Genomic DNA, 56836 nt, shown 5'->3' on the forward strand with positions numbered 1-56836 from the left:
CAGGACCTTTGAAATCGGGCCGATGACGACCACTGCGACGCCTTTTTCCGCAACCTGTTAAGTTCTGCAAGACGCTTCTCGTGCAATTTAATTGTCAGAGCACGTATTTGGCCTTCACAATCCGTAGCTGTAGCGCAGTCAACATTATCAGCAGCCAAGGCATGAGGGATCCCGATCGCCGCACCAAGAAGCAGAGAGTTGCTGATTTTGATGGCTATTTTCATTCGCGATGAGAATATACCCAACATCCGAATCCTCCCGAAATCCCACGTATAATTATTTATTTTGAACACTTCATCAATGAGTCTTTATCCGTAGGTATTTTTACACATCGCCATGCTATTATTATTTTTTCCTAGTGGACAAAATTTATCCTGTTTTCATAGGGCGTATTTTCACCTAGATGTTATACCTAACCATATCGATATTGAAACGGCACTTTGCCTCATCGAAACTTTGAAATACTAATTCTCAAGATAGCGAAGCGCGACCGCGCTCAGGGCGATCACGATCCAGCGCTAGCTAGCAGTTCTCACAAACCATTTTCCTACAAGCCCCTGCTTGCGTTAAACCGGCCTGCCATTGGGAACACAGGTTCAACAGCGCGAGCGAGGTTGCCTCATGTCTTCCGGTAGAAAATCTTCACATCGGCATGGTTCTGGACGTCGGCTTCGGCGAGGCAGGATCCTTCGACAGGCTCAGGATGAGCGGCGTTCGGGGGAGGGTCAGGGCGTTGGCCAGGGCGTTGGGCAGCCCCTTCGACAGGCTCGGGGTGAGCGGGGGTTGGGGGACGTTTTGGGTGCACGGGATTTGAGTCCGGGCGCGGGTTCGGGGGGCTCTGAGGGCGGCGGGGATGGTGGCGCTGGCCCCTCCACCCCCGACTGCGTCGGCGGTCCCCCTCCCCGGTTCGGGGAGGAAGCGGCTCGGTGCGCGTCGGGGCGGGCTTCGCGGCGGACTTCGCGGGCGGCGTTTTTCGAGGATGATCTCGATCCCGGCGATCCGCTCCTGGGGTTTGCGCCCTATCTCCACAAGGCGCCGCGCGCCAACTCGATCACGCCGGACCGGCAGCGGGCCTTCATCGCGGCGCTGGCGGCCTCGGGCATCGTCACCCAGGCGGCGCGGACGATCGGGGTCTCGCTGGAGGCGCTCTACAAGCTGCGCGCCCTGCCCGGCGCCGAAGGCTTCGCGGCGGCGTGGAACAAGGCGATCGACCGGGGCATGATGCGCCTGGAGGACTGCGCGCTCGAACGGGCGATCCGGGGCGAGGAGCGCCCGGTGGTCAGCCGCGGCGAAGTGGTCGCCACGTTCACGCGCCACGATACCGCGCTCATGCTGTTCCTGCTGCGCCAGCGCCTGCCCGAACGCTACGGCAGCGGCCCGGCGCGCGATCCTCGGCCGGGCGATCCCCTCTACGAACGCATCCGCGCCGAGATCGAGGCGGAATATCCCGCGCTGGAAGAGGTACGCGCCTCGATCCGCGACAAGGTGGCGGGGCTGCGGGCGCAAGTGGAAGCGCGGATCGCGGCGCAGGAAGAAGAGTGAGTTTTTGCGGGGTGCGCCTTCGTTTGGTGTGCTCGTCACGCATGTGACGAGCTAGCGGCACCGGGGAGTCTTTGTTGAGTGCGCCTTCGACATCCGTCGAAGGCTTGCGGCACCAGCCCACGCCCCCACCCGACCTCCCACTAGTGTATCCTGATGGGAGGTCGGGTGGGGGCGTGGGCTGGTGCCGCAAAAATTCGCCTTCAGCGAATTTTCAAAACTCAAAACCTCAAAACCTCAAAACCTCAAAACCTCAGGCGGAACGAGAGGCCGGTCTTGAAGCGGTCGAATTCCTGCGAGGCGTCGTCGCTGGTGCGCTTGCCGTAGCTGGCGTAGCCCGCCACCGACATGTTGCGCGACAGGATATATTCGACTTCCGCCTGGACCGTGGGCGTCTGCTCCTTGACCCCCGAACCGTTGTAGCGGCTGCGGCGATAGCCGGCGCCGACGGTGGCGTAGAGGTTGTGGCGGATCTCCTGCTGCACCGAGAGCTTGACCGTCGTGTCGGTACGCGACTGGGCGCCGCTGCGGAAAGTCGCGACGTCGCCGTTGAAGGCGTCCAGCATGATCGCGGTGCGCTGCTTCGGGCGGTAGGTGAGGCTGCCGGAGACCGAAAGCCCGGTGCGGCCGGGTATGTTGGCGTCGTCCGGGTTGAAGCGGAACACACCGGCCGAGAGATTGCCCTGCAGCACCCCGCCCGGCTCGAACTCCACGCCGAGGCGGCCGCCCCAGGTGGTGGTGTTGCGCTTGTCGCCCGCGGGTGTGTACTCCAGCCGGAAATCGCGGCGGGCGATGAAGGCGCTGGCGGTGACGAAAGTGATCCCGGTGACGCGCCAGCCCACGGTCGCCACGCCGTTCATGCTGGTGAAGTCGCGATTGTCGTCTTCGCGGGAGACGGCGTCGTACTTGGTGACATTGCCCTGGAGGTCGAACAACAGGCGCCGCGTCATGTGGCGGAAGCGCAGGTCGGTGCCGAGGCTGTCGATCTCGCGCGGGCCGGAGTTGGGGTCCTGCCGCGATTCCGGGCTGCCGCGTTCCTCGACCGTGCGCTGCCAGAAGACGCGGCCGGTCGCCGAGGTGGTCGTCTCGGGCGACCAGCGCAAGGTGCCGTCGATCACCCAGGCCTCGGTGTTCTCGGTCTTGAGATCGGCGAAGCGGCGCACCGTGGCCGAGGCGTGGGCCTGCGCGCTGAGCGGGCCCGGCGAGGTGGTGACCTGGACTTCCGGCGTCAGTTCGAGGTGGAAGTCGTCCTGCGCATTGCTGGGCTGGGCGTAGACGTTGGTGTCGTACTCCACCCGCGCCTCGCCGCCGAGCGTGACGTTGAGCGAGCCGAGGTGCATCGGCAGCGCCTTGTACTCCCTGTCATTGGGATAGACCGCCGAGGCGGTAGAGCCGATGTCGCGCGCCTGGGCCCAGGCCTGCTGCGGTATTGCGAGCAGGAACGGGACCGGCACGGCCAGTGCGATTGCCCCCCGCACGGCCTCAGAACCACCGCTCGTAAACGCGGATCCGGTCGCCCGGCAGGATCGTGGCGAATTCGTCGGCGCTGGCGGTGACGTCCTTGCCGTCGATCACGCGGGTCACGGCGACCTTGCCGGTCTGGGCGCGGTAGGTATAGCCCCCGGCGGCCGAGATCGCCGCGAGCACCGTCATGCCCTGGCGGTACTCGAACTGGCCGGGCTTGTTGACTTCGCCCACGACGTAGAACGGCCGCAGTTCCACCGGGCCGACGTTGACCACCGGATCGCCGGTCATGATCCCCTGCCGCAGCAGCGAGGCGGCGATGCCCTGCTCGATCTCGCGATAGGTGAGGCCCGCGACGGTGACCTGCTTGATATAGGGCAGCGAGATCGCGCCGCTGTCCTCGACGATGTAGTCGCCGTTGGCGCTCTGCAGGTCCTGCACCACGATGTGGAGCTTGTCGCCCGCACCCACCCGGTAGTTGCCTGCCGGAGCGGGTGCGAGCGTGGGCATCGATGCGGTGGGCGACGAACAGGCGCCAAGCATCGATGTGGAAACGAGCGTCAGCGCCAGCGGAACCGCCATCAGCGGCCGGAACCTCGCGAGACCTAGCGACATAGGATTGCCCTCCCTCAACAAAAGATAAGCCCGCCGGATGCCCCCGCGCCCTGCGCGGATCCCGGGCGGGACCGTCTGCGACAGGTTGACTCAAAGACCGGCGGAATGCCTTGGTTATTAAGGGTTATCCGGCGAATACTCGGGCGAGGACGGCTAATCCTCGTGGTAATCGGGGCGCCGTTTCCTACCCCTTCACCGGGGCCTGCTGCCCAGTTCGTCGTAGACCGAAGTCACCTGCCGGATATGGTTCTCGCGCGAGAAGCGGCGGCGGGCCTCGATGCGGGCGCGGGCGCGCATGGCGTCGAGCCGTTCGGGGTCGGCCAGCAGGTCGGCGGCGGCGCGGGCCATGGCGGCCGGATCGTCCAGCGCGCAGAGCACGCCGCAGCCGCCTTCCAGCGCTTCCGGGTTGCCGCCCGAGTCGGTCGCGACCACCGGCGTCCCCACCAGCATGGCCTCCACCAGGGTGCGCCCCAGCGGTTCGCGCGCGGCGGGAACCAGCAGGAGGTCGCAGCCCGCCAGCCATTCGTGACCGGGCGTGCGATAGCCCATCATGTGGACCCGCGCATTGCCCGAAACCCGGGCGATCCGCTGCGGCAGGGCCTCTCCCACTTCGGTATTGCGCGGATCGCCGAACATCAGGCCGACCACCGGCCGATCCAGCAGCGCGCCGAGCCGCTCCACCGCTTCCACGAATTCGAGCGGGCGCTTGCGCTGCACGAAATTGCCGAACCAGCCGCAGAGCACCGCATCGGGCGCGCAGCCCAGTTCCTCGATCAGACGGCCCCGCATCGCCGCCCAGTCGGCGGTGACGCTGGTATCGAACGGGCTGTAGACCACTTGCGCCGCCCTTGCGGCACGCCCCCGCCCCTTGGCGGCCCCCTGCGGCAGCGAGAAGCGCGAAACCGTGAAGATGCGGCTCGCCAGCAGCGGCGCGACATAGCGCAGGCCCCGCGCGTCGGGATCGCCGCGATGGTGCCAGACCAGCCGCGCGCCTGCCAGCCGCGCCGCCAGCGCCCAGCTGGCATGGCTGCGTCCGTCGTTGCTGTGGACCAGGTCGATCCCGTTCTCGCGCAGGAAGCGGGCGCGGCGCGGCACCCCGGCGAGCGTGCGCAGCACCTTGGCGAGGCCGAACCGCGCGCCCGGCACGAAGGACCGGGCCGGGCGGGCCGGATCGGGCATCTGCGCAAAGGCGGAAAAGAACCCGGCGATCGTGCCGTCCGGCACTTCGGGCACGACCATGAGGCGGTAGCGCCCCGGATCGAGGCCTTCCATCAGCCCCCGCGCGGAAACGTGGCTGCCGCCCAGTTCGTCCCCGGCGAAAGGAAAGCAGATGCGCAAGGCCCGCGGCGAAGCGGCGGCAGATCCGGTGTCATCCCTAAGGCCAGGCTCACGGCCAGGCTCACGGAAACCCTGGAACACAGGCTCGAAATCGGGCGCCAGCGGCGCGGCAATACCCTTCAAAGCCCGAACCCCTTTTCGCGGGAGGTGAGAAATTCCTCGAAGTTCTCGATGCCGTTGCCATTGGCATCGCCCCAGGCATCGTTGCGGGTGGGATCGAGGCCGTTGGCGCGTTCCCAGGCATCGTCCATGCCGTCCTTGTCATTGTCGGTATAGGCCGTGCCGCCGGTCTGTGCCGGGATCGCCGGAGCGGGCGAGCCGATGCGGCCGCTGCGCGCCTTGACGTCGGCCACCGCCGCCTTGTCTATGCCATCGCGCGGGAAGGCCCCGGCGCGGGCCAGCACGGCGGCATAGGCAGCCGCGGCGCCCATCGGCTGCACCGTCAGCGGGCACGGGGCCTGCTGGATCTGCGCGGGCACCACTTCGGGACTGACGTGGCGGAAATTGCCATCGAAGGCATTATCCCAGAGATAGATCGAGGCCGTGCCGGTGGAGCCCTGCGTCTCGCGGGCGACGCCCCGGCTCTGGGTCGTGGTATTGGTGCCCGCGATAAAGGTATTGCCCACGATCGAGACCGGGCTGCCCCCGTAACTTTCCCAGACCTCCGCGAATTCCGAAGCGGCATTGTAGAGCACGTTGTTGATCACTTCCACGCAGGAGCCCTTGGGGAAGTTGATGTCCGGGTTGCGGTCTCCGTTGTGGGCGCAGAGGTTGCCGATGAAGCTCAGCTTCTGCTTGTCCACCGGGTCGCTCGCCAGCAGCGCGCACTTGTCATGCTTGGGGATGCCCCAGGCGAAGATCGAGTTGCTGATGGTGATCTCGTCGTTGTCGTCATAGCCGTTGATCAGCTCGTCCCGCGCCCAGGAGGCGCTGACATGGTCGATCACCACGCGGCTGCTTTTTTCTATGGTGATGCTGTCCTCCGCCTCGCGGTTGCCGCCGACGCGGTCGTTGCGCACGCGGATGCCGCGCACGACGACATCGTGGGTGTTCTTGATGACCAGCGGGGTCAGGCCGTTCCTGCCGCCGCCATGGGCCAGCGTGATGCCGCTGCCGGGCGCGGTCTGCCCGGCGATGGTCAGGTAGGGGGTCATGATCCAGGGCGGCCGCTGGGTGAAGCGGATCACCCCGCTGACCCGGAACACGCAGACGCGCGGGCCGCTGGCGGTCACGCAGGCGCGATAGGAACCGGCACCGGAATCGGCCAGCGTGGTGACGTAGATGATCCGCCCGCCGCGCCCGCCGACGCTGGTGGCGCCGTAGCCGACCGCAGCGGGAAACGATTTCTTGCCGGAGGGCACTTTCACGACCGGCGCTGCCGCCATCACTTCCTCGCTGGCGGTCCCGGCCAGGCCCAGCATGACCGCCGCTCCGCCCAGGCCCAGCACCGCCAGCACCAGGAGCGTGCGAAAGGTGAATTTCCTCGAAGGCCTTTTCGCGTTGTTGGTCGCAGTCATGCCGTTTCTCCAACGGTTCGAAGGATCACCCGGTTCGAAGGAACGCCGGCCGCACCGGTTTCCCGGTTGATCGGACACGCCGAACGAACAGGTCCGCACAGGCCCGGTGGCCACGCGGATCCATGCCCCGGATAGAGCCATAAAGATGCCCGAGCGTGATCCTCCCGCCGAGTGCGCACAAGTTACCAATTGGACTTAGCCCGGCCCCTTCCCTCCCCCTTTCGCGCTAACATCTATGCGCCCGCCTATTGCCCGGACTGGCCTTTGCCTTGGGCGGGCGCCCTGCCCATGATCGCGGCCATGGCCGCTATCCTCACGCAGATTCCCGAAGACGGGGCGCAACGACCGGAGGTCCTGCGTGGACCGTTCCGCATGCCCTCCCGGGGACGGACGTCGGGGCGGGAGCTGGAACGGGCCGGAGAACGGTCCGGGGGTGCGCGATTTTCCGCGCCGGCTTCGCCTTACGACCGCGCCATCGGCTTTCTGCTGCCCGCCGCCGCCTTCTTCCTGAGCTGGTGGCAGGTGGGCCGCATGCCCGCCTTCAACCTGACGATGTCGGACATCATCCTGATCCTCTGCACCTTGCTCATGCTCGTCTCGCGCGGGCTGAACGCGCGCATGATGGGGCGGGTCTCGGTGCTCTGGGTCGGCGGCATCGCCATGCTGCTGGGCGGCATGCTGGTGGGTTCCACCATGCACGGGGATTTCGCGCGCTGGCCGGTGGTGGCCGGGCAATATGCCTTCGCGCTGCTGCTGATCCCGATGGTGCTGGCCAACTGCTCGCTGGCGATGCTGCGCAAAGCCGCCGTCGCCTATATCTGGGGCGTCGCCGTCTCGCAGGCGGTAGGCATCACCCTCGTCAATCTGTTCAGCCGCGACTTGATCAACCAGTACGTCAACAAGTACGTGGTCACCGGGAACGGCCGCCTCGGCGCTTTCACGGGAGAGCCCAATTCGAACGGCGCGGTCTGCGTCTTCGCGCTGATCTTCCTGCTCCACGCCGTGATCGGCAAGTACCTGCGCCCGGTCGTGGCCGTGCCGCTGGCATTGGTGATTGTGGCCGGCATGGTCTATTCGGCCAGCTTCACCGCCTTTTCCGCGACGATCCTGTCGATCGGCTTCGTTCTGGCCTTCTCGCGCATCCGCACGGTGATCACCATCGCCCTGCCGGTGCTGATCGTGGTGGGCGCCTATGTCGGGCTGGGCGGGCCGGTTCCCGCCGTGTTCGAGCAGCGCGTCGGCGATGCCGTGGTCTCCGGCGATCCCACCAAGGCGGGCACGTTCGTCGGCCGCTCGGTGCTGATCCAGGAAGCCTGGGAGATGTCCGGCGACAACCTACTGATCGGCCTCGGCAGCGACGGCTACCGCAAGGCCAGCGTCTACGGCATGCCGGTTCACCAGCTCTACCTGCTGGTGCTCAACGAGGGCGGCATCGTCTCGTTTCTGGGCCTCAGCCTGATGTTCGCGGCGATGTTCGTCCACGGGATCTTCATTACCGGGCGAAGCCGGACGGACGGAGTCTCGGCCCTGGCGATCCTGGGCGTGTTCTTCATTTACGCCATGTCCCTGCCGCACATGTTCGCGCGGATGTGGAACGGCCCGGTGATGCTGATGCTGGCGCTTGCCGCCGCCGGCGCCGCCGCTTCGGCGCTCACCACGGTGCGGCGCCCCCGATGGAACAATCGGCACCTCCCGGCAGACGGCCAGGGCGCCCAACCAGAAACAGAACGGACCCCGGAAGCAGGATGACTCCCATCGAAAGCGCCAGCGAGGCCAGAATCGCCGGGCAAGGCTTTGCCTCGCGCCTGTCCCGCATCCCGGCACGCTGGAAAGGCGCCGGGATGCTGAAGCCGCATCTCGCCAGCATCGGCCACTTGCTCTCGGGCAATTTCGGCGGCGTGATGATCATGATGGCCAGCCTGGCCATCGCCACCCGCGCGCTGGGGCAGGAACAGTTCGGCGTGCTGGCCGTGATCCTCTCGATCGGGCGCGTCTGCGAAAGGCTGATCCGCTTCGAATCGTGGCAGCCGCTGGTGCGCTTCGTCGCCGCCGAGGAGGAGACCGGCGACAGCGCCCGGATCTCCTCGCTCTATGCCTATGGCCTGATGCTGGACGTGGGCAGCGCGCTCGTCGCCGCCGTGCTCAGCGTGGCGGTGGCGTGGTTCGCGGGGGACCTGATCGGCATCGGCCGCAGCAATGTGGACCTCGTCGCGATCTACGCCTGCGCGATCGCCTGCAACCCGCGCGGCATGTCCAGCGCGGCGCTGCGACTGGCGGGGCGGTTCCGCACCCTGGCCTATGTCCAGCTCGCCTCCTTCGTGGTGCGCTTCGCGTTCTCGGTGCTGATCTACGCGCTGGGCGGCGGGCTGCTGTGGTTCGTGCTGGTCTGGACGGCCAGCCAGATCCTCGATTCGGCGCTGTTCAACCTCTCCGGCTTCCGCGCCCTCAACGATACCGGCATCCCGAGCCCGCTCAAGGCCGACTGGCGTGACCTGCCGGGGCGGTTTCCGGGCTTCATGCGCTTCGCCATATCGACCAACCTCTCCTCGACCTTGCGCACGATGACGCACGAGATGGACACGCTGCTGGTCAGCACGTTCGCCGGGGCGAGCGCGGCGGGGCTCTACTACCTCTCCCGCCGCATCGCGCGGGTGGCGCAGACGGCGGGCGACATGATCCAGACGGTGATCTACCCCGACCTCGCGCGGCTCTGGAACAAGGTGGGGCCGGGGGCGATGGGGCAGCTGGTCTCGATGCTGCAACTCTCGCTGGCGGGCATCGCCCTCACCGCCGTGGGCGCCTGCTGGCTGGTGGGCAAACCGGCCATCGAGCTGGTGTTCGGGCCGGGCTTCTCGGACAGTTACGAGCTGCTGCTGGTCCAGCTTTTCGCCGTGCTGCTGACCCTCCACGGCACCCCGGCCCGCGCCGCGCTGCTGGCGATGAACCGGCCGACTTACGTGCTGATCTCCAGCTTCGCCGCGGCGGCCGCTTTCTTCTCCGTGGCCTTGCTGCTGATCCCGCGCTTCGGGGCGCTGGGGGCCAACTACGCGCATATCGCCTTCGGGGTGGCCACGGTGATCCTGCTCGACACCGCATTCTGGCGCAACTTGCGCCGCGCCGAACGCGAAGCCCAACCCGCCGCCAAGCCCGCTTTCGCCGCCGAGGCCGAGGCATGACCGCCCACGCCCCCGCCGACGATTTCGCCAGAACCGCAGAGGCGCCGCGGCCGCTGAGGGTCAGCTCGATCATCACCAGCCTGACCTCGGGCGGCGCCGAGATCCTCGTCACCAACCTCAATGCCGCCTTTGCGGCAAGGGGCGCGGCCGGCACCATCGTCGCCTTCTGCGACGCGCCGGCCCTGGGCAACTCGCCCGAGATGGAGGCCGAACTCGCCGCGCAGATCGCCGAGAGCGGGTGCCGCTTCGAATCGCTGGGGCTCGGCCGGAGCCGCCGCCTGCTGCCGGGCGTCCTGGCGCTGCGCCGCCACCTTGCCGCCGCCCGGCCCGACGTGGTCCACGTCCATACCGTGCGCGCGGTGGCGATGCTGGCGCTATCCGGCTTTTCCGGCCCGATCGTGTTCACCTACCACAATAGCCGCCTGAGCTTCCCGCCCGCCCTCTTCGCCGCGATCGACCGGGTGGTGAACCACTACGTCGCCATCAGCAACGACACGGCAGGCATGTACCGGCGGCTGTCGAAACGGCCCTTCACGCTGATCCAGAACGCGCCGTCCTCGCGCTACAAGGCCGGATCGCCGCGCGTGGCCGCGCGCCGCCCCTGCAACGTGCTGAGCGTGGGCGCGATTTCCGACCAGAAGAACTACCCGCTGCTGATCGAGACCGCGCGGATCCTCAAGGACCGCGCCACCCCCGCCTTTCCGCCGCCGGTCCTGCGCGTGGCGGGCGGCGGCGAGGGGCTGGAGGGCCTGCGCGCCGAAGTCCGCGCACAGGGGCTGGAGGGCGTGGTCGAATTCCTGGGCGAGCGGCGCGACGTGCCCGATCTCATCACCCGCAGCGACCTCTTCCTCAATACCTCGCACTACGAGGGATTTTCGGTCGCGATCCTGGAAGCCATGGCCATGGGCCTGCCGGTGATCGCCACCGACGTGGCAGGCAACCGGGGGCTGGTCCGCCCCGGCCAGAACGGACTGCTCTGCCCGCCCGACCGGCCGCAGACCCTGGCCGCGGCTATCCTGCGGCTGACTCAGGACAATTCGCTTTATCGGCAGTTTTCCGCGGGTGCGCTGGTCACCAGCCGGGAGTACACGATCGAGAACGCCGCCGCCCGGCACCTCGAACTCTATGCCTCCCTGCTGCGCCGCCGCGTTCCCCAAAAGGACTAGTCTCTATTAGGACGCACCCGTCCCGGATGCCCTTTTTGCGCGTTTCCGCTTTGACCGCATAGTCCATCCTCGAAGACCGTACCGCATGGACGGTTACGCACCAGGCCCGTCCCGAGGGGGGGCGGCAGGGATCGAAAGCCGCCGCATGGCGGCGCACTTCACCTCTCTGGAGGGGCACCTATGTCGACTGCAATCGCGCCTAGCCCGATCGGCGGCGCGCCGGCGCATTACCGCGGACCGGCGCTCTCGCGGGATGATTCATCCGCTTCCGACCAGCAGGTCGGCCCCCGCGACCTGCTGCGCGTGATCTACCGCCACCGCACGATGATGGCGCTGATCGTGGGCGTGATCACGCTGGGCGTGCTGGTCCAGCAATTGCTTTCGCCCACCCTCTATCGCTCGTCCTCGACCGTGCAGGTGGAGCTGATCGACGAAGTCGGCACCAACCAGGCTGACGTGAACTCGCGCAATGCCGAACGCGTCGCCAATGCCGTGCGCCTGCACCGCTCGCGCTCCGCCGCCGAGCAGGTGGTGAACGACCTTCACCTGACCAAGGACAACGATTTCCTCAAGGAACTGGGCAATATCCCCGCCGACAAGCGGGTGCTCCAGCAAGTGGCGACCAACAAGGTCCTGTCGATGGTCTCGATCAATTCCGAGGCCGGTTCCGACCTCGTCGAGATCGGCGTGACGGCCGGATCGCCGGTCCTGGCGGCGGCGATCGCCAACCAGATCCCGGTCTCGGTCCGCTCGCTGCGCACGATGAAGACCAACGAGCGCCGTTCCGAACTGCTCGCCTCGCTGGAGCAGGAACAGCAGGCCCGCGCGGCCGAGGCCGAGGAGACCGCCCAGCGCGTCGCCGATTTCCGCGCCCAGCACCAGATGCTGACCGGCGCGGGCGGGGCCGAGGACCTGGCCCAGATCAACCGCATCGCCGTGCAGAGCGCCGCCGCCATGGCCGCGCGCGATGCCGCTTCGGCCCGCAGCGCCGGTATCGCCCGCGCCAGCCGGATGCAGAGCACGGCAATGGCCAGTTCCGGCGTGCTCGACCAGCTCGAACGCACGCGCGGCGAACTGATCGCGGAAACCTCCAAGCTGTCCACCAGCCTGGGACCCAACCATCCCGACGTGAAGCGGCTTGCTTCCCAGCTTGCCACCGTCAACGAAGGCATCGTCCGGGAACAGGCCCGCGTGCAGGGCGCCGCCCAGGCCGACGCTTCGGCCAAGGCCTCGCAGATGACGGAACTCGCCCGCAGCGAGGCCGCCGGAAACAGCGCCCAGGCCAGCCGCCTCGAAGGCATCGTCGCCGGGCTCAGCTCCACCGCCTATCGCAACACCGCCAATTCCGTGCAGCTTGAAAAGCTGGTGCGCGAATCGACGCTGGCGGACGATGCCTACAAGGCGATCGCCGGACGCGTCGAACAGGTTCGCGCGCAGATGCAGATGGAAGGCGTGTCCTCCTCGGTCGTCTCCCCGGCCGTGCCGGACTACGACCCGGTTGCCCCGGCGCCGGTCAAGATGGCGATCACCGCCTTCCTCGGCTCCAGCGTGCTGGCCTTCCTGATCGCCTTCGCCCGCGACTTCCTGGACGACCGCCTGCGCACCACCGCGCAGATCCGCCGCCTCTTCGGGCTGCCGACCCTGGGCATGCTGCCCCTGCTGACCCGCAGCCTTTCGGAAGACCCGAAGGACAGCCCGGTCATCAAGGAACCGCAGTCGCTCTTCGCCGAAGTCGCCCGCTCGACTTATACCGAAGTGCGGGCGCTGGACCGCCGCCCCGCGGCCTCGCGCGGCAACTCGCAGGTCGTGCTGGTCACCTCGCCGCTGCCCGGTGACGGCAAGTCCACGGTCTCGCTGACGCTGGCCGCCGCAGGCATCGCCATGGGCGATCGCACGGTGATCCTCGACCTCGACTTGCGCAAGCGCGGCGCGCTCCAGCGGCTCCAGAACGAGATGCAGATGCCCGACCTGGTGGACATCGTCTGCGGCCGCGCCGATCTCGACAGCCTGGTCGGCCCGCGCTCGGCCCATCCCTACGACGGCTCGCTGCTGACGGCCCAAGATGGGGGGCAGCATGGAACCGAAGGCGGACAGGTCATCGAACAGCCGGACGGCGCCAACCAGATCGTCCTGCTCAGCGCCCGCGAGCCGGTGGCCGAACCCGCGCTGCTGCTCTCGTCCAACCGCCTCAAGGGCCTGCTCGACCAGCTCAAGGAGCGCTTCGAGCTGGTGATCATCAACGCCCCCGCCGCCCTGGCGGTGCGCGATGCCCGCGCCATGTGCCACTTCGCGGACCAGACCGTGCTGGTCGCCCGCTGGGGCCACACCACCGGCGACCAGATGCGCGCCGCGCTGGAGATGCTGGACGACAGCGTCGGCGGCGTGATCTTCGACCAGGTCGACTACGCCGAACATGCCCGCCGCCGCTACGGCGACTCCGTGCAGTTCTACGCGGACTCGGCCAGCTACTACTCCTCGCCGGTGCCCGTCCGCGACGAATGGGCCGCCAAAGTACGCCGCTTCTTCCGGGGCCATTCCTGGCGCCCCGCGGAAGCGTGAGCAGGAGCGCGCGAGTGGCCTTCGCTTCCCTTCGATTGCTCGCCTCGCTGCTTCTGCTCACCCTTCTGCCGCTGCTGCTCCTGCTGGGCATCGGCGTGCTGATCTCGATGGGCCGCCCGGTGCTGTTCCGACAGCGCCGGGCGGGCCGCGAGGGGCGGGACTTCACGCTGCTCAAGCTGCGCTCGATGCGCGAGGCCACCGGGCCGGACGGCAAACCGCTGCCCGACGAGGCCCGCGTCACCGCCTTCGGCCGCTTCCTGCGCCGCAGCCGGCTCGACGAACTGCCGGGCCTGTGGAACGTGGCGACAGGCGACATGACGTTCGTCGGCCCGCGGCCGCTGCTGCCCGAGACCATCGCCGGTCTCGGGCAGCGCGGCGCGGCGCGCGGCCGGGTGCGGCCGGGCCTGACCGGCTGGTCGCAGGTCAACGGCAATACCCTGCTCTCGCTCGACGAGAAGATCGCGCTGGACCTCTGGTACGTGGACAATGCCTCGCCCTTGCTGGACCTGCGGATCGTGATGCTGACGCTCTGGGTCATGGTCGGCGGCGAACGCCGCTCGCGCGAGGTGGTGCTGGCGGATTGAGGGGGCTGGCTCGCCTCCCCCTCCTACACCCGTTCATGCTGAGCTTGTCGAAGCATCGGACCCTTGCGCCACGCCCGAGGGGCCTTCGACAGGCTCAGGCTGAGCGGGTTGAGATGAGGTGAGATGAGGTGAGGTGAGGTGAAACGGGAGGAGATCAGGCAAGGCTGGTTACCCCGGCTGCCTCCCCGTCCCGCTCAGCCTGAGCCTGTCGAAGGCCCCTCAGCCAAGCCCCCCTCCTCAGTCCAACAGGAGGGCATCCAGCGTCCCCACCACATGATCCGCCGCATGGGCGGCGCTGGTGGGGGTGCAGGCGTGGATGCGGCCTTCGCGCAGGATCTGCACGGTGGTCCAGCCGCGCGCGCGCGGGGTGACGAAATCCTTGGCGGCGTTGTCGGCGATATAGACATGCGCGGCAGGCGGAAGGCCGGACCACTGCTCGACCATCTCGTAGGCCATGGCATGGGGCTTGCCGCAGCCCTCGGGCAGGAGGCCGGTGAGGATGACCTTGCCGATGCGCTCGTAGAGGCCCAGCGCCGAGACCTTGTTGCCCTGGGTCTGGGCGGGGCCGTCGGTGATGATGGCGCTGGCGCGCGCGCCGATCCGGCCGAGCAGCCGCAGCGCGTCGGGGGCCAGCGCAATCTCGGGGGCATGGCCGCGATAGAGCGCCACCAGCGGCGCCACATCCACCTCCGCCAGCCCCATGGCGGCCAGCGCCGCATCGAACACCGTGCCGCGATGCCCTTCGTCCAGCAGGCGCGTGCAGTGCTCGGCATAGCCGGAAACACCCCGCGTCTCCTCCAGATGCCGCCCCACCGCCGCAAAGCCGGAGCGGGCGAAATCGCGTTCGAGATAGAGCGTGTCGTCGAGATCGAGCACGACCACGGGATGGCTCAGGGTGACCCGGCGTTCCTCGGGATCGGGATAGGCGGCGGCGTCAGCCACGGAACACGGCGCTGTCGTAGCGCACCATGGTCACGCCCTCGCGCCAGTGGTCGCTCGCGCATTCGGAGAGCCCCGCCACGCGGGCGAGCAGGCTCTCGGCGAAGCGGCCTCCGGCATGATCGGCCAGCGGATAGCCGCCGCCGAAGCGGGCATTGATCTCGAAGACGCGCGGGCCGGCATCGGGATCGTCGATCAGCTGGAAGCAGAGCACGCCCTCGGCGGCGCCTTCGCGGCCGAGGGCCGCGGCGATCTGGCCGGCGATGGCGATCATGCGCGGGTCGCGCACGGTGCGGCCCTTCTCCACTTCCCCGGCGCGCGTCGAGATGCGCAAGTGCGGGATCGCCGAGCGCATCCGGCCGCGTGCGTCGAGGTACATGTTGATGGTATATTCCGGCCCGCGCAGCAGTTCCTGCACCAGCATCGGCTCGGGATAGTCCGCGCGGATCTCCGCCGCCGATCGCAGCACGCCGATCCCCCGGCTGGCGCTGCCGCCCACCGGCTTGGCGAAGAGCGGGAAGTTCCAGCCCGCCGGGTCGGCGCGCAGGTCCTCGATCCGGGCGGTGCGGGGCACCGGGACCCCGGCCTCGGCCAGGACGGCGATGGTGCGTTCCTTGTCCCGCACGACGTCGATCACGCCCGGCGCGCTGACGTGGACCATGGTGCCCAGCTCGGCAAAGAGTTCACGGGCGCGGGACAGCACGTCCAGCTCGGTGTCGATGGTCGGCACCAAGAGGTCGATCTTCTCGCGCGCGCAGTGGTCCAGCAGGCGCTCGACATAGTCCGGCGCGGTGCAGCGCGGCACCTGGAAGGCCGCTTCGGCCTCCAGACAGGCGGCGCTGAGTTCCGGTTCGAGGTCGCAGGCGTGGATCTCGGCGCGCAGGCCCAGCTTCTCGGCGGCGCGGCGAAAGCAGCGCGTGAGTTCGACCCGGCGCCCCGCCGAGGTGAAAAGTATGCGTACCACGTTCATTCCCCCATTCACCGTTTCGCGCCGGCCCCTGTCAACGGTGCCCCTTCATCGCGACCTGCCCTGCGGCCAGCATCCCGACGCACCTCCGCCGCGACCCGCGCGACGACCTGGTCCCACTGCCGCAAGATGCGCTCCGGCCGGAAGCGCGCCATGGCCTGCGCCGCGGCGGCGCCCATGATGAGGCGGGCGGCGGGATCGTCTGCAAGTGCCACCATCGCCCGGCCCAGGGCGGCGGGCGCCTCGTTCTCCACCAGCACGCCGCTGCGGCCGTTCTCCACCATGTCGGCGGGTCCGAAGTCGCAATCGGCGGCGATCACCGGCAGGCCCGCCGACATCGCCTCGCCCAGCACGTTGGGAAAGCCCTCGTAGCGGGAGGAGAGCACGAAGATCCCCGTCTCGGCCACCCAGGCGCGCGGTCGGGGGCTGAGCCCGCGCAGTTCGACCCGGCCTTCGAGCCCAAGGTCCGCGATCTGCCGCTCCAGCGCGGCGCGCTCCGGCCCCTCGCCCCAGATGTCGAGCTGCCAGTCGGACCGGCGCGCGGCCACTTCGGCGAAAGCCGCGACCAGCAGGTCGAAGCCCTTCTGATGGGTGAGCCGCCCCACCGCGCAGAAGCGCTTCACCTCGCTCGCGGCGCGCGCGACGTCGGGCGGCGGCACCGGGTTGGGGATCGTCACCAGCCGATCGGCCACGGCGGCGGGAAAGCAGCGCCGCACCGCCTCGGTCTGGCAGACCACGGCATCGGCGCGGCGATAGAGCAGGCGCAGCAGCAGGTTCCACAAGGGATGGGTGCCCTGCCGCTCGGGATTGTTGCGCTCGGCGCAGATCAGGCGGGTGCCCGTGCCGACCGTGGCGAGCGCGGCGATGAGGTTGTTCTTGGTGAGGAACGAGACGATCACCTGCGGCCGTCGCTCCGTGATCACCCGGCGCAGCGCGGCGACGCGCCCGGCGATCCCGGCAAAGCCGCTGGCGCCGCCCAGCCGGTGCAGGCGCACCGCTTCCGGCAGGCGGTGGAACACCGGGTCCTCGGGCCTGTCGAAGGCGATCACCTCAACTTCGCACCCATCTCTGCACCAGTGATGCGCGAGCTGGGCGATCACCTGCTCCGCGCCCCCGGCGCCAAGGCCCGAGGCGAGGATCGCGATACGCATGGTGCCGGGTGAAAGTGCCAAGGCCCCCTCTTTCGCCTGCCTGAAAACCTGTTCCCTGATTGGCCCGAACCTAGCGAAAGCAGCACCCGCGCGCAGACGGTCATGCGGTCTAACCCTTTATTGGAGCGAGCGATTCGAAAATGGCGGGCATGCCCACCGCCGGGAGAGGTCCGCCCGTGCCTTCCCGCCATTCCTGCAATTCCGTCATCCTGAGTGGGTACGCCCTAATCGCGCTCCCGTTCGCTTCATGCATCCGCCAGACTGCCGCGACCCCAGACTGCCGACCGAGGGGACCGGTAGCGACAGTCGACACGGGCAAACGACACGGGCGAAAGGGGATCGGGATAATGGAACGCGACTTGTCGCAGCGCGCGGGTGCCAACCTGGCGCAAGGCCGGGAATTTCCGGCCGCCGCGCCCCTGGCGGACGGCAGCCCCACCGAACCGGCCGGTCTCTCCGCCGCCGTGTCCACCGGTCTCAGCGACGGCCCCGGCGGGCTGGGCAAGAGCGCCCGGCCCAGCCTGGGGGTGCTGGCGGCAAGCGGATTGCTGGGCGTTCTCTATCTCGGACTGGTCGGGCGCCTGCTCGCCTTCCCGATCGGGCGCGACGAGAACCTGTTCATCACCGTCTCGCGGCTCTGGGGTACCGGGGATATCTACCGCGACTTCGGCTACAACCACCTGCCCTATCTGCCCTATCTGCTCGGCGGGCTCTACTGGCTGACCGGGACCGGCCATTTCCTCCTGCTCGGCCGCCTGCTCATCGCGGCGGCCTGGGCCCTGGCGATCGCCGCGCTCTGGCTGATCGCGCGGCGGCAGCGCACCGGCTTCCCCGCCTTCTTCGCCGCCGCCGTCCTGCTGATGGGCAATGTCCTGCTGATCGGGCAGCCCGGCATGATGGTCAGCAACAACTTCCTGCCCCTGCCTTTCGCGCTGCTGGCCATCCACTTCCTGCTCTGCGGGCTCGACCGCGAACGGCCTTCGTGGATGTGCTGCTTCGTGGCGGGCGTGCTGGTCTCGATCGCGGTAGGGTTCAAGGCCAACTACATCTTCCTCGCCCCCTTCCTGGCGGCGGCCACGCTGTTCGCGCCGCTGGCCCATCCGCTGCGCCAGCGGCTGGTCTGCGGGATCGTGCCGCTGGCGCTGGGCGGCCTGACCGGCGGCATTCCCGTGCTGATCGCCATCGCTTCCGACCCGGACGCCTTCTTCGCCCATACCATCCGCTACTTCACGCAGCTCCAGCCCAACTACTGGATGCATTCGACCGAACCGAAAGTGGTCGGCCTGGCCCAGAAGATCCTGCTGGCGGAGGACATCTGGACCGCCAACGCCACGCTGCTGGCGCTCGCGGGCGCGGTCGTGCTGGTCGCCCTGCCGCTGCGGCGGCGCGGCTGGCGCGACGGGCTGCTGGCGGTCTGGTCCTGGCCGGTGGTGCTCGCCGCCGCGCTGGCGCTGATGGGCGTGGTCGTCGCCTTCGTGCCGAGCCCGTCCTTCCCGCAATATTTCGTGCCGCCCATCCCCTTCCTGGTGCTGCTGGTACTGGTGCTGCGCGCCCGCACCCTCAGCGAGAACCGGCTGGCCGCCGATGCGGTGCTGCTCTCGCTGGCGGTCGTGGCGGTGCTCTGCGCCGCCTCGCGACTGGGGCCGGGCATGATCTCGCTGACGCGTCCCGGCTCGTGGGTGGGGGTGAAGATTCACGGCGAGATGCGCGGGCTGGTGCGCAGCGCGGGTGCCTCCTCGGGAGACAGCGTGGCCACGTTCTCGCCGCTGCTGGCCGTGGAAGGCGGACTGGGCGTGCCGGGCGAATTCGCCGCGGGCCAGTTCGTCTACCGCGTGGCCGACTACATGCCCCCGCACGACCGGGTCTACTGGACCACCACGTCGCCGACACGATTGACCGCCTGGCTCGACGCCAACCGGCCCGCAACCATCCTGGTGAGCGGCGAGGAACCGTTGGAACAGCCCCTGACCGACTATGCCCGCAGCCACGGCTACCTGGAATTCGCCAGCCGCCGCAACGGCACCGGCCCGGTGCTCTACCGAAGGCCGCTGAAGAACGACGAGCTGGAGTAAGGTGCTGGAATGCGCGTTGGAAAACGGCTTGGATAATCCGTCGTCCCGGACCTGATCCGGGACGACGTGTGCTTCAGGAACCCGGCTTCCCCAAAAGAGCGCCGCCCCCGTTTGCAGAAACAGTTTGCAAACATAACCCGCGCCGATCGCCGCGGATCGGCCCGAAAAACGGCGAGAAATGCCCCCTGCGGGCACTCTTGCGGAACCGGACCTTAGCCCTTTGGCACCCCCACTGGCTAAAGCTGCCTAACCCCGATGAACACTTCTCCGCCGGACCGATCTGCCCTTAACCTTGGCGCATCGATCGGAGAAATTCTCCCGAAAATTCCGACACCGGAGGTGCGGTCATGAAAGTCGTCCTGCTCGCCGGGGGCCTCGGGTCCCGCCTTGCCGAAGAAACGGTTCGTATACCCAAGCCGATGGTCGAAGTGGCCGGCCGTCCGATCATGCTCCATGTCATGGATATCTACGATCGCTGGGGCCACAATGACTTCATCGTCGCCTGCGGTTACAAGGCGATGGCCATCAAGAGCTTCTTCCAGGACCTTCATCTCATGTCGAACGACTTCACCGTCGGCATCGGCAATGGCGAGATGGCGCTGCGGCCCACCTCGAAGATCGACTGGCGCGTCTCGGTGGTTGACACCGGCCTTGCGACGATGACCGGCGGCCGCCTGAAGCGCCTGCGCTCCTGGCTGGACGACGAGACGTTCATGGTCACCTATTCGGACGGCGTCGGCAATGTCGATCTCGACGCGCTGCTGGCGTTCCACCGCTCGCACGGCAAGCTCGCCACCGTCACCGCGGTGCAGCCGCCGGCGCGCTTCGGCAACCTGGAACTGGACCCGTGCGACGGCGACGGCGGCCAGGTGGTGGAGTTCACCGAGAAGGTCATCAAGTACGAAACCTGGATCAACGGCGGCTTCTTCGTCTTCGAACCAGGCGTGCTGGACTACCTGACCGGCGACGAGGAGCCGCTGGAGCAGGCGCCGCTGACGCGTCTTGCCCATGACGGTCAGCTCATGGCCTACAAGCACAAGGGCTTCTGGCATCCGATGGACACCGTGCGCGACCGCGACACGCTGGACAAGCTGGGCACCCAGACCCTGCCGCCATGGATGGATTTCGAGAACGGCCAGCCGGTGCTCAGCACCGATGTCCCGACGAAGCTGCAACATGCCTGATAAAGGCTCACTGAATCAGGCGCTTGTTTCGGCATACCGGGGCAAGCGGATTCTGGTGACCGGCCACACCGGCTTCAAGGGTGGCTGGTTATGCCTCTGGCTCAGGCAACTGGGCGCAGAGGTCATCGGGATCGCCTTGCACCGCCCCCCGCAAGGCCCTGACATGTTCCACGCGGTCGACCTGGAGGGGCTGGTCGACCACCGCATCGCCGATATCCGCGATGCCGCCGCCTACGAGAACGCCTGCCGGGGCGTGGCGCCCGACCTGGTGTTCCACCTCGCGGCCCAGGCGCTGGTGCGGCCGTCCTACGAGGATCCGGTGGAGACGTTCGCCACCAACGTCACCGGCACGGCGGTCGTGCTCGATGCCGTGCGGCGGATGCCCTCGGTGCGCGGCGTGGTCGTCGTCACCAGCGACAAGTGCTACGAGAACCGCGAGTGGGAATGGCCCTACCGCGAGACCGACGAACTCGGCGGCGCCGATCCCTACAGCGCGTCCAAGGGCTGTACCGAACTGGTCGCCGCGGCCTTCCGGCGTTCCTATTTCTCCGATCCCGCAGGCTGCCAGATCGCCACCGTGCGCGCGGGCAACGTGATCGGCGGGGGCGACAACTCGCTCGACCGGCTGCTGCCCGACGTGGTGCGCGCCACCGTGGCGGGCACGGCGGTGACCATCCGCAATCCGGCCAGCGTGCGCCCCTGGCAGCATGTGCTGGAACCGCTGGCGGGTTATCTGATGCTGGGTGCGCGGCTTCTTGGAGAGGATGCGCCGCGCTTTGCCGAGGCCTGGAACTTCGGCCCCAGCGCCGACGGCTTCATCGATGTCGAGGCGATCGCCCGCAGCTTCCAGCAGGCCTGGGGCGAAGGCGTGGCGCAGATCGCCTTCGGGCGGCGGCCCGACGATCCGCACGAGGCGGGGATGCTGACGCTGGACAGCAGCAAGGCCCATGCCCGCCTCGGCTGGCGCCCGCGCCTCTCGACCGAGGAAGCCGTGGCGATGAGCGCCCGGTGGTACCGCGCCTTCGCGGCCGGAAACGAAGACATGCGCGCCTTCAGCGAGGCGCAGATCGCCCACTATTCCGGCGATTTCACCGAAACACTTCAGGGGGAAGCACTATGCGCGTGAATTACGGTCAGACTGTCCACGGCGAGGAAGAGATCGCCGCGGTCATGGAAGTCCTGCGGACCTCCACCCAGATGGGGCCGAAAGTGCGGGCCATGCAGGAGCAGGTCTCGGCGCTGTTCGCCAAGGACCACGGCATCATGGTCAATTCCGGTTCCTCGGCGAACTATCTCGCGGTGGAGCTGCTGAACCTGCCCGAGGGCAGCGAGGTGATCACCCCGGCGCTGACCTTCGCCACCACCGTCGCGCCGATCGTGCGCTCGCGGCTGGTGCCCGCTTTCGTGGACTCGGCGGTCGGCACCTACAATATCGACGTCGAGAAGATCGAGGCGATGATCGGGCCGAACACCAAGGCGATGATGATCCCCTCGCTGATCGGCAACCTGCCCGACTGGGACCGCATCCGCGAGATCGCCGACAAGCACGGCCTGATGGTGATCGAGGACAGCGCCGATACCCTGGGCGCCACCCTGCGCGGCACCAGCACCGGCACCCGTTCGCACATCTCCACCACCAGCTTCTACGGCTCGCACGTCATCAACGCGGCGGGCAACGGCGGCATGCTCTGCGTCTCTGACGAAGACCTCGCCCGCCGCGCGCTGCTCCTGCGTTCCTGGGGGCGGACCAGCTCGCTCTACGTGGACTCGGAAAGCATCGAGAAGCGCTTCAACGTCGCGCTCGACGGTATCGACTACGACGCCAAGTTCCTGTTCGACGAACTGGGCTTCAACGTCGAACCCTCGGAAATGGGCGCCGCCTTCGGGCTGGTGCAGCTCAAGAAGCTCGACAACAACATTGCCGCGCGCGAGCACAATTTCGAGCGGCAATATGCCTTCTTCAAGCAGTACGAAGACTGGTTCGTCCTGCCCGAGCAGCTTCCCGAATCGCGCACCGGCTGGCTGGCCTTCCCGCTCTGCATCCGCGAGGACGCGCCTTTCACCCGCACCCAGATGCAGATCTGGCTGGAAGAGCGCGACATCCAGACCCGCCCGGTCTTCACCGGCAATATCCTGCGCCAGCCCGCCATGAAGAACGTGACGCTCAAGGCGCCGCCCGAAGGCTGCTCGGTGGCCGACGCGGTGATGAAGGGCGGCATCCTGCTGGCCTGCCATCACGGCCTGACCGAGGCGCACATCGATTTCATGCACGAGACCTTCGAAGGCTTCGTCCGCTCCCTGTCCACCACCCCTTCGCGGGAGGCCGCCAATGCTTGAAATGCCGATCCCTGAGCAGAACGCCACCGACGTCCTGTCCGAGTGCCGCGCCTGCAAGGCCCCCGCGCCTTACCTGTTCCTGCCGCTGGGCGACCATGCCCCCGGCCAGATGCTGATCCGCCCGGACGACCTCGGCCGCGAGCAGCCCGCCTTCCCGCTCAACACCCAGGTCTGCCTGGAATGCGGGCTGGTGGAAATCGCCGACCAGATCCCGGCGGACTTCTTCCGCCACTACCTCTACGTCCCCTCGGGCGCGGCGCGCATGCACAGCCACTTCGCGGACTTCGCCACAGTGCTGGCGCAGCGCGCGGAAGGCGGGCTGATCGTCGACATCGGCAGCAACGACGGGCTGCTGCTGGCCGCCTGCAATGCGCTGGGCTGCAAGACGCTGGGCTTCGACCCGGCCGAGAACATCGCCGCCATGGCCGCCGAGCGGGGCGTGGAAACCCATATCGACTACTTCACGCCGACCTCCGCCGAACTGGTCCGCTCGCAGCGCGGCCCGGCGAAAGTGATCTCCACCACGAACACTTTCAACCACATCGGCGACCTCCATACTTTCATGGAGGCGATCTGCATCCTGCTCTCGGATGACGGGACGTTCGTGATCGAAGTACCCCGCGCCAAAGAGTACATCGACCACACCGAGTTCGATAACATCTACCACGAGCACGTCTCCGAGTTCAGCCTGCTCTCGATCGTCAAGCTCGCCGCCTTCTTCGACCTCGAAGTGACCGACGCGCTCTCGCTGCCCGACATTCACGGCGGCTCGATGCGCGTGTTCCTGAACCGCAAGGCGGCCGGGATCGGCCCCTCGCAGTCGGTCGGCGAGATGCTGCGCGACGAACTGTCGGGCGGGATGCTGCTGCCGGAAACCTACGACGCCCTCGCCCGCGACGTGGCGGAGATGGGCCGCGACGTGCGCGCCATGCTGGACGAGATGAAGACCCAGGGCCTGAAGATCGCGGGCTACGGCGCTTCCGCGCGGGGCAATACGCTGATCACCCATTTCGGCATCGACACCAGCTATCTCGATTTCCTGGTGGACCGCAATCCGCTGAAGCACGGGCTCTATTCGCCGAACACCCGCATCCCGATCCGCCCTGTAGAGGCCATCGAGGAAGAAAAACCCGACGTGCTCTTCGTGCTCGCCTGGAATTTCTTCGACGAGATCTTCGAGCAGCAGGCCGAATTCCGGGCCCGCGGGGGCAAGTTCCTGGTGCCGCTGCCGGTGCCACGGATCGTGTGCTGAACTGAACGGTCCGGGGCCGGTGCGAAAACCGGCCCGGACATTTGCGGAAGGGTTGCCCAGTGGCGGAAGGGGTTACGCTGCTTACCGGAGCCGGCGGTTTCATCGGCGCCCATCTCGTTGCCCGCCTTCTGGGGGAAGGTGCGCCCGTTCATGTGATCGTGCGCCCTTCGACCGAACTGGGCAGGCTGGCGCCTTTCGCCGAGAGCCTGACGATCCACCGCATCGACTTGTCGGACCGGCTGGCGATCCGCGCCTGCATCCACGATCTGGCGCCGCGCCGGGTGTTCCATCTCGCCGCCGAGACCCGCCTGCCACCGCAGCCGGACTTCACCGCCGCCCGCGGTACGAGCGCGATCTATCTCCAGCCCGCGCTCAACCTGCTGGAGCCGCTGGCCGAACTCTCCCGCCCACCCGAAGTGGTGGTGCGCGCCGGCACCATCGCGGAATATGGAGAGGCCGCGCTGCCCTACCGCGAGCATGAACGCGCGATCCCCGCCACGCCCTACGGCGCGGGCATGCTGGCCACGACCGACGCCATTGCCATGCTGAAACCCCGCCTGCCCTTCCCGGTGATCACCGCGCGCCTCGCGCTCTGCTACGGGCGGGGACAGGCGCCGAGCTTCCTGATCCCGGCCATGATCGACGCCTGCCTCTCGCACCGGCCGATGACGGTGCGCCGCCCCCACGACCGGCGCGACCTGCTCCACGTCGACGATGCGGTGGATGCGCTGCTGCATATCGCCCGGCTGGCGCCGCAAGACATCGACGTCGTCAACATCTCCACCGGCGAGGCCCCCACCATGGAGGACGTCGCCCGCCGGATAGAAACCGTCACCGGCTGCGGTGAAGGGGTGCTGGTGCGCGCGGAGATCCAGGGCGATCCAGTGGAACTGCGCTCCAGCCCGGATCTGGCCGCCGCGCGGCTCGGCTGGCGCCATCGCATCACTCTCGACGAAGGCCTCGCCCGCACCATCGCGGACGAACAGTCCCTCTGCACGAAAGCAGGATAGATCCGTGAACGCCGAGCCGAAAACCCTGGTTTCCATTCTCGTTCCCGCCTTCAACGAGGAACTCAACGTCGTGCGCTGCTACGAGGCGATCGTGCGCGTCTTCGAGAAGCTGCCCGAATACAGCTACGAAATCATCGTTACCGACAACCATTCGACCGACCGCACGTTCGAACTGCTGGAAGACCTCGCCCGCAAGGACCCGGCGCTGAAGGTCATCCGCTTCTCGCGCAACTACGGCTACCAGCGCTCGCTGCTCTGCGCCTACAAGGCGGCGACCGGCGCCTGCTCGATCCAGCTCGACTGCGATCTTCAGGATCCGCCCGAACTGATACCGGAGATGCTGGGCCTGTGGCGCAGCGGCCACCAGGTGGTCTACGGCATCCGCCGGTCGCTGAAGGACGGTTTCTTCATCGCCACCCTGCGCCGCGCCTTCTACCGCTTCATCACCTGGATCAGCGACGACGACCTGCCGGTCAATGCCGGGGAGTTCCGCCTCGTCGACCGGCGCATCCTGGTGGAACTGCACAAGGTTGAGGACGCCTCGCCCTATCTGCGCGGGCTGATCAGCGCGATGGGCTTTTCGCAGGTCGGCCTCGAATACGACCGCGGCGACCGTATCGCCGGGGAGAGCAAGTTCCCGCTCAAGTCGATGATATCGCTGGCCGTCGATGGCGTGCTCAACCATTCGCTGATGCCGCTGCGGATCGCCTCGATCGCAGGCATCGTCATCGGCGTGCTCTCCATGGCGCTGACCTTCATCTACCTCGTCGGCCGGGTGCTGCTGGGGCAGGCCTGGCCCGCCGGTTTCGCCACGACCACGATCCTGCTGCTCATGTCGATCTCGATCAACGCGGTGTTCATGGGGATTCTGGGCGAATATGTCGGGCGGCTGTTCCTCCAGGCCAAGCCGGGCGGCAAGCCGATCGTGGAGCAGAAGCTCAACTTCCCGGAAGTGATTGCGCTGGTCGCGCGCGAAAGACAGTGACGCGGGTGAGCACGAAAAGCACTGCCGCATAGGTGCAGATCGCCAGTCCCTGCACCATGGCGCTGCGCTCGAACCCGGCGCCGCGGCCCATGGCGATCACGGCCAGATTGGCGCCATAGGCGATCAGGAAGGCCGCGCCGTAGCGCAGGCCCTCCGCCAGGGTCGCGCGGTGCCGCGCGCGGAAGGTCAGGTGGCGGTGGAGGCCGTAGGAGATCGGCAGGCCCATCGCAAAGCCCGCCAGGTTCGCGGCATAGTCGCCAAGCCCCAGCCGCAGCCAGCCGAGGATCAGCCCATAGCCGATCGCGGTATTGCCCAGCCCCACCAGCACGAAGCGCGCCAGCGTCGCCGCTTCGCGCGTCAGAGAAGAAGTCCCGGAAGGCGAAGCTGGGCCGGAAGGCGGCATGCGGTTCGGGGAAAGGGTCAAGAGCGCGGGTCCTTATGGCGGGGCCTCCCGCAAGGGTGCGCAGGCCCCCGCGCAACCGGCAATCACCCGGAAGCATAAGGCAGGCGGTATTTCGCGCCGGGGGGGTGTCCAAGGTGTTAGGGCAGGCGATTCATGGCAATTGACCCGATCCTGCCCGCCATGTTCTCTCGTTTCCGTTCAAGCTCTTGTCCTGAGCATAGCGAAATAACGCCGCGCCGCACGACCCTCCCCGGCCTTGCCGCGCGGCACGAGCAGGGAGCACAGCGTGAGGGAGCCGGGTAAGAAACCGCCTGTCGATATCCATTGCCTGCGCGCCGTATGACACGGGGCATGACGCAGAGCACCGCCCCCGCCGCCCTTCTCCACGGCCGCGACACGGCCGTCGCAAGCCCGCGCTCACGCGAAAGCAGCCCGGCGAAGAAGCGACAGGGCGACGCCTTCAACCCCACCGTCCACGCCTTGCGCGGCATTGCCGCGATGATGGTGTTCCTGGCCCATGTCATCGGCGGCGTGGGCGAGAACGTCTACGCGCAGGTGCCCGCCTATCTTGCCGTCACCGAGGCGCCGTGGAACTTCGGACGCTGGGGCGTATGGCTGTTCTTCGTGATCAGCGGCTACGTGATCCTGCCCAGCGTCATGCGCTACAGCCCGCGCGAATTCGCGCTGCGGCGCTTTTTCCGGCTCTACCCGCTGTTCCTGGCCTTTTCACTGGTGTTCATCGCCGTGAACGCCTGGAGCAACGCCTTCCCCGAGCTCAACCACCTGGGCACGATCCTGCCCGCGCTGCTGATGGTCAACCTGCTGACCCGCACCGAACAGCTGACCCCCAATGCCTGGAGCCTGAGCTACGAGGTCCTGTTCTACGCGGTGACCTGCCTGACCGTTCACATGGCCCTGCGCCGCCCGCTCGGGCCGAGCGCGAGCCGCACGGCAACGGTGCTGCTGGCGCTGGTCTCGGCCGGGCTGATCTACCGCTTCCCGGCCATGGCCTTCTTCCTCGGCGGCATCTGCGTGCGCCTGCTCGACGACCGAGGCCTTCGCCCGCCCGCGGCATGGCGCGTGCCGCTGGAACTGCTGGCCTTCGCCGGATGCCTCTACTTCGGATCGGTGCAGCACTACGGCTTCCTGCAAAAGGAAATGGGCAATCCTTACGCCTATGCCGTGCTGCTGCTCACCCCGGCCTATTTCTACCTGGCGATCGCCCCCGGCAGCCTGACCTCACGCCTGCTCGACCGGCGCGCCGCGTTCTATCTGGGCACGGTGAGCTACAGCCTCTACCTCGCCCACCCCTATACCTACTTCGTCGCCCGGCACATCTTCGTGCGGCTCGGGCTGTTCGGGGCGAACTGGCCGCTCTCGCTCGCGCTGTTCATGGCAGTGGTGATCCCGGTGACCCTGGGCTTCACCCAGATCGTCTACCGCCTGCTGGAACGCTACCCCTACCACTGGTACTTCCACGAACGCGTCTTCCACCGCCGCAGGGAAGCAGAGCGCGCCTAGCGTCTGTTCGGAAAATGCCCGTGAGGGCATTTTCAGTGCGGCACCGGCCCCATTTGGACTCAGGCGCCCCCACCCTACCACCCGCCAGGGTACTATCATCGGGTGGTAGGGTGGGGGCGCGGGCCGGTGCCGCGAAATTCGCCTACGGCGAATTTCCAAACAAGCGCATAGCGCCCCTCTTCTTCACCTCACCCTCTTCTTCACAGGCGCCTTCTTCTTCACCGGTGCCTTCTTGGCTTCCGGCTTGGCGTCCTTGCAGGGCCAGGCCTTGCGGGTGGCGGCAAAGACCTGCTCCGAGGCCGATCCCTTGCGGTCCTTGGGATTGCGCCGCAAGTAGTCGATCGTGACGGTCTTGAGCTCGCCGATCGTCACGTCCGCCGGGAGGCAGCTGTCCAGCTTGTTGACCTTGCGCGTGGTGTTGAAGGCATCCACGGCCCCGGTGATATAGGCGATGCACTCATAGGTCTTCTCGACATAGGCATCGCTGCCCCGCTCGGTCGTGCAGACGGCATAGAGCTCGTCCCCGGTGTAGAAACCGGCATTCGCGGCCACCGGAAACAGCGCGGACGGCGCAAGCAGCAGGGCGCAGGCCAGCTTTCTGGACATCATTCTCGAATCTCTCCAATCAGGCCGCCGACCTTTGGGAGAAATCGCCCGCAGGTCAATCGCGGCGCGGATCGCCGCGCGGTTCGGACCCTTTCACGCAGGCGGCAGCGGCGCGGAGCGCTTGGCATGCTGCATGACCACCAGGGTCTTGAAGGTGCGAACATGCTCCTCCCCGTGGAGCACCCGCCGCGCGAAGGCGTCGTAATGCTGCATGTCCTGCGCCGCCACCTGCAGCACCAGGTCGTGGTCCCCGGTGACGTACCAGACGTCGATCACCTCGCGCGCCTGCCGCAGCCGCGCGATCAGATCGTCCACCACCCGGCCCTTGTCGGTATCCAGCGAGACCAGCACGATCATCGTCACCAGCCAGCCCATCGTCCGGGGCGAGACCAGCGCCACCTCCCGCTCGATCGCGCCTTGTTCGCGCAGGGCCCTGACCCGGCGATAGCAGGCAGGCGCGGAGAGCCCGACCACCTCCGAAAGGTCCGGCATCGAGATCCGCGCATCGCGCTGAAGTTCGGTAAGGATGCGCAAGTCGAACGCATCGGGCATGGAATCGGTCTCCAGAAGGGGTTTGCCGATAAATATTATCGCCAGGCAGCAATCATAAAGCACCTTTATCGCGACACGGCGATAAAACGCCGATGTTCGTTGCCGCCGAAAAATACCCGTCCGGGCATTTCAAACGCGCTCTCAACCCTTCGAGCCGAGAGTTCCATGGTCCTGCGCCGTATCGCCACCCGTTCCGCTTCCAGCGATTTCGCCCCTCTTGCCGCCGTTGCGACCGCAATGGTGTCGATCTGCTGGGGCGCCTCGATCGCCAAGACCCTGTTCCCGGCGATCGGGCCAGCCGGCGCCACCGCGCTGCGCCTGTCGCTGGCGGCGGTGATCCTCTGCGGTGTGTTCCGGGTCTGGCAGAGACCGTTCGACCGGCACATGCTGCGGGCCGCCCTGCCCTACGGCCTTGCGCTCGGATGCATGAACCTGCTGTTCTACTGCGCAATCCAGCGCATTCCGCTGGGCATCGCGCTCGCCACCGAATTCACCGGACCGCTCGCGGTCGCCACCTTCTCCTCGCGCCGCCGCGTGGATCTCGCCTGGGTCGCCCTGGCGGTTGCCGGGCTGGCGCTGCTGCTGCCGCACGAGGTTTCCGGCGGCGCCTCAGGCAAAGTGGCCGGGGGCGCGCTCGACCCGGTCGGCGTCCTGCTGGCACTCGGCGCAGGGGTGTTCTGGGGGGCCTATATCCTGCTCGGCAAGCGCGCGGGCGAAGCGCTGGGCGCCGCCGCGCCCGCCTATGGCATGACCGCCGCCGCTCTGGTCGCCCTGCCGTTCGGCGTGGCGCAGGCCGGCACGGCGCTGCTCCAGCCCCATGTCCTCGCGACCGCGCTGGTGGTGGCGATCTTCTCCAGCGCGATCCCCTATTCGCTGGAAATGTTCGCGCTGCGCCGCCTGCCTACCAAGAGCTTCGGCATCCTCACCAGCGGCGAACCCGCAGTCGGCGCGCTGACGGGGGCCCTGCTCATGGGAGAGACGCTGCCGATGGTCAAATGGCTGGGCATCGCCGCCGTCGTCGGCGCGAGCATCGGCACGACGCTGACGGCGTCTTCCCGCAGGCCGCCCCTTATAGAACCCGGCACCGGCCCCGGCACCGAGCCCGGCACCGAACCCGTCATCAAACCTGTAGTTAGCGAGGCCTGATCCGCCCCGCGCGGCTTGCGCCTCGCGGCGATTGCGCGCATGCGTCCGGGATGCCGCAAGCCTCCGACATACAGCTCGCCATCTTTTCCCAGGCCGTCGACGCAATAGGCGGCCAGCGCGCGCTGGCCCGGCACCTCGGCATCGCCGAACGCGACGTGCGCGGCTGGATCTCGGGCGAGGTCCCCCTGGACTACGCCACCTTGCGCGAAACCGCCCGCGCCCTGATCGCCCACTCGGACATGTGCCGCCGCCTGGAACGCAAACTCTCGCCCGCCTTCAGCGAGAACCTGACGGAGCAGCAACTGGAAGGCCTGTCCCAGCCCGAAACCCGCCGCCCGACCTCGGACTGAGCGGAGGCCTTTTTGAAAATCCGCCGCAGGCGGATTTTGCGGCACCAGCCCACGCCCCCACCCGGCCTCCCATCTAGGATACACTGAGTGGGAGGTCGGGTGGGGGCGTGGGCTGGTGCCGCAAGCCATTCGCGGATGCGAATGGCGCACCCAACAAAGACTCGGGCCGGTGCCGCTAAAATCCGCCCTTAGCGGATTTCCAAAAAAGACAGGCCCCACGAAGAATCCGCGGGGCCCGAAGGATTTGGGTCCAGTCCGAAATGCATTCCGAAAGCGCGCGATGGCGACCGCCGGACAGCGTTCCATAGAAACCGCACGCAGATCCCGCGAATGCGGGAGAGGGTTCGCAACTGCGCTCGGCATGGAGGTAATTCGCGAAGGATGTAATTGTTCCCGGACGAAAAAATAATTTTTGCGAGTGCGAAGAAATTCGGATTGAGGACGTCTACAGCTTCTCAAGTGCCGATTGCATATCGGCGATGTGGCGATCCACTTCGTCGATCTGACCTTTCATGGCGCTGTAGACGGCCTGCCCTTTTTCGGAGAATGTCGCAATCTTCGCCAGGTAGTCGCTATCGCCGATTACGGCCTGACTGGCAGCCTTGGCCGCTTCGACCATCTTGTTGAAATCCTCGCTGACCGGCTGAACGAAAGTATGCCGCATATCGTCGCGCAGGCGATCGAGCCGCTCGATCTGATCCTCATCACATTTCGTCTTTCCGATACCGGTCTTCCCATTCGCGAAAGTCGCCTGAACCCGTCGCATGGCGTCGATACGACGCTCCTGCTTCGCCATCCTCTGTTCGATTTTCCGATATTCGGATTCCGTCCGGGCATGATCCAGTTGTTCCCGGGTCAGATAATAGAGCAATACCGCCACCACGACCTGCCCCAAAGCACCAACCCCTGCGATCGCCACGCTTCCCTTGTCGGCCCCGAAACAGACCGCAGCCGGAATCGCCAACACGCCCACCGCCCCGCAGAGCAACACGGCCTGTAAAGGTTCCAGTCGCTTCATGTGTGCCTCCTAAACCGATACGGCCAAGCAGCTCGCAAACCGCCGCAGCCAATTACCGGAAATATAGAAGATTTCTCGAACGAAGCCGTTATAATGAAAGGATAATAACATAGCGTAGCGCTGTAAGCCGCCGCAAGGCGATCATCGAACAGCAACTTCCTGAAACGACGTCCGCACAAACCTGGGGACGTCTCCACCACCTTGAAAAGGTGGTGAGCCCTGCTGGGTTCGAACCAGCGACCTACTGATTAAAAGTCAGTTGCTCTACCGACTGAGCTAAGGGCCCCCGTTGCCGGGATCAGCCGGCGAAGCGGCTGTGAAGGCGTCACCTAGGGGCAGGGCGCGGCTTGGTCAAGCGGGCATGAAGCTGATTGATCGTAAGACCCGTCAATGGGTCGCGCCAGGGGCCGGCAATCCGGCGCGCGGGGCCGAGGACGAAGTCGCGGGTTCGGAAGGCGGGGTGCGGCAGGATCAGGCTTTCATCGCCCTCGCCGCCCGCCCAGGGCCCGCCGCTCCACAGCACGAGGTCGAGGTCCAGCACGCGCGATCCCCAGGCCTGGCCCTGGCGGCGGCGACCGAACTTGTGTTCGATCTTGTGCAGCTTGTGCAGCATCTCGTCGGGTTCGCGCTTGCTGCGCACCACGGCCACGCCGTTGGCATAGCGGCGGCGCGAGGGGCCGATCGGGGCGCTTTCGATCACCGGCGAGGCGGCCATGACCTCGTACTTGCCGCTATCCAGCGCCGCCAGCGCCGCGGCGAGCACCTTGCGGGGGCCGCCGTGGCGCGGGTGGCGCATGTTGGAGCCGAGCGCGACGAGATAGTGATGCCTGGCCAAGTTCGATGCCCCCCGAATATGCCGTAAGTATCGGGGCTTGTATCAGATATCCTGGGCGATGCGCGTATAGAGTTGCGGGCGCCGGTCGCGGAAGAAACCCATGCCTGCGCGGTGCTTGGCGGCGCGGGCGAGGTCGAGCGTGGAAACCAGCACGCCGGTCTCCTCCTTGCCGAACTCGGCGAGGTAATCGCCCCATTCGTCGGTGATGAACGAGTGGCCGTAGAAGGTCTGCTCGGTGCCGCATTCCGATTCGACGCCGATGCGGTTGGCGGCGATCACCGGCATGCAGTTCGACACCGAATGGCCGATCATCGCCCGGCGCCACATGCGGCTGGTGTCGAGCGTGGCGTCATAGGGTTCGGAGCCGATGGCGGTGGGGTAGAACAACAGTTCCGCGCCCATCAGCGCCATCACGCGCGCGCATTCGGGATACCACTGGTCCCAGCACACGCCCACGCCGACCTTGGTGCCGAGCACGTCCCAGACCTTGAAGCCGTCGTTGCCCGGGCGGAAGTAGTACTTCTCCTCGTAGCCGGGGCCGTCGGGGATGTGGCTCTTGCGATAGGTGCCGATGATCTCGCCGTCGGTGCCGATCATCGCCAGCGTGTTGTAGTAGTGGTGGCCGTCGCGCTCGAAGAAGCTGGTGGGGATAACCACCTTCAGCTTCGCCGCCAGCGCCTTCATCGCGATGACCGAGGGATGCTCCGCAGTCGGGCGGGCGATCGCGAAGAGTTCCTCTTCCTCGGTCTTGCAGAAGTAGGGGCCGGAGAACAGCTCGGGCGGCAGCACGATCTGCGCGCCCCTGGCGGCGGCTTCCTCGACCAGGGTGGAGACGGCGGCGATGTTCTCGCGCTCGTCGGCGGAGTTGAGCGCGAGTTGGAGGGCGGCGACGGTGATTTCGGTCATGCGGCTGCCTCTATCAGCCTCGCTTGCGGAACAGAAGGGTCATGCGGTCGCTCTCGCCGATGGCGAGGTACTTCTCGCGGTCCTTGTCCTTGAGCGCCAGGCTGGGCGGCAGGGTCCAGACGCCGTCCGGCCAGTTCGCGGAATCCTTCGGATTGGCGCTGATTTCGGACTGGCCGACGAGGTCGAAGCCGTTGTCCTTCATGAAGCGGATCACGTCCGCCTCGCGCAAGTAGCCCTTCGAACCGTCGGCATAGTCGGCGGGCGCATCGGGGCGGGCGCGGTGCTGCTCGATGCCGACATAGCCGCCGGGCTTCAGGAGATCGCGCATGGCGGCGAATTCGCTGCCGGCGATGTTCCAACGCAGCAGGTTGTGCATCATGCGCGGCACGATGATGACGTCGAACGTGCCCTTCTCGCCCTCGGGAATCGCGCCGAGGGTATAGGCGGCGAACCTGTCGGCGGGGAGGCCGGTGAACTTGGCCACGCTGTCCGGGTAGCCCGCCGCACTCTTGCGGATGCCGTCCTTCGTCTCGGGCTTGAAGGCAGGCGCGTCGGGATTGAAGTAGAGCCCCACGAGGTGCCCCTGCTGGCCGAGATAGAGGCCGAGCAGGCGCGAGTACCATTCGCCGCCCGGTGCATATTCGCCCACTTTCATCGTCGGGCCGACGCGGAAGAAGCTGAGGGTTTCCACCGGATGGCGATACTGGTCGCGCGCGCGGTCGTCCTTGCGCGCGGGATTGGAGGCGGCGAGTTCGAGCAGCGCCTCGCACCCCTTGCAGGATTCGGCTTCGGTGGTCTCTTCCGCGGCGGTCGCGGCGGCAGGCATGGCGATCATGCCAAGCAGGGACGAAAGGGCGATCAGGGCGCGGCGCATGCGATTCTCCCGTGGGTATTGCAATGGAGATTGAACCTAGTTTCCGTCGCCCCAATGACAAGCCGTCCAAGTGTACCTATCTAGCGACAAAATCTCCCCCTCATGAGGACATGCAAGACAATGGAAACGGCAATCGTTGCAGGCGGGTGCTTCTGGTGTACCGAAGCGGTCTTCCGCGACGTCATCGGCGTGGATTCCGTGGAAAGCGGCTATATCGGCGGCACTGTGCCGAACCCCACCTACAAGCAGGTCTGCGAAGGCAACACCGGCCATGCCGAGGCGATCCGCGTGAACTACGATCCTGCTGTGCTGTCCTACGGCGACCTGCTCGACGTGTTCATGGGCACGCACGACCCGACGCAGCTCAACCGCCAGGGCAACGACGTGGGCACGCAGTACCGCTCCGCGATCTTCCCGCTGGACGAGGCGCAGGCCGCCGAGGCCGAAGCGGCGGTCGCCCGTTCGAACGAGGACAACGGCGGCAAGGTCGTCACCACGATCGAGGGCTTCGCGGACGGCAGCCAGAACGAGGAATGGTATCCGGCCGAGGACTACCACCAGGAATACTGGGACGGCGAAGGCCAGCGTAACCCCTACTGCCTCGCGGTGATCCCGCCCAAGCTGATGAAGCTGCGCAAGAGCTTCCAGAACAAGGTCAAGGGCTGACGTTTTTGGCCTTTGGCGTTTTGCTCCATCCGGCAGCCTGAGAGGCGACCCTTCGACAAGCTCAGGGTGAGCGGGGGTGGAGGGTGCCGGAAGTAGGAGCGGCCTTCCCACCCTCGTCACCCGCGAGAAGGCGAAGCCGACGAAGCAATCCAGAGCGGCGCAAGACTGCCCTGGACTGCTTCGCTACGCTCGCAATGACGAAAGTGGAGCCGCAAAACGCCCACGCCCGCTCACCCTGAGCTTGTCGAAGGGTCGCACCGAACCTGTCGAAGGGTCGAACAGCAAGACGGCCAGGCCGCACCGGGCCGTGAAGCATTGCCCTTCGGCCTGTCTCACCATGAGACACGGCGAAACGAGCCATATCCAAACCTTCGCGGACAAGTACTTAGCTCGCCTATCGAACCGTTCCTTTGGCGAGTCCCCTTCATGTCCGCTCTTCGCAAGCTTTCGCTTTCCGCTGCCGTTGCCGCCGTTGCCTTCGCGGCCAGCCCCGTGCTTGCATCCTCGGGCATGATCGCCGGGATCGACGTGCTGAAGACCTGGAACCTGGTGGTGCTGGGCGACCTCACGTCCTCTTCCGAAGTCGAGGGCCGAACCTTTGTCGGCGGCAATCTCGACGGCAATTCGTCGAACTACCAGATCACCACCCTGCCCCCTTCATCGACGGGCACGCCGGGCCTGACCGTGGTGGGTGACGTCAACGGCGGGCACAAGAACCTCAACAACGGCTCTGGCGCGATCGTAGGCGGCAACGTCAACAGCGGCTTCAACCTCAACGGCGCGGCGCAGAACGTGCAGGTGGGCGGCACGATCAGCAACACCAACGTCAACAACAACACCGTGACTTCGGGCCTTGCCGCCAGCAATCCGCAGTTCGCGCAGAACCTGACGCAGCAGAAGAGCCTCATCGAAACCTCGATGGAAGGCCTCAGCCATTCCATGAGCACCGAGACGGCCAACAGCCAGCTCACCATCAGCGGCAATCGCGGCACCTTCAACGCCCAGCCCGGCGCGAACGGCGTGGCCGTGTTCAACATTTCCGCCGCCGACCTCGACAAGATCGGCGAGATCCAGTTCAACCTCAACGGCGCGGACACGGCGATCGTCAACGTCTCGGGCAAGTCCATCAGGCTGGACGACAACTTCCTCGGCGGCACCAATAACCTCGGCGAGAAGGTGGTCTGGAACTTCCACGAGGCCGAGAACCTCTCGCTCACCACCGCCTGGGGCGGCTCGGTGCTCGCTCCCGGCGCCGATGCGACGACCGGTAACTACATCCAGGGCTCGGCCGTGTTCGGCAACCTCGTGCAGAACGGCGAGATGCACGTCGGCACTTACACCGGCGGCTATACCCCTGGCGATCCGGGCAGCTCGACCAGCTCGGGCGGCAATTCCTCGGGCGGGCCGACCGACGTGCCGGAACCGGGCATGATCGGGCTCTTCGCGCTGGGGCTGGGGGCGCTGGTGTTCTGGCGCCGTCGGCGCGCTATCGCGGTTTAAGGGCAAGGGTAGAAGCAGGGGCCATCGCCCCTGCACCCCAAGACGTCCAGGTCACGCGGGCCAACGCCGTTGCGCGCCCATGGCGGCGTCGGGAGACCTATTGGCTGCGCCGCAGGGAGCGCACTACCGATAGGTCGCGCGCGACGCTGACATTCCGAGGGTCTGGGGGATCTCCTGAGCTTGTCGAAGGGCCCCAGGACTTCCCCTTCCTACTTCTGCCACCGCCCCACAAAGAACCCATCCAGCCCGCCGACATCGGCCAGCATCCCCGGATCGGTCCGCACCCAACCCTCGGCGCTCGGCTCCAGTCCCTCGGGCAGCTCCGAAGCCGCGACCGGCACCGGCGTCAGCGCAACCTTGTCCGCCTGTTCCTCGCCCTCTTCCACTTCCAGCGAGCAGACTGCGTAGACCAGCTGCCCGCCCGGCTTGAGCCAGCCCGAAGCGCGTTCGAGCATCTTTTCCTGAAGCGCGGTCATCTCTTCGATCTGACGCGGGCCGATGCGGTGGAGCACGTCCGGGTGGCGGCGCGCAGTGCCGGTGGCGGTGCAGGGCGCGTCAAGCAGGATCGCGTCGAACTGCGCTTCCGGCTCCCAGGCAAGGACATCGGCCTGCACCACTTCGGCTTCGAGGCCGATGCGCTTGAGATTGTCGCGCAGGCGTTCGAGGCGGCGCTTGGAGTTGTCGAGCGCGGTGACCTGCCAGCCAGCCGCCGCCAGTTGCAGCGTCTTGCCGCCCGGCGCGGCGCAGAGATCGAGCGCCTTGCGCCCCTCTCCCGCGCCGAGCAGCCGCGCGGGCAGGCTGGCGGCCAGGTCCTGCACCCACCAGGCGCCGTCGCGGAACCCTTCGAGGTGCTCCACGGCGGTGCCGCGCGCCAGGCGGACATGGCCCGGCATCAGCGAGGTGCCGCCGAGACGCTCGGCCCATTCGGCGGTCTGCTCGGGATAGCGCAAGGCAAGGTCCAGCGGCGGCGGTTCGGCGAGACCGGCGGCGATCGCTTCACCGCGCGCGCCCCAGCGCCCCGCCACGTCCTCGGGCAGGCTGGGCACTTCGGGAAGCGCGACCTCGTTCTTGGTCAGGGTGGAGAACACCCCGTGCGCCAGGCGGCGCGGGCCGCCCATCAGCAGCGGCAGGCCGGTGGCGATCACCGCGTGGGCGGGCGTCTCCAGCCGCAGGACCTGCGCGAGCATGATCTGCAGCACCGCGCGCGCCTTGGCGTCGGGGGCGAGCGGCAGGCGCGTGGCGCTGTCGATCAGTTCGTCGAGGTCGGTGCGCCAGCGCAGCACTTCGCCGGCAATGGCGCGGGCAAGCGCCCGGTCGGCGTCTCCGCTGACCCGCGCAAGGGCGGAGCCGCCTGCCTGGTCGAGCGTTTCGCCCCGCCGCAGAACGGCATCGATAAGGTTGAGCGCGGCACGGCGCGCGGGAAGGCCGGGAATGTCCATGCCAAGCCCCTATAGCGGATTGCGTTTTGACGCCACCTTCACCACATGGAGATCATGACACAGCGCTCCACCAAGCGGCCCGAAGGCTTCACCAAGCCCGCCCACTGGACCAACGATCCCGCGCCTGCCCCCACGCCCGAGGCTGCCAAAGCCCCGGCGGAGCAGGACGAGCAGGACCCGGACGGAATCTCCCCCACCCGCTACGGCGACTGGGTCCGCAACGGTATCGCGATAGATTTCTGAATTATCTTTCTCCCGGCGCGGGCAGCAGGTACTTCAGTCCATGGGTAAATCCGCGCGGGGCGACGCTGACGTGATCCTCGTCGCCCAGAACCTCCGACCGGATTTGCAATGACGGGAAATTGCGCGCGCGTAAGCTGCGCTCCATGGCCTTCATGTCCGTCACCATATCCACCGAGGTGGAAAAGCGCGGATCGCCGGGCCTGCGTTCCTCGTATTCGCCGACATACATGTAGACCTGCGCGGGCATGTCGTCATGCCGTGCCGCATAGGCGGCTTCCTGCCCCTTCATGACATGATGGTCGTACCAGAACGAGGGGCTGCCGAGGACATAGCCCCGGAACAGGTCCGGCTGGCGCAGCAGGATGTGCATGCCCAGCAGGGCGCCGTAGGAGTGGCCGAGGAAATAGCGCCGCGCCTCGTCGCTGCGATAGCGCGCGGCGACGAAGGGCAGCACCCGGTCGCGGATATAGGTCGCATAGGCATCGGCCTGACCATGCACGGCATCTTGGGGCGAATCCGTGGTCCCTGCCGCGGTCGGGGTATAGTCGCGCCTTCGGCTCTCCATGCCGCCCTCTCCCTTGGCATAGGACAGGCCGACGAGGATGAATTCCTCGACGGTCGGCTTTTCGACGTTGAGACGGCGGGCGATCTGCCTGATCACGGGAAAGGCATAGTCGGCATCGGTGACATAGAGCACCGGGTAGCGGCGTCCCGGCTCGGCCCCGTAGGAGGCGGGCAAGGCCACGAAGACCTGATAGGTCCGGCCGGAAACCGGATCGGGCACGTCCCATACTTCGCTGCCGGACACCTCGTAGGGTTGCCCGCCGCCGCGCTGCGCGCCGGGAGGCGTCTTTGCAGCCTGCCCGGCTGCATCGGCTCCGGTTGCGCTATCGTTGCAGCCTGCGATGAACAACCCCGCCAGACCGGCGAGAACCATGTGCTGGATCATCCTGCCCCCTCCCCTTAACCACCAGCCGCAACGCGGAACCCGGTACTTGCTGGGAGCCTAGCACACCCTGCCTTTGCAGCGTCCTCCACGCGCATCCGGTTGCCCCAAAACCGATACATTTCAGCTTATTGCGACAGGGATTCACCAGTCCCGCGCCATCGCGGGAAGGCGCTGGACGAGGAAGTCTATCCAGGCCCTCGTCTTCGCGGCGGGGCGACGGGTGCGGTGCGTCACGGCATGGACAGCGCCGAGGTCGAGCAGTTCGGCGCCGAGGTCCAGTTCCACCAGCCGCCCCCGCGCGATGGCCCGGTCCACGAAGAAGCGCGGGCCATAGACGAGGCCCATCCCCGCCTCCGCTGCCTGCGCGAGGACTTGCCCGTTATTGGCATGAAGCGCCCCGCGCACCGCCACGGCGCGGCTGCCGTCCCGCCCGAAGCCCCAGCGGGTGGCGCCGGTCTCGCTCCCCAGCGTATAGCCGAGGCATTCGTGCGCGGCGAGATCGTCCAGCGTGCGCGGCGTGCCGCGTCTTTCTAGATAGGCGGGGGAAGCGCAGATCGCCATGCGCACCGGGGCCAGCTTGCGCGCGACCAGATTGCTGTCAGCCAGCCTGCCGATGCGCACGGCGACGTCCCAGCGTTCCTCCAGCAGATCGACCACGCGGTCGTTGAGCCCGAGTTCGATGGTCACGGCGGGGTGGAGATCGTGAAACGCGGTCACCAGATCGACCAGATAGGCGCTGCCGAAAGCGGCCGGGCCGGAAACGCGCAGCAGGCCCTCCACCGCTGCCGACTGGGCCGCGGCCTCGGCATCGGCGTCCTCCAGTTCGGCCAGTACCCGCTCCGCCTTGTCGAGATAGGCCGCGCCCACTTCGGTCAGCGCCAGCCGCCGCGTCGTGCGGTTGACCAGAGTGGCGCCGAGGCGCTGCTCCAGCGCATTGAGGTGCTTGGCCGCCATGGCCGGAGACATCGCCAGATCGCGCGCCGCCGCCGAAAGCCCGCCAAGCCTTATCGCCTTCACGAAGACCTCGATGCCCTTGAGACGGTCCATTCAACACCCTTGATCACAAGTCATTCAACGAATGGCATGATTATCACCCTCAGAGAGAAGGTCTAGGTCGGATCGACATTCAGTTCAGGTGGAGCCGAGAAGTGTGATTTCCGAGCATCGGAGCGCAGCGGACTTTCGGTCCGTGAGCACCGAAGCACAGGAAATCGCGCTTCGCAGGCCCGCATGGGCTGAATGTCGATCCGACCTAGATGGATCGGCGAAAGGAAAGCCCCCCAATGACCACTTTCACGTCCTCGACGCCTTCCCACATCTCTTCCACCGCCCCCTACGGCGCTTTCGTCTTGCGCGTCGCCCTGGGCGTCCTGTTCATCGCCCATTTCGCGCTGAAGCTCTTCGTCTTCACGCCTGCCGGAGCGGCGGCCTTCTTCGGCAGCCTCGGCCTGCCGCCGGCGCTGGCCTACGTGACGATGGCAGCGGAACTGCTCGGCGGCCTCGCCCTGATCCTCGGCATCTACGCCCGCGCGGTCGCCCTGGCTTTGATCCCGCTCATGCTCGGCACCATCGTCATGGTGCATGGAGCCAACGGCTTCTTCTTCGATTCCAAGGGCGGCGGCTGGGAATATCCCGCCTTCTGGTCGATCGCCCTCCTCGTCCTGGCCCTGATCGGCGACGGCGCCCACGCGCTCGTCCCGACCCGGCGCAATTGAAAGACAACCACGCCATGACCCGCCAACCCACGTTCTTCATTCCCCACGGCGGCGGACCCTGCTTCTTCATGCCGGATCCGCAAGGCAACTGGACTTCGATGGAAGCCTTCCTGCGTAGCCTGCCGGAGCGCCTGCCCGAGCCGCCCAAGGCGATCCTCGTCGTCTCGGGCCACTGGGAAACGCAGGGCTTCGCCTTCACCGGCGCCGCGCAGCCGGACCTGCTGTTCGACTACTACGGCTTCCCCGAGCACACTTACGAACTGCGCTTCGACGCGCCGGGCTCCCCCGCGCTGGCGGCGCGCGCCAGCCAGCTGCTGCGCGACGCGGGCTTTGCCGCCGCGCCAGATGCGCAGCGCGGCTATGATCACGGCGTGTTCGTCCCGCTCAAGGTCTCCTGGCCCGAGGCGCAAGTGCCGGTGGTGGAGATGTCGCTGGACCGCTCGCTCGATCCCGCCCTGCACCTCGCCGCCGGACGGGCGCTGGCCCCGCTGCGTGACGAAGGCGTTCTGATCGTCGGGTCGGGCATGAGCTTCCACAACATGCGCGGCTACGGCAACCCAGCCTCGACCGAGCCGTCGCTGGCGTTCGACGCCTGGCTTACCGAAGCCGCCGAGGCCGATGCCGCCACCCGCGCCGAAGCGCTCACCCATTGGGCCGAGGCGCCCGGCGGACGCTTCTCCCACCCGCGCGAGGAACACCTCCTGCCGCTGATGGTGGCAGCGGGGGCAGCCGAAGGCGCGGGGGAGAAGGTCTACTCGGATCTCGTGCTGAAGACCGCGATTTCGGCGTTCCGGTTCGATTGATCGGGGCGCCCCAATTGAAACGTCGTCCCGGATCAAGTCCGGGACGACGATCTTGTTATCGACGGTCTTGCAATCAATGCAGCAGTTCGCACCGGTTACGCCCGCCTCGCTTGGCGGCGTAGAGCGGACCGTCGGCGGCGGCCAGCCAGTCCTCCACCGTGGCCAGCCCTTCGCTCAGCGGCGCGATGCCGAAGCTGGCGGTGACGCGGATGGTGGAGCCGCCCGGCAAGGCGATATCGTGTTCCGCCAAAGTCGCGCGGAACCGCTCCACCGCCACGAGCGCATCGGCAGGCTCGGTTTCCGGCAGGAGCACGGCGAATTCCTCCCCGCCCAGACGCCCAAGGAAGTCCACCGGGCGCGTGGAGCCGACGACGGTGGCGGCCATCTCGCGCAGCACGGCATCCCCGGCCGGGTGGCCGTGGGTATCGTTGACCTGCTTGAAGTGGTCGAGATCGATCAGGACGAGGCAGCTGGGGCGACCGTAGCGGCGGAAGCGGTCCATCTCCTGCCGCGCCTTGTCCACGAAGCCGCGCCGGGTGAGCGCGCCGGTCAGCTGGTCGCGCTCGGCAATGCGGCGCAGTTCCAGCTCGTTCATGACGATGCGCGCCAGGTTCCCCAGGATCGCCACTTCGCCTTCGCTGAAATCGCGCACCTTGTCGTCGATCGCGCAGAGCACGCCGACGTTGTAGCCTTCGGGCGTGAGCAGCGGGATGCCCGCATAGCTGCGCACGCCGGGATCGGTGACGACGAAAGGATTGTCGGCAAAGCGGGCATCGAGCCGCGCGTCGGAGATCAGGAACGGCGCGGTCTGCTGGATGGCATGGGTGCAGAACGAGACCTTGCGCGGCGTTTCGGCCACGTCCAGCCCGCTGCGGGCCTTGAACCACTGCCGGTCGGCATCGACCAGCGTGACCGCCGCCATCGGCACGCCCAGCACGGCACGGACCAGCGAGACGACATGCTCGAAGGCTTCCTCCGGTTCGGTATCCAGCACTTCGAGATTGCGCAGCGCGGCAAGGCGCCCCTGTTCGTCGTTGAGGATCGTCTGGGATGGATAGGCCAAGGACGGATTGGAGTGAGGAAGCATCGCTCGGTTCCGGTCATGCCGCATCCACCTGGGGACGCGAGGATATTGCTCCAGTGACCGAAGGACCTGCCGGCACCCGGTCGCGAAAGGCGGACGAACCGCGTGCCGGAACATCACCCGATTCCCGGCCCCGGCTCCCTACCGATGTAGATATCCCTAGGCCGTAAACTCATAAATGGCACCATTGAGGCGTCCAAATGGCGAACAGCTCGGGCCGAAGCGACCGCTGGGCGGGCTGGTTGCCCGTCCAAGGTCGCTTCGGCCCGAGATGGAAGCCATTTGGGCGTCCTTCGGATTTGACGCAAAATGGCCCATCGCTGCGTCGACAGGACTTGAAATATCGACATATTCCTGCGCCCTGCCTTCTTGCGCTGAGCCATTTTGCCTCAAACCTCAATGGTGCCATTTATGAGTTTACGGCCTAGAGCAGGATTAAATTCCTGAAAACGCCCCTTGCCTCACGCCGCGTGCGATCTGCGGGAAATCAGGGCATGATCTCGATCGGCGTACCATCGGGCACGGACTCGTAGAGCGCCTCGATTTCGGCGTTGGACACGGCGATGCAGCCGTCCGTCCAGTCGCCGGAGACCCGCCCCGCGATGTCATTGGGCTGGCCGTGAATCATGATCATGCCGCCGGCAGACCGTCCGTGCGCCTGGGCATAGGCGATGTCCTGCGCGTTGGGGTACGAGATATGGAGCGAAAGGTGGTAGCGGCTCTTCGGGTTGCCCCAGTCGATCGCGTAGCGGCCTTCGGGCGTGCGCTCATCGCCTTCGAAGCGCTTGGGGCCGGTGGGCGCGTCGCCCAGCTGGATCCGGCGGATGGTGTGGACGAGCCGGTCGCCGGACCAGAGTTCCATGGTCCGCGCCGCCTTCTGCACGCGGATCCTGTCGATCTGCGGAAGCGAAAGGGGCGGCTCCGCGACTGCGGAACCGCCCCCCAAGAGCAACAGCAGCGGCGCGAGAAATGTCCCGCGCCGCACCGGATCAATCCAGGAAAGGATCGCGCACGAGGATGGTGTCCTCGCGCTCGGGGCTGGTCGAAACCAGTGCCACCGGGGTCTCGATCAGTTCCTGCACGCGCTGGATATACTTGATCGCCTGCGCGGGCAGGTCGGCCCAGGAACGGGCGCCGGCGGTGGTGCCCTGCCAGCCGTCCATTTCCTCGTAGATCGGTTCGACCTTGGCCTGATCGGCGGCGTGGCTGGGGAAGTAGTCCAGCACTTTTCCGTTGAGGCGGTAGCCGGTGCAGATCCTGACCTTCTCGAAGCCGTCGAGCACGTCGAGCTTGGTCAGCGCGATGCCGGTGACGCCCGAGATCGCGCAGGACTGGCGCGTCAGCACCGCGTCGAACCAGCCGCAGCGGCGCTTGCGGCCGGTGACGGTGCCGAATTCATGGCCGCGTTCGCCGAGGCGCTGGCCGGTTTCGTCCTCCAGCTCGGTCGGGAACGGGCCCGAGCCGACGCGGGTGGTATAGGCCTTGACGATGCCCAGCACGAAGCCGGTGGCCGAGGGGCCGAGGCCCGAACCCGAAGCCGCCGTGCCCGAAACCGTGTTCGAGCTGGTCACGAAGGGGTAGGTGCCGTGATCGACGTCGAGCAGCACGCCCTGCGCGCCCTCGAACAGGATACGGGCGCCGGCCTTGCGGACCTTGTTGAGGCGCTTCCACACCGGCTGGGCGAACTGGAGCACGAAAGGCGCGATCTCGCGCAGTTCGTTGATCAGCGCCTCGCGGTCGACCGGCGGCTGGTTGAAACCGGCGCGCAGCGCGTCGTGGTGGGCGCAGAGACGGTCGAGCTGCGGCTCCAGCGCATCGAGGTGCGCCAGATCGCAGACGCGGATGGCGCGGCGGCCGACCTTGTCTTCATAGGCCGGGCCGATACCGCGCCCGGTGGTGCCGATCTTGCCCGAACCGGCTGCCGTCTCGCGCAGACCGTCGAGGTCGCGGTGGAGCGGCAGGATCAGCGGGCAGTTGTCGGCAATCGCGAAGTTCTCGGGATTGATTTCCACGCCCTGCCCGCGCAGCTTCTCGACTTCGGCCTTGAGGTGCCACGGGTCGAGCACCACGCCGTTGCCAACGATCGACAGGGTGCCGGTGACGATGCCCGAAGGCAGCAGGCTGAGCTTGTAGACCTGGTCGCCCACGACCAGCGTGTGGCCGGCATTGTGGCCGCCCTGGAAACGCACGACGGCATCCGCGCGGCTGGCGAGCCAGTCGACGATCTTGCCCTTGCCCTCATCGCCCCACTGGGCGCCGATCACGGTTACGTTGGCCATGGATATACTCCTCCACCCTGCCACGGTGGATCCAATAACGCCCTTCGACAGGACTCGGCGATATGGATTTTCATTGGGGCAAAAGCGCCCCGGCTTTTCGCCCGCGCCCTAGTGGCAAGGCCCATGGCTCGTCAAGACCCATGGCTCTCTGGGCCCATGGCTCGTCAGGGGTTGAGGGCCGGATGGCGTGGAGATGGATCGGAAGACCCACGTCGTCCCGGACTTGATCCGGGACCGCTGGCCGTACTTCAGGCGATAGCGCGCGCAGAAGCGCCCTGCCGCGAGGTGGGCCGTTCACCGCCAGCGGTCCCGGATCAAGTCCGGGACGACGATGTTGCGCTACCTCTGGCGCATCACAGCGCCACGGCCTCGCCGTCCACCAGCTTGTGCGAACAGCCCAGCGCCACCGGATCGTCGTCTGGCGAAAGCGCCGCCACCGTGGTCCAGCCGATGGCGCGCTGCTGCCCGGCCACGCGCGGATCGTGCCCCAGCGGCAGGAACAGCTTGCGCTGCGCCTGCGGCTCCGCGGCCAGCAAATCCACCAGCGGATCGGGATAGAGCGAGAAGCCGGTGGCGGATTCGGGGTGATGCCCTGTCTGCCCGAGAATGCGGTACGTGCCGCCGCGCCCCAGGCTGCCGGAAATGCCCTCGGCATAGATAGTGAAGCCGAACCACGACTGGTATTCGAAGCCATGACGCTCCGAAGGGTCGAGCGTGACGCGGGCCTTGTCGCCCACCCGCGCGGCGATCTCGCGCAGGCCCGCGATGCGGCTGGCGAGCGCGCCGCCCACATCGAAGGTGGCAAGGCGCTCGATGGCGCTGGCGAAAGGGCCGACCGCGTAGAGCAGCGGCAGATAGGCCTCGCCGCCCACGTCCACCAGGCCGCCCGCGTCCTTGGCGTCGAGCATCTGGCGCACCGCCTCGATACCGGCCTCCGGCAGCGGAAGGGCTTCGGCGCTCAGGGTATCGACAAGGTCCGGCATGGTGAAGTCCACCGAAATCCCGGTGGCGCCCGCCGCGCGCAGGGCCTCGATCGCCAGTTCGACGATCTCGGCGGCGGCAGCGACCGAATCGGTGCCGATCAGCTCGGCGCCAAGCTGCAGCCGCTCGCGGCGCGGGTCGAGGCCGTCGCCCTTGATGGTGCAGACCTGCCCGGAATAGGACAGCCGCAGCGGACGCGGTGCCTGGGCAAGTCCGGTGGCGGCGATGCGCGCGACCTGGGCGGTCATGTCCGAGCGCAAGGCCAGCATCCGCATGGAAACGGGATCGACGAAGCGGAACATGCGGCGCACCTGCACGCCCGCCATGCGGTGCGCGAGTGCCTTCTCGAACTCGATCAGCGGCGTTTCGACACGCTCGTAGCCATGGCCCTGCAGCACGTCATGCGCCATGCGGCGCACCTGCTGCGAGGCCCAGGCCTGCTGAGGAAGACGGTCGCCCAGTCCTTCGGGCAAGAGATCGCGGTCGTTGTCCTGCATGATGGTGGCGCCCTTAGCGGGGCAGGCGGGAAATGTCGAATGACACCTGCACCTACGGCGCCCTCTCCCGTGCGAATGCGAAAGCCTGCGACAATTTGCGTGAAATTTCCTGTCAACAAGCGCCGCGCATCAGGCTATCCCGCCCGGATCGTCTGGCGGGACGACAAGGGCCGATCGACATTCAGGTCAGGTGGAGCCGAGAAGCGTGATTTTTGAGCATCGGAGCGCAGCGGACTTTCGGTCCGTGAGCACCGAAGCGCAGGACATCGCGCTTCGCAGGCCCGCATGAGCTGAATGTCGATCGGCCCTAGAGCCAATTCCCATCCCATCCCTGCATGGGCCGGACCGCCACGCGTGCATCTTGCTCCCCAGCGAGCCTTCCCGCCTTGCGCCCTGCCCTTGCGAACAACGGTCGAGGTCCATGCGCAAGATTTCCCTGCTTCTCCTGCCCCTGCTGCTGCTCCAGACGCCCGCCCATGCCCAGATGGGCGGCGACGACATGGGAGGAGGCATGGGGGGAGGCATGGGCGGCGGCGGAATGGGCGGCCCGGGTGGTGGTGGCCCTCCGGGAGGCGGAGGAGGTGGCAAGCCCCGCATGCCCAAGCCGATCTCCCGCGCGCACTACGACAAGATCGTCACCGCCCTGTTCCGCGATGCCGACAGCAACCGCGACGGACTGGTGACGCTCGACGAATTCCACGCCCTCGTGAACGCCCGGCGCGACGCGGCGATCAAGGCCCGCTTCGCCAAAGTCGATGCCAATGGCGACGGCACGATCTCTGCGGCCGAATTCACCGCCTGGCAGCAGCAGATGGGCTCGGTCGCCTCGGACGAACGCGGTGCCGTGGGCGATCGCAGCGGTCAGGTCCTGGAAGTGATCGCCCCCGAGTTCGGCCGCGACGACGACGGCCGCATGCTGGCCGACCTGATCGAGCCGATTTCCGGCACGCTCATCGCCAAGGCCAACACCAATTACGACGCCGGCGTCTCGCTGGAGGAACTGCTCGCCTACGAAGGCGCCAGATTCGAGGCCGCCGATGCCGACAAGGACGGCTATCTCTCGATGCAGGAACTGCGCCCGAAGAACGGCGGTCGCGAAGGAATGCTCGGCCGCAGCGGCATGCGCCCGATGGGCCCGCCGCCTTCGGGGCAGTAGGAAGATCGAAAGAAGCGTCGGTTTCCCGATTTTAACCGGATCCGCATGTCGCATTCTTGACGGAACATTATTTCGGAGTGCTAGCTGAGAATCTGATTCTTGGGGGGCACTCTTGAAACTTTCGATACTCTGCACGGCGGCCTTGCCGCTGCTCCTTGCCGCGTGCGGCGGCGACGATTCCGGCGCACCCGCGCCTGCCGTCACGCCCGCGCCCACTCCGGTACCAACTCCGACTCCGACGCCAGTCGTGACGCCCAGCCCGACAGCCCATGCCAAAGTCTACGACTTCACTTCGGCATCCTGGACCCGGTTCTCGCCGGGCGTGGAGATGCGCACTTTCAAGCGCTACGAGGCCAGCGGCGTACCGAATTACTGGCTTTTCGATCATCACGAGAGCGAGCTGCACACCAGTGAAGGTACGGCACAAACGAATTACGACCGGATGACCGAGATCGCTAGCATCAAGTATCGCGGTGATTTCAGCGATTTTTCCAAGGATCTTATTACGCGTCAGGGCGAATGGTGGCGCAACTATACCAAGCGGGTGCTCTGCAACGAAACATCCGTGAACGATTACTGCGGATGGGAAAGCCTGGACCTCGAAAATCCCCTGCTCTACGAATACGTCGCGATCGGCCGCTATAATCGCGACGGCCAGCGCATCGGCTCCGACGCATCCGAAACCATGCGGATGTTCCTTGTCGGATCGCCCAGCGCCGCGTCGGAAATGCTGACCTCGGGCACATTCACATACGATGCCGGGGTCGGCACGAGCCATCCCGATTACGACAAGATGGGCGCATCGTCGGGCTATGCGGGCCTCGGCACGCTCTCCATCGACTTCGGCGCGGCCACCGTGCAGGGAACCATTCCGGTGAAGACAACCGTCGCCAGCGGCGACGTGCCGTTTCGCGAAGACAGCTTCACATTCACCGGGACGATCGCCAGCAAGATCCGCATCGTCGGCGATATCGTCAATGGCGACGGCAAGCGGACCGGAAAGTTCGCGGGCGCCTTCTACGGCCCCAACGGCAGCCAGTTGGGCATCGTGTTCCGCCTGGTCGATCCCGCCTCCACCACAACGCCGCATGTCATCGGCTACCTGATCGCAAAACGGAAGTAACTTGGAGCTGTTTGGGAAAATGCCCCGTGAGGGCATTTTCAGAGCGGCACCGGCCCCATTAGGACTCAGGCGCCCCCACCCACCACCCGCAGGATACTATCGTTGGATGGTGGGTGGGGGCGCCCGAGTCTAATTGGGGCCGGTGCCGCCAAATTCGCCTGCGGCGAATTCCAAACGAACCCTTCAAACACGAAAAAGGGGCCGGCATCCGAAGATACCGGCCCCTTCCGTTGGGAGCTGTAATCCGCCCTATCAGACGAACTTGAGCGCCTTGACCGTCTTCACGCCCGGAAGCGCGGTGGCTGCCTTGAGGACGTCCTCCGACACGGCGCTGTCCACCGAGAGCAGCAGCACGGCCTCGCCGCCGGTGTCGCGGCGACCGAGGTTGAAGGTGCCGATGTTGATCTCGTTCTCGCCCAGCAGGGTGCCGATGCGGCCGATGAAGCCCGGCGCGTCCTCGTTGACGATGTACATCATGTCGCCGGCGAGTTCCGCTTCGACCTTGATGCCGAACATCTCGACCAGGCGCGGCTCGCGGTTGTTGAACAGCGTGCCGGCCACCGAACGCTCGCCCGCTTCGGTCTTCACCGAGACGCGGATCAGCGTGTGGTAGTCGCCTTCGCGCTCGGTCTTCACTTCGCGCACTTCAAGGCCGCGCTCCTTGGCGAGGAACGGCGCGTTGACCATGTTCACGGTGTCCGACTGGACGCGCATGAAACCGGCCAGCACGGCGGCGGTGATCGGCTTCTGGTTCAGTTCGGCAGCCGCGCCCTCGACGTGGATCGAGATGCGGGGAACCGAATCGCGGGTCAGCTGGCCGACCATAGAGCCCAGCATTTCGGCGAGCTTCATGTAGGGCTTCAGCTTCGGCGCTTCCTCGGCCGAGAGCGAGGGCATGTTCAGCGCATTGGTGACGCCGCCGTTGACCAGGAAGTCGGCCAGCTGCTCGGCAACCTGGAGCGCCACGTTGACCTGTGCTTCGGTGGTCGAAGCGCCGAGGTGCGGGGTGCAGATGAAGTTCGGCGTGCCGAACAGCGGCGAGTCCTTGGCAGGCTCGGTCTGGAACACGTCGAGCGCGGCACCGGCGACATGGCCGTTGTCGAGCATGGTCTTCAGCGCGGCTTCGTCGATAAGGCCCCCACGCGCACAGTTGACGATGCGCACGCCCTTCTTGGTCTTGGCCAGGTTCTCGGCCGAGAGGATGTTGCGGGTCTGGTCGGTCAGCGGCGTGTGCAGCGTGATGAAGTCCGCCTTTTCGAGCAGGGTGTCGAGATCGGCCTTCTCCACGCCCATTTCCACGGCGCGTTCCGGGGTCAGGAACGGGTCGAAGGCGACGACCTTCATCTTCAGGCCGAGCGCGCGGCTGGCAACGATCGAGCCGATGTTGCCGGCGCCGATCAGGCCCAGCGTCTTGCCGGTGACTTCAACGCCCATGAAGCCGTTCTTCGGCCACAGGCCCTGCTGGGTCTGGGCGTTGGCTTCGGGGATCTGGCGGGCCAGCGCGAAGATCATGGCGATGGCGTGTTCGGCGGTGGTGATCGAGTTGCCGAACGGCGTGTTCATCACGACGACGCCCTGAGCCGAAGCGGCTGGGATATCGACGTTGTCGACGCCGATACCGGCGCGGCCGATCACCTTCAGGTTCTTCGCGGCGGCGAGCACTTCCTTGGTGACCTTGGTCGACGAACGGATCGCGAGGCCGTCATAATCGCCGATGCGGGCGATCAGCTGCTCAGGGGTTTCGCCGGTGATGACGTCTACGTCGCAGCCGCGGATCTCGAAGATACGGGCGGCATTGGGGTCCATCTTGTCCGAAATGAGGACGCGGGGCTTGGTCATGGAATTATTCCTTCACTCGTCATCCCGGACCTGATCCGGGATCGGTGGAAGTCTTGGCGGAGCTTCGCCGATACGTGGGTGGGCTCCGCCAGCGGTCCCGGATCGGGTCCGGGACGACGTGGAATGGTTTAGCCGGCCTTGACGGTGGCGTAGGCCCAGTCGAGCCACGGTCCCAGCGCCTCGATATCGGCGGTGTCGACGGTCGCGCCGCACCAGATGCGCAGGCCCGCAGGGGCATCGCGGTATCCGGCGACGTCGTAGGCCGCGCCTTCCTTTTCGAGGACGGCGGCGAACTTCTTGATGAAGTCTGCATCCGCGCCTTCGACCGTCAGGCAGACCGAAGTCTTCGAACGGGTGCCGGAATCGACCGCGAGGTGGCCCAGCCAGTCACGCTCGGCGACGATCTTGTCCAGCGCGTGGGCATTGGCGTTCGAGCGGGCCTTCAGACCTTCGAGACCGCCCAGACCCTTGGCCCATTCCAGAGCGAAGATCGCATCCTCGACGGCGAGCATCGAAGGGGTGTTGATGGTCTCGCCCTTGAACACGCCCTCTGCCAGCTTGCCCTTCGAGACAAGGCGGAACACCTTGGGAAGCGGCCAGCTGGGGGTGTAGTTTTCCAGACGCTCGACCGCGCGGGGACCGAGGATCAGCACGCCGTGGCCGCCCTCGCCGCCCAAGACCTTCTGCCAGGAGAAGGTGGCAACGTCGATCTTGGACCAGTCGATGTCGTAGGCGAAGACTGCCGACGTGGCGTCGGCGAAGGACAGGCCTTCACGGTCTGCCGGGATCCAGTTCGCGTCGGGAACACGCACGCCCGAAGTGGTGCCGTTCCAGGTAAAGAGCACGTCGTCGGACCAGTCGATCTTGTCGAGGTCGGGCAGCTGGCCGTAGTCGGCGCGGACCACGGTGGGGTCCAGCTTGAGCTGCTTGACGGCGTCGGTAACCCAGCCCTCACCGAAGCTTTCCCAGGCCAGCGCGGTCACGCCGCGGGCGCCGAGCATGGTCCACATGGCCATCTCGAAGGCGCCGGTGTCCGAACCGGGGACGATACCGATGCGATGCGTGTCGGGCAGCTGCAGAACTTCGCGCATCAGATCGATGCAATAGGCAAGACGCGTCTTGCCGATCTTGGCGCGGTGCGAGCGGCCGAGCGCTTCGGTGTTCAGTTTTTCGGGGGCATATCCGGGCGGCTTGGCGCAGGGACCGGACGAGAAGTGCGGATGCGCAGGTTTGCGCGCGGGAACGCTAATAATATCAGTCATTTCTGACTCTCCTTACAGAGAGCACGCGCGGCGTTGGGACCGCGTGGCCCGGAGCCGCGTCTAAAGTCCCCCTGAAATTTGTCAAACGATTCTCCGGCCGCTTGCGTCAGATCGTTTCTCCAATTGGTCGTTTTGCGGCGCTTCGCTGCGTGAAGCACGCGGAAATGCGCGATTTCGATATTCGGTGGAAAACTCGAAGGCCGCGATTCCGGCGCGGTGTACCGCTGGGTAAGCTCCGGTTCACCCAAGGCCCGGATGCTTGAGCCGGATGATGAAGTTCCACCTGTCGAAACCTGGCCCGTTATCGCGCGGTGCGCTGCGCCAAATGCTGCTGGCCCTGCCCCTGATCGCCGTCCTCAGCGGCTGTATCGATCGGCCGGAACACGCGCGCGGACGCGGCTCCCGGCCCTCCGCACAGTCACGCCCGGCGGCGCCCCCGCCCTCCCGCGAACAGCGCCAGTGCATGGCGAACCTGGGCGCGCAGCATGCGGTGTTCACGCCGGTGACGGACAGATACTACGGAAACGGCTGTTCCACGCTGGGCACCGTCAAGCTCTCGGCGCTCAATACCGACAGCGCCACGGTTTCCGTCACCAATCTCGGCCCGGTAACCTGCACGACGGCAACCCCCTTCGCGGCCTGGGCACGCTACGGGGTGGACCGCGCGGCACAGCAGATCCTCGGCAGCCGCATCCTGAGCATCGAGACTTACGGCAGCTACAACTGCCGCAATGTCGCGGGCACGGCGCGCCGATCCGGCCATGCCACGGCAAATGCCATCGACGTGTCCGGCTTCGTGCTGGCGGACGGAAGGCGCATCAGCGTGCTGGACGACTGGAGCGGCGGCTCTCCCGCCGAACGCCGTTTCCTGCGCGTCGTCCACGACAGCGCCTGCAAACGCTTCGGCACGACACTCGGCCCCGACTACAACGAGGCGCACAAGAACCACTTCCACCTGGAAGCGGACGGGGCGAGCTTCTGCCGCTGAGAGTCGAGCGCTGAGAACCGGGCGCTGAGAACCAGCCGCCGAGCCTCCCAACGCCGTTTTTCAGGGCCTTGCCTTGACCTTCGAGGTCAGATCCATCGTCATCAGTTTCGGCAGGCCAGCCTTGATATTGAGGCGCGTGCCGGTGACCGGCGCCGTATCCGCCACGAGCATCAGGCGCTCGCGCCGCGCCATGCCCGCCGAATCCGCAGGCACGTCCAGCGGGACGTAGCGGCGTCCCTCCAGCGAAGATTGCATGAGCGCAAGGACGTCGGCATTCACTTTGGGGGCCTGCGCCGCGATTGCTACATCGCGAACGGTGCCGTCCTGCGCGATCAGGTAATCGAAATCGACCCACTGATCCTTGCTCAGGGTAGGCGTCACATAGAGCATTTCCGCTGATGACCCCGCGCCGAACTGCACCGGGGGTGCATAGATCAGCACCGGCGTCGCCATTTTCACTTCGGCGAGTTCCTGCATGATCTTGTCGACATCGGCATGCTTGTCCGAAATGAGGCGAAGCTTCACCGTCAGGGCCAGCGCGGCATCGCGCATGGGCTTGGTTGCCGGGTCGGTGGTTGCCCTGAGCGCGGCAAAACGCTTCCGGCTCTCGTAGGCATAAGCCGGATTGACGCTGGCAGCCAAGGCGTAGAAGCGCAAGGAACGGAACATCGCCGCGCCCTGGACTTCCGACCAGCCCGATTCCTCTGCCCGCCGCGCAACAGCGTCGTACATGTGGACTGCCGTGGAATACTTGCCCTGCCGCAGGAATACGTCGGCCACGGCCAGACGCTTGAACGAAATCGCCGGATCATCCGCCGGTAATCCCGCCTTCAGGGCATCGATGGAATCGAAAGTGGCGATGCGTCCGTAGTCCGGCATACCCAGCAGCGAGGCGACATCCGCATCGAACTGGAGCAGGCCGCTCACTTCGCGGGGCAGACTTTCCGCATAGCGCTTGTTGCGCGAACGGGACTTTATGAGCGTCTTGCGCGCGCTCTTGAACTGCCCCGCGATAAGCTGGTTTTCCGCATGCTCCATGGATGCCGCGATATCCTCGGCAGGCGGGCATTGCCGGGCGAGGCACTGCTCCAGCGAGGCCGCGGTCGAGCGCAGGCTGCGTCCCGTTACCGTGACCATGGAATCCGCGAGTCCTTCATCCATGGCGGAGATCTCTGCCGGCCTGGATGGAACCGGCACGGCCGAGCCTACAGGTTCGGCGGCTTGCAGCAGCAGAAACGGCAGAATGAGCATCACGATCTCCTCCAATGGATGGAACCATGAACCGGATAGACCAGAATCCGGCTGTTACTCATTACAATGTAGTAAAATCGCTGACTATCAAGCCCCTCACGCGCCCGAAACCGATATCGGCACCTTCAGAAACATCCGATCCGGTTCCATGAAACGGAACGCCGCGTCTATCGGCGCTCCGTTTCATGATCCAATCAGAACGGCAGCTTGTAGAACCGCACCGCGTTGTCCTGGAGAACCTTCTTCTTGATGGCGTAGTCGTAGCCGCCCAGCACGTCCTTGATGTGCGCCTGTACGCCCGGATAGAGCGAGGTGGGGTGCGGGAAGTCGGTTTCGAACATCACGTTGTCCACGCCGATGGTTTCCAGCAGTTGCTTCGGTGCGATCTTCTCGAACCAGAAGGTACACATGAAGTGGTCGCGGAAGTAGTCCCAGGGCTGCTTCTTCAGCACGTTGCGCTTGCTGGGCAGCATTTCCTGGAACTGGTGCTCCAGCGCTTCCACCGCGAAGGGCACCCAGCCCATGCCGCTTTCGATCAGGCCGATCTTGAGGTTCGGGTGACGGTCGAGGCGGCCGGAGACCATCCAGTTGCCCAGCGTCGCCGCGTTGCCGATCGAGAACATCGTCGCCACCACCGACAGCGTCTGTTCGAACTGGAACCCTTCCCAGGTCAGCGTGTTCGGATCGATCGCGGCGTTGAGGTGGAAGTTGAGCGAGATGCCCTCGGCGTCGATCATCTCCAGGAACGGCGTCCAGTATTCGTGGTTGAAGCTGGGCACGCCGACGCGTTCGGGGGTATCGGGCAGCACGAAACCGCGCAGGCCCATGTCGATGCAGCGACGGGCTTCCTTTTCCATCTCCGCCTTGTTCCAGAACGGCAGGTGGGCCATCGGGAACAGGCGTTCGCCCGATTCACGCTGGTAGTCCGCGTTGAAATCGTTGAACGTTTTCATGATGGTGACGGCCAGATCGTCGTCGCCCAGCGTCATCAGCATGCCCGCCTGGGTGATGCCCGAGTTCTGGAAGCAGATCTGCGCATAGACGCCCATGTCGTCCATGGCCTGAAGGCGCGGCGCGATCTCGTGCCCGCCCGGATGTGCCTCTTCCAGCGTGGGGAAAGCAAGGCGGCCGAGCAGCTTGTTGTTGTCCTTGCGGATCACGTTGCCGCCCAGCGAGCCGCAGTTGCGATCGCCGATATACCAGCGGTCGACGCCGTCGGCATCGCGCTTCACGAAAGGCATCTTGCTCTTCAGGCCGACCGGCGCGCGGTCGGTGAACAGCGTCGGCGGTTCGCTGAGGTGGGTGTCGGTATCGACGATCTTGATGCCTTCCAGCGACGGATCGAGCCCGCCGGACTGCGTGGCGTAGTCCACCTCGCGGATCACGCCGCCCTTGGTGTAGCCTTCGGAGGACCAGTACTTGCGCGCCGAGTCCTTCATTTCCTTGGTGTCGCCATCTGCCATGGCCGTGTCTCCCAAAATGCAATTGGGGACTCGTGTCGCAACCTTGGGGGCCGCAATCAATCGAGGAGCCCAACGCCGAAGCGATGAATGGCCCTCGGCCCGCTTCGCCGCGATACGGCGGCCTCGCTGCGTCTTGCCGCGAAAGGGCTGCCCGGGCATCCATGTCCTCGGGAGAGAACATCATGCCACAAACGCCGACGCTCGACGATATCCGTGTCGAATTCGATGCCCCCGACAATGTGCCGAAGGATCGCATCGTCGACCTGGGCTTTGCCATGGGTTCCGCGCCCAACGACCTGCTGGACCCTTACGAGCCGATGGGCTGGCTGGCGGGGGAGGACATTCCCCGCCTGCTGTTCAACCCGCCCTCGATGCACGGGCTTGGCGCGATCAGCGGCAATCGCAAGGGCTCGTGGGTGGTCAGCCACTACGCGGATATCGAGCGCGTCTATACCGACAACGACCACTTTTCCAACGCGGGAACAGCCGAATTCCAGCGTCTGATCGGGGAGACCTTCAAGTCGATCCCGCTTGCCATCGATCCGCCGGACCACCAGAAGTACCGGCTCTACCTGATGCCCTACTTCAGCCCCGCCCGGATCACCCGCGACCTTGAACCGCGCATCCGCAAGGTAGTGGACGAGATGATCGGCGCCATCGAAACCAGGGGCGAGGTCGACATGGCCTGGGACTTCGCGCGGGTCTATCCGGTGCGGATCTTCATGGGCCTGATGGGTTTCCCGGAGGAGAAATTCGAACAGTTCCTCGATTGGGAATGGGACATCCTCCACTCCGGCAGCCTCGAAAAGATGCAGGCGGCGCTGCGCGGCGTGCTCGATTTCCTGCGCGCCTTCATCGCCGAGAAGGAACGGAATCCCGACGAGCATCTCGTGTCCGCCATCGTCCACGGCCAGATCGAAGGCCGCGCGCCGACCGAGGACGAGAAGATCGGCATGGTCTGGTTCCTCTGGCTGGGCGGGCTCGACACCGTGGCGGCCACCATCGCCCAGATGTTCCGCCGCCTTGCCCTCCAGCCCGAATTGCAGAAGCGGCTGCGCGAGAACCCCGCGCTAATCAACTCGGCGGTCGAGGAATTCCTGCGTACCCAGCCGATCCTTTCATCCTCGCGCACCGCGACCAGGGACTTCGAATGGCACGGCATTCAGGTCCGCAAGGGCGATTCGTTCTCCTGCCTGAACCCGGCGGGCAACTTCGATCCCGCGCGCTTCGACGATCCGCGCCGTTTCGATCCCGAGCGCAAGGCCAACCGGCATTTCACTTTCGTGGGCGGCGTCCACATCTGTCTCGGCGCCCATCTTGCCCGGCGCGAGCTGCGTGTGCTGCTGGAACGGTGGTTCGAGCGGATTCCCGAATTCCGGGTCAAGCCGGGCGCGGATACCACGGTATTTCCGGGGCTGCTCTCGATCCGCAACCTGCCGATCGTCTGGCCGGTCGCCGGCAAGACGGAATAGGTCGGCGGGGGAGCGTGCTCCCCCGCCGCCTCCCGATCAGACTTTTGCCGGCGCCAGTTT

General features: G+C 66.5%; 52 protein-coding genes and 1 tRNA gene (1 of these 53 cut by a window edge). 25 read left to right on the plus strand and 28 right to left on the minus strand.

Features of this window, described 5'->3' with window-relative positions:
• Positions 1-248 (minus strand): hypothetical protein (locus NTCA1_RS28660; protein ID WP_236549170.1); only part of this gene is annotated, 248 nt, incomplete at its 3' end.
• Between the two features lie 547 nt (positions 249-795).
• On the opposite strand from NTCA1_RS28660, the gene NTCA1_RS07875 reads away from it, so the two are divergent.
• Positions 796-1542, plus strand: coding sequence for a hypothetical protein (locus tag NTCA1_RS07875; RefSeq protein ID WP_236549171.1), 747 nt, complete (start codon positions 796-798; stop codon positions 1540-1542).
• Positions 1543-1784: 242 nt separating this feature from the next.
• Here NTCA1_RS07875 and NTCA1_RS07880 read toward each other — a convergent pair whose 3' ends face one another.
• The 4 genes from NTCA1_RS07880 to NTCA1_RS07895 form a co-directional block, all read right to left on the minus strand.
• Positions 1785-3017, minus strand: a complete 1233-nt coding sequence (locus tag NTCA1_RS07880) for a translocation/assembly module TamB domain-containing protein (protein ID WP_159829866.1) — start codon at positions 3015-3017, stop codon at positions 1785-1787.
• 4 nt (positions 3018-3021) lie between these two features.
• On the minus strand, positions 3022-3618 hold the full coding sequence (locus tag NTCA1_RS07885; protein ID WP_086490064.1) for a polysaccharide biosynthesis/export family protein: 597 nt from the start codon (positions 3616-3618) through the stop codon (positions 3022-3024).
• Between the two features lie 192 nt (positions 3619-3810).
• Positions 3811-5079: a glycosyltransferase family 4 protein gene (locus tag NTCA1_RS07890; protein WP_236549172.1), complete on the minus strand. Its 1269-nt coding sequence runs from the start codon at positions 5077-5079 to the stop codon at positions 3811-3813.
• On the minus strand, positions 5076-6473 hold the full coding sequence (locus tag NTCA1_RS07895) for a polysaccharide lyase family 1 protein (protein ID WP_159829868.1): 1398 nt from the start codon (positions 6471-6473) through the stop codon (positions 5076-5078). Before NTCA1_RS07895 ends, NTCA1_RS07890 begins: the two co-directional genes overlap by 4 nt.
• A 300-nt stretch (positions 6474-6773) precedes the next feature.
• Between NTCA1_RS07895 and NTCA1_RS07900 the strand changes: the two genes are divergently transcribed.
• From NTCA1_RS07900 to NTCA1_RS07920, 5 genes are all read left to right on the plus strand, one after another.
• On the plus strand, positions 6774-8222 hold the full coding sequence (locus NTCA1_RS07900; protein ID WP_159829870.1) for an O-antigen ligase: 1449 nt from the start codon (positions 6774-6776) through the stop codon (positions 8220-8222).
• Entirely contained in the window at positions 8219-9649 is a 1431-nt protein-coding gene (locus NTCA1_RS07905; protein WP_159829872.1) for a lipopolysaccharide biosynthesis protein, read from the plus strand. The genes NTCA1_RS07900 and NTCA1_RS07905 overlap by 4 nt, the downstream gene beginning before the upstream one ends.
• Positions 9646-10815 carry a glycosyltransferase family 4 protein gene (locus NTCA1_RS07910; protein WP_086490068.1) on the plus strand — a complete coding sequence of 390 codons (1170 nt, stop codon included), beginning with the start codon at positions 9646-9648 and terminating at the stop codon, positions 10813-10815. Before NTCA1_RS07905 ends, NTCA1_RS07910 begins: the two co-directional genes overlap by 4 nt.
• Before the next feature lie 180 nt (positions 10816-10995).
• A complete protein-coding gene (locus tag NTCA1_RS07915; protein WP_159829874.1) occupies positions 10996-13374 on the plus strand; it encodes a polysaccharide biosynthesis tyrosine autokinase in 2379 nt (792 codons plus the stop codon).
• Between the two features lie 14 nt (positions 13375-13388).
• Positions 13389-13958 (plus strand): sugar transferase, encoded by a 570-nt coding sequence (locus NTCA1_RS07920; RefSeq protein WP_236549173.1) that lies wholly within the window; start codon positions 13389-13391, stop codon positions 13956-13958.
• 237 nt (positions 13959-14195) lie between these two features.
• On the opposite strand, the gene NTCA1_RS07925 is transcribed toward NTCA1_RS07920, so the two are convergent.
• From NTCA1_RS07925 to NTCA1_RS07935, 3 genes are read right to left on the minus strand one after another with little or no spacing between them, the layout of a single operon-like run.
• The gene (locus NTCA1_RS07925; RefSeq protein ID WP_159829878.1) at positions 14196-14900 is read right to left on the minus strand and encodes an HAD family hydrolase; all 705 of its coding nucleotides are present in this window, start codon (positions 14898-14900) and stop codon (positions 14196-14198) included.
• Positions 14893-15861 (minus strand): ATP-grasp domain-containing protein, encoded by a 969-nt coding sequence (locus tag NTCA1_RS07930; RefSeq protein ID WP_236549174.1) that lies wholly within the window; start codon positions 15859-15861, stop codon positions 14893-14895. The genes NTCA1_RS07925 and NTCA1_RS07930 overlap by 8 nt, the downstream gene beginning before the upstream one ends.
• A gap of 14 nt (positions 15862-15875) precedes the next feature.
• Positions 15876-17036: a glycosyltransferase family 4 protein gene (locus NTCA1_RS07935; protein ID WP_159829882.1), complete on the minus strand. Its 1161-nt coding sequence runs from the start codon at positions 17034-17036 to the stop codon at positions 15876-15878.
• A gap of 326 nt (positions 17037-17362) precedes the next feature.
• Here NTCA1_RS07935 and NTCA1_RS07940 point away from each other — a divergent pair, with 326 nt between their 5' ends.
• From NTCA1_RS07940 to NTCA1_RS07970, 7 genes are all read left to right on the plus strand, one after another.
• A complete protein-coding gene (locus tag NTCA1_RS07940) occupies positions 17363-19087 on the plus strand; it encodes a hypothetical protein (protein ID WP_159829884.1) in 1725 nt (574 codons plus the stop codon).
• 347 nt (positions 19088-19434) lie between these two features.
• Positions 19435-20271: a glucose-1-phosphate cytidylyltransferase gene (rfbF, locus tag NTCA1_RS07945; protein WP_159829886.1), complete on the plus strand. Its 837-nt coding sequence runs from the start codon at positions 19435-19437 to the stop codon at positions 20269-20271.
• On the plus strand, positions 20264-21397 hold the full coding sequence (gene rfbG / locus NTCA1_RS07950; protein ID WP_201282439.1) for a CDP-glucose 4,6-dehydratase: 1134 nt from the start codon (positions 20264-20266) through the stop codon (positions 21395-21397). The genes rfbF and rfbG overlap by 8 nt, the downstream gene beginning before the upstream one ends.
• Positions 21388-22608 carry a DegT/DnrJ/EryC1/StrS aminotransferase family protein gene (locus NTCA1_RS07955; RefSeq protein ID WP_159829888.1) on the plus strand — a complete coding sequence of 407 codons (1221 nt, stop codon included), beginning with the start codon at positions 21388-21390 and terminating at the stop codon, positions 22606-22608. The genes rfbG and NTCA1_RS07955 overlap by 10 nt, the downstream gene beginning before the upstream one ends.
• Positions 22601-23860: a class I SAM-dependent methyltransferase gene (locus NTCA1_RS07960; protein ID WP_236549176.1), complete on the plus strand. Its 1260-nt coding sequence runs from the start codon at positions 22601-22603 to the stop codon at positions 23858-23860. Before NTCA1_RS07955 ends, NTCA1_RS07960 begins: the two co-directional genes overlap by 8 nt.
• A gap of 59 nt (positions 23861-23919) precedes the next feature.
• Positions 23920-24870, plus strand: a complete 951-nt coding sequence (locus NTCA1_RS07965; protein WP_159829890.1) for an NAD(P)-dependent oxidoreductase — start codon at positions 23920-23922, stop codon at positions 24868-24870.
• A gap of 4 nt (positions 24871-24874) precedes the next feature.
• A complete protein-coding gene (locus NTCA1_RS07970) occupies positions 24875-25855 on the plus strand; it encodes a glycosyltransferase family 2 protein (RefSeq protein WP_086490079.1) in 981 nt (326 codons plus the stop codon).
• On the opposite strand, the gene NTCA1_RS07975 is transcribed toward NTCA1_RS07970, so the two are convergent.
• Positions 25809-26279 carry a GtrA family protein gene (locus NTCA1_RS07975; RefSeq protein ID WP_159829892.1) on the minus strand — a complete coding sequence of 157 codons (471 nt, stop codon included), beginning with the start codon at positions 26277-26279 and terminating at the stop codon, positions 25809-25811. The genes NTCA1_RS07970 and NTCA1_RS07975 overlap by 47 nt on opposite strands.
• 330 nt (positions 26280-26609) lie before the next feature.
• Between NTCA1_RS07975 and NTCA1_RS07980 the strand changes: the two genes are divergently transcribed.
• Positions 26610-27779 (plus strand): acyltransferase, encoded by a 1170-nt coding sequence (locus tag NTCA1_RS07980; protein ID WP_159829894.1) that lies wholly within the window; start codon positions 26610-26612, stop codon positions 27777-27779.
• Between the two features lie 183 nt (positions 27780-27962).
• Here the strand turns inward: NTCA1_RS07980 and NTCA1_RS07985 are convergent, their stop codons facing one another.
• Both NTCA1_RS07985 and NTCA1_RS07990 read right to left on the minus strand, forming a co-directional pair.
• Positions 27963-28388, minus strand: a complete 426-nt coding sequence (locus NTCA1_RS07985) for a Rap1a/Tai family immunity protein (protein ID WP_086490082.1) — start codon at positions 28386-28388, stop codon at positions 27963-27965.
• 90 nt (positions 28389-28478) lie between these two features.
• Positions 28479-28937, minus strand: coding sequence for an Lrp/AsnC family transcriptional regulator (locus tag NTCA1_RS07990; protein WP_133084344.1), 459 nt, complete (start codon positions 28935-28937; stop codon positions 28479-28481).
• 165 nt (positions 28938-29102) lie between these two features.
• Here NTCA1_RS07990 and NTCA1_RS07995 point away from each other — a divergent pair, with 165 nt between their 5' ends.
• Both NTCA1_RS07995 and NTCA1_RS08000 read left to right on the plus strand, forming a co-directional pair.
• Entirely contained in the window at positions 29103-30083 is a 981-nt protein-coding gene (locus NTCA1_RS07995; protein ID WP_086490084.1) for a DMT family transporter, read from the plus strand.
• A gap of 50 nt (positions 30084-30133) precedes the next feature.
• The gene (locus NTCA1_RS08000) at positions 30134-30433 is read left to right on the plus strand and encodes a YdaS family helix-turn-helix protein (protein WP_159829896.1); all 300 of its coding nucleotides are present in this window, start codon (positions 30134-30136) and stop codon (positions 30431-30433) included.
• A gap of 445 nt (positions 30434-30878) precedes the next feature.
• On the opposite strand, the gene NTCA1_RS08005 is transcribed toward NTCA1_RS08000, so the two are convergent.
• From NTCA1_RS08005 to NTCA1_RS08025, 5 genes are all read right to left on the minus strand, one after another.
• Positions 30879-31451, minus strand: coding sequence for a hypothetical protein (locus NTCA1_RS08005; RefSeq protein WP_159829898.1), 573 nt, complete (start codon positions 31449-31451; stop codon positions 30879-30881).
• A 210-nt stretch (positions 31452-31661) separates the two neighbouring features.
• Positions 31662-31737 (minus strand) — tRNA-Lys (locus NTCA1_RS08010).
• Positions 31738-31776: 39 nt separating this feature from the next.
• Positions 31777-32286, minus strand: a complete 510-nt coding sequence (gene folK / locus NTCA1_RS08015; RefSeq protein WP_086490086.1) for a 2-amino-4-hydroxy-6-hydroxymethyldihydropteridine diphosphokinase — start codon at positions 32284-32286, stop codon at positions 31777-31779.
• A 42-nt stretch (positions 32287-32328) separates the two neighbouring features.
• The gene (gene aguB / locus NTCA1_RS08020) at positions 32329-33192 is read right to left on the minus strand and encodes an N-carbamoylputrescine amidase (RefSeq protein ID WP_159829900.1); all 864 of its coding nucleotides are present in this window, start codon (positions 33190-33192) and stop codon (positions 32329-32331) included.
• Positions 33193-33205: 13 nt separating this feature from the next.
• Positions 33206-34066, minus strand: coding sequence for a class I SAM-dependent methyltransferase (locus NTCA1_RS08025; RefSeq protein ID WP_159829902.1), 861 nt, complete (start codon positions 34064-34066; stop codon positions 33206-33208).
• 120 nt (positions 34067-34186) lie between these two features.
• Between NTCA1_RS08025 and msrA the strand changes: the two genes are divergently transcribed.
• Together msrA and NTCA1_RS08035 are read left to right on the plus strand one after the other, a co-directional pair.
• Positions 34187-34732, plus strand: coding sequence for a peptide-methionine (S)-S-oxide reductase MsrA (gene msrA / locus NTCA1_RS08030; RefSeq protein ID WP_159829904.1), 546 nt, complete (start codon positions 34187-34189; stop codon positions 34730-34732).
• A gap of 426 nt (positions 34733-35158) precedes the next feature.
• Complete coding sequence (locus NTCA1_RS08035; RefSeq protein ID WP_159829906.1) at positions 35159-36232, plus strand: choice-of-anchor A family protein; 1074 nt, start codon at positions 35159-35161, stop codon at positions 36230-36232.
• Positions 36233-36441: 209 nt separating this feature from the next.
• On the opposite strand, the gene NTCA1_RS08040 is transcribed toward NTCA1_RS08035, so the two are convergent.
• Positions 36442-37671 (minus strand): RsmB/NOP family class I SAM-dependent RNA methyltransferase, encoded by a 1230-nt coding sequence (locus NTCA1_RS08040; protein WP_159829908.1) that lies wholly within the window; start codon positions 37669-37671, stop codon positions 36442-36444.
• A 54-nt stretch (positions 37672-37725) separates the two neighbouring features.
• Between NTCA1_RS08040 and NTCA1_RS08045 the strand changes: the two genes are divergently transcribed.
• Positions 37726-37914, plus strand: coding sequence for a DUF1674 domain-containing protein (locus tag NTCA1_RS08045; protein WP_086490258.1), 189 nt, complete (start codon positions 37726-37728; stop codon positions 37912-37914).
• 1 nt (position 37915) lies between these two features.
• Here the strand turns inward: NTCA1_RS08045 and NTCA1_RS08050 are convergent, their stop codons facing one another.
• Positions 37916-38863: an alpha/beta hydrolase gene (locus NTCA1_RS08050; RefSeq protein WP_159829910.1), complete on the minus strand. Its 948-nt coding sequence runs from the start codon at positions 38861-38863 to the stop codon at positions 37916-37918.
• A 141-nt stretch (positions 38864-39004) separates the two neighbouring features.
• Positions 39005-39910 (minus strand): LysR family transcriptional regulator, encoded by a 906-nt coding sequence (locus NTCA1_RS08055; protein WP_086490093.1) that lies wholly within the window; start codon positions 39908-39910, stop codon positions 39005-39007.
• A gap of 236 nt (positions 39911-40146) precedes the next feature.
• Between NTCA1_RS08055 and NTCA1_RS08060 the strand changes: the two genes are divergently transcribed.
• Entirely contained in the window at positions 40147-40578 is a 432-nt protein-coding gene (locus NTCA1_RS08060) for a DoxX family protein (RefSeq protein ID WP_086490094.1), read from the plus strand.
• A 14-nt stretch (positions 40579-40592) separates the two neighbouring features.
• Entirely contained in the window at positions 40593-41381 is a 789-nt protein-coding gene (locus tag NTCA1_RS08065) for a class III extradiol ring-cleavage dioxygenase (protein WP_159829912.1), read from the plus strand.
• A gap of 73 nt (positions 41382-41454) precedes the next feature.
• Here the strand turns inward: NTCA1_RS08065 and NTCA1_RS08070 are convergent, their stop codons facing one another.
• From NTCA1_RS08070 to NTCA1_RS08085, 4 genes are all read right to left on the minus strand, one after another.
• On the minus strand, positions 41455-42468 hold the full coding sequence (locus NTCA1_RS08070; protein ID WP_086490259.1) for a sensor domain-containing diguanylate cyclase: 1014 nt from the start codon (positions 42466-42468) through the stop codon (positions 41455-41457).
• A 484-nt stretch (positions 42469-42952) separates the two neighbouring features.
• Positions 42953-43450: a murein L,D-transpeptidase family protein gene (locus NTCA1_RS08075; protein WP_159829914.1), complete on the minus strand. Its 498-nt coding sequence runs from the start codon at positions 43448-43450 to the stop codon at positions 42953-42955.
• 4 nt (positions 43451-43454) lie between these two features.
• Entirely contained in the window at positions 43455-44744 is a 1290-nt protein-coding gene (locus NTCA1_RS08080; protein WP_086490097.1) for an adenylosuccinate synthase, read from the minus strand.
• 353 nt (positions 44745-45097) lie between these two features.
• On the minus strand, positions 45098-46222 hold the full coding sequence (locus NTCA1_RS08085; protein ID WP_159829916.1) for an ATP phosphoribosyltransferase regulatory subunit: 1125 nt from the start codon (positions 46220-46222) through the stop codon (positions 45098-45100).
• A 421-nt stretch (positions 46223-46643) separates the two neighbouring features.
• Here NTCA1_RS08085 and NTCA1_RS08090 point away from each other — a divergent pair, with 421 nt between their 5' ends.
• Both NTCA1_RS08090 and NTCA1_RS08095 read left to right on the plus strand, forming a co-directional pair.
• Entirely contained in the window at positions 46644-47378 is a 735-nt protein-coding gene (locus NTCA1_RS08090) for an EF-hand domain-containing protein (RefSeq protein WP_159829918.1), read from the plus strand.
• A 112-nt stretch (positions 47379-47490) separates the two neighbouring features.
• Positions 47491-48501, plus strand: coding sequence for a transferrin-binding protein-like solute binding protein (locus NTCA1_RS08095; RefSeq protein ID WP_159829920.1), 1011 nt, complete (start codon positions 47491-47493; stop codon positions 48499-48501).
• Positions 48502-48753: 252 nt separating this feature from the next.
• On the opposite strand, the gene serA is transcribed toward NTCA1_RS08095, so the two are convergent.
• Positions 48754-50340: a phosphoglycerate dehydrogenase gene (gene serA / locus NTCA1_RS08100; RefSeq protein ID WP_159829922.1), complete on the minus strand. Its 1587-nt coding sequence runs from the start codon at positions 50338-50340 to the stop codon at positions 48754-48756.
• 128 nt (positions 50341-50468) lie between these two features.
• Positions 50469-51602, minus strand: a complete 1134-nt coding sequence (locus tag NTCA1_RS08105; RefSeq protein ID WP_159829924.1) for a phosphoserine transaminase — start codon at positions 51600-51602, stop codon at positions 50469-50471.
• A gap of 271 nt (positions 51603-51873) precedes the next feature.
• Here NTCA1_RS08105 and NTCA1_RS08110 point away from each other — a divergent pair, with 271 nt between their 5' ends.
• Entirely contained in the window at positions 51874-52590 is a 717-nt protein-coding gene (locus tag NTCA1_RS08110; RefSeq protein WP_086490260.1) for an extensin family protein, read from the plus strand.
• A 60-nt stretch (positions 52591-52650) separates the two neighbouring features.
• On the opposite strand, the gene NTCA1_RS08115 is transcribed toward NTCA1_RS08110, so the two are convergent.
• On the minus strand, positions 52651-53841 hold the full coding sequence (locus NTCA1_RS08115; protein WP_159829925.1) for a hypothetical protein: 1191 nt from the start codon (positions 53839-53841) through the stop codon (positions 52651-52653).
• 194 nt (positions 53842-54035) lie between these two features.
• Positions 54036-55304 carry an amidohydrolase family protein gene (locus NTCA1_RS08120; protein ID WP_159829926.1) on the minus strand — a complete coding sequence of 423 codons (1269 nt, stop codon included), beginning with the start codon at positions 55302-55304 and terminating at the stop codon, positions 54036-54038.
• Between the two features lie 182 nt (positions 55305-55486).
• Between NTCA1_RS08120 and NTCA1_RS08125 the strand changes: the two genes are divergently transcribed.
• Positions 55487-56776: a cytochrome P450 gene (locus tag NTCA1_RS08125; protein WP_159829928.1), complete on the plus strand. Its 1290-nt coding sequence runs from the start codon at positions 55487-55489 to the stop codon at positions 56774-56776.
• Between the two features lie 36 nt (positions 56777-56812).
• Here NTCA1_RS08125 and NTCA1_RS08130 read toward each other — a convergent pair whose 3' ends face one another.
• Positions 56813-56836: the end of an MFS transporter gene (locus tag NTCA1_RS08130; RefSeq protein ID WP_159829930.1), read on the minus strand. 1311 nt of this gene lie beyond the right edge of the window; the window shows 24 of its 1335 coding nt (coding positions 1312-1335); the start codon falls outside the window, past its right edge; it ends in the stop codon at positions 56813-56815.

This window comes from Novosphingobium sp. TCA1 (genome assembly GCF_009811895.1).
Classification (GTDB): Bacteria; Pseudomonadota; Alphaproteobacteria; order Sphingomonadales; family Sphingomonadaceae; genus Novosphingobium; species Novosphingobium panipatense_A.

Bases quoted from the DNA above. Each gene is read 5' to 3' on its own strand.
- NTCA1_RS08115 (WP_159829925.1), bottom strand. From the start codon at position 53,841: ATGCTCATTCTGCCGTTTCTGCTGCTGCAAGCCGCCGAACCTGTAGGC.
- NTCA1_RS08050 (WP_159829910.1), bottom strand. From the start codon at position 38,863: ATGATCCAGCACATGGTTCTCGCCGGTCTGGCGGGGTTGTTCATCGCA.
- NTCA1_RS08035 (WP_159829906.1), top strand. From the start codon at position 35,159: ATGTCCGCTCTTCGCAAGCTTTCGCTTTCCGCTGCCGTTGCCGCCGTT.
- NTCA1_RS08000 (WP_159829896.1), top strand. From the start codon at position 30,134: ATGCCGCAAGCCTCCGACATACAGCTCGCCATCTTTTCCCAGGCCGTC.
- NTCA1_RS07980 (WP_159829894.1), top strand. From the start codon at position 26,610: ATGACGCAGAGCACCGCCCCCGCCGCCCTTCTCCACGGCCGCGACACG.
- rfbF (WP_159829886.1), top strand. From the start codon at position 19,435: ATGAAAGTCGTCCTGCTCGCCGGGGGCCTCGGGTCCCGCCTTGCCGAA.
- msrA (WP_159829904.1), top strand. From the start codon at position 34,187: ATGGAAACGGCAATCGTTGCAGGCGGGTGCTTCTGGTGTACCGAAGCG.
- NTCA1_RS07885 (WP_086490064.1), bottom strand. From the start codon at position 3,618: ATGTCGCTAGGTCTCGCGAGGTTCCGGCCGCTGATGGCGGTTCCGCTG.
- NTCA1_RS08065 (WP_159829912.1), top strand. From the start codon at position 40,593: ATGACCCGCCAACCCACGTTCTTCATTCCCCACGGCGGCGGACCCTGC.
- NTCA1_RS07915 (WP_159829874.1), top strand. From the start codon at position 10,996: ATGTCGACTGCAATCGCGCCTAGCCCGATCGGCGGCGCGCCGGCGCAT.
- NTCA1_RS08045 (WP_086490258.1), top strand. From the start codon at position 37,726: ATGACACAGCGCTCCACCAAGCGGCCCGAAGGCTTCACCAAGCCCGCC.
- NTCA1_RS07995 (WP_086490084.1), top strand. From the start codon at position 29,103: ATGGTCCTGCGCCGTATCGCCACCCGTTCCGCTTCCAGCGATTTCGCC.
- NTCA1_RS07960 (WP_236549176.1), top strand. From the start codon at position 22,601: ATGCTTGAAATGCCGATCCCTGAGCAGAACGCCACCGACGTCCTGTCC.
- NTCA1_RS08040 (WP_159829908.1), bottom strand. From the start codon at position 37,671: ATGGACATTCCCGGCCTTCCCGCGCGCCGTGCCGCGCTCAACCTTATC.
- NTCA1_RS08060 (WP_086490094.1), top strand. From the start codon at position 40,147: ATGACCACTTTCACGTCCTCGACGCCTTCCCACATCTCTTCCACCGCC.
- NTCA1_RS08070 (WP_086490259.1), bottom strand. From the start codon at position 42,468: ATGCTTCCTCACTCCAATCCGTCCTTGGCCTATCCATCCCAGACGATC.
- NTCA1_RS07910 (WP_086490068.1), top strand. From the start codon at position 9,646: ATGACCGCCCACGCCCCCGCCGACGATTTCGCCAGAACCGCAGAGGCG.
- NTCA1_RS08125 (WP_159829928.1), top strand. From the start codon at position 55,487: ATGCCACAAACGCCGACGCTCGACGATATCCGTGTCGAATTCGATGCC.
- NTCA1_RS07895 (WP_159829868.1), bottom strand. From the start codon at position 6,473: ATGACTGCGACCAACAACGCGAAAAGGCCTTCGAGGAAATTCACCTTT.
- NTCA1_RS08085 (WP_159829916.1), bottom strand. From the start codon at position 46,222: ATGCAGGACAACGACCGCGATCTCTTGCCCGAAGGACTGGGCGACCGT.
- NTCA1_RS08110 (WP_086490260.1), top strand. From the start codon at position 51,874: ATGAAGTTCCACCTGTCGAAACCTGGCCCGTTATCGCGCGGTGCGCTG.
- rfbG (WP_201282439.1), top strand. From the start codon at position 20,264: ATGCCTGATAAAGGCTCACTGAATCAGGCGCTTGTTTCGGCATACCGG.
- NTCA1_RS07955 (WP_159829888.1), top strand. From the start codon at position 21,388: ATGCGCGTGAATTACGGTCAGACTGTCCACGGCGAGGAAGAGATCGCC.
- NTCA1_RS08090 (WP_159829918.1), top strand. From the start codon at position 46,644: ATGCGCAAGATTTCCCTGCTTCTCCTGCCCCTGCTGCTGCTCCAGACG.
- NTCA1_RS08005 (WP_159829898.1), bottom strand. From the start codon at position 31,451: ATGAAGCGACTGGAACCTTTACAGGCCGTGTTGCTCTGCGGGGCGGTG.
- NTCA1_RS08025 (WP_159829902.1), bottom strand. From the start codon at position 34,066: ATGCGCCGCGCCCTGATCGCCCTTTCGTCCCTGCTTGGCATGATCGCC.
- NTCA1_RS07900 (WP_159829870.1), top strand. From the start codon at position 6,774: ATGGCCGCTATCCTCACGCAGATTCCCGAAGACGGGGCGCAACGACCG.
- NTCA1_RS08080 (WP_086490097.1), bottom strand. From the start codon at position 44,744: ATGGCCAACGTAACCGTGATCGGCGCCCAGTGGGGCGATGAGGGCAAG.
- NTCA1_RS07985 (WP_086490082.1), bottom strand. From the start codon at position 28,388: ATGATGTCCAGAAAGCTGGCCTGCGCCCTGCTGCTTGCGCCGTCCGCG.
- NTCA1_RS08055 (WP_086490093.1), bottom strand. From the start codon at position 39,910: ATGGACCGTCTCAAGGGCATCGAGGTCTTCGTGAAGGCGATAAGGCTT.
- NTCA1_RS08120 (WP_159829926.1), bottom strand. From the start codon at position 55,304: ATGGCAGATGGCGACACCAAGGAAATGAAGGACTCGGCGCGCAAGTAC.
- aguB (WP_159829900.1), bottom strand. From the start codon at position 33,192: ATGACCGAAATCACCGTCGCCGCCCTCCAACTCGCGCTCAACTCCGCC.
- NTCA1_RS07940 (WP_159829884.1), top strand. From the start codon at position 17,363: ATGGAACGCGACTTGTCGCAGCGCGCGGGTGCCAACCTGGCGCAAGGC.
- NTCA1_RS07905 (WP_159829872.1), top strand. From the start codon at position 8,219: ATGACTCCCATCGAAAGCGCCAGCGAGGCCAGAATCGCCGGGCAAGGC.
- serA (WP_159829922.1), bottom strand. From the start codon at position 50,340: ATGACCAAGCCCCGCGTCCTCATTTCGGACAAGATGGACCCCAATGCC.
- NTCA1_RS08105 (WP_159829924.1), bottom strand. From the start codon at position 51,602: ATGACTGATATTATTAGCGTTCCCGCGCGCAAACCTGCGCATCCGCAC.
- NTCA1_RS07990 (WP_133084344.1), bottom strand. From the start codon at position 28,937: ATGCCCGATGCGTTCGACTTGCGCATCCTTACCGAACTTCAGCGCGAT.